Source organism: Rhodococcus sp. Z13 (genome assembly GCF_025837095.1).
In the GTDB taxonomy this organism is placed as follows: domain Bacteria; phylum Actinomycetota; class Actinomycetes; order Mycobacteriales; family Mycobacteriaceae; genus Rhodococcus; species Rhodococcus sacchari.
Genome location: NZ_CP107551.1, coordinates 288,358 through 344,701 on the forward strand (window position 1 = coordinate 288,358; position 56,344 = coordinate 344,701).

At 69.8% G+C, this 56,344-nt stretch carries 53 protein-coding genes, 1 tRNA gene and 1 other RNA gene (2 of these 55 running past the window's edge); 28 read left to right on the plus strand and 27 right to left on the minus strand.

The genetic code is table 11. The features are described 5' to 3' along the window. Window positions 1–31: the 5' end (the start) of a LysR family transcriptional regulator gene (locus OED52_RS01300; RefSeq protein WP_264152917.1), read on the minus strand. It extends 896 nt beyond the left edge of the window; only the first 31 of its 927 coding nucleotides appear in the window; the start codon lies at window positions 29–31; its stop codon lies beyond the left edge, outside the window. A 123-nt stretch (window positions 32–154) separates the two neighbouring features. On the opposite strand from OED52_RS01300, the gene OED52_RS01305 reads away from it, so the two are divergent. Further along, window positions 155–1,540 carry an MFS transporter gene (locus OED52_RS01305; protein WP_264152918.1) on the plus strand — a complete coding sequence of 462 codons (1,386 nt, stop codon included), beginning with the start codon at window positions 155–157 and terminating at the stop codon, window positions 1,538–1,540. Next, the gene (locus OED52_RS01310) at window positions 1,537–2,274 is read left to right on the plus strand and encodes a 3-hydroxybutyrate dehydrogenase (protein WP_264152919.1); all 738 of its coding nucleotides are present in this window, start codon (window positions 1,537–1,539) and stop codon (window positions 2,272–2,274) included. Before OED52_RS01305 ends, OED52_RS01310 begins: the two co-directional genes overlap by 4 nt. 13 nt (window positions 2,275–2,287) lie before the next feature. Here the strand turns inward: OED52_RS01310 and OED52_RS01315 are convergent, their stop codons facing one another. Then, entirely contained in the window at window positions 2,288–2,872 is a 585-nt protein-coding gene (locus OED52_RS01315; protein ID WP_264152920.1) for a TetR/AcrR family transcriptional regulator, read from the minus strand. A gap of 78 nt (window positions 2,873–2,950) precedes the next feature. Beyond that, window positions 2,951–3,616, minus strand: coding sequence for a YoaK family protein (locus OED52_RS01320; RefSeq protein ID WP_264152921.1), 666 nt, complete (start codon window positions 3,614–3,616; stop codon window positions 2,951–2,953). 155 nt (window positions 3,617–3,771) lie between these two features. Here OED52_RS01320 and OED52_RS01325 point away from each other — a divergent pair, with 155 nt between their 5' ends. After that, window positions 3,772–4,845: a GmrSD restriction endonuclease domain-containing protein gene (locus tag OED52_RS01325; RefSeq protein WP_264152922.1), complete on the plus strand. Its 1,074-nt coding sequence runs from the start codon at window positions 3,772–3,774 to the stop codon at window positions 4,843–4,845. Between the two features lie 71 nt (window positions 4,846–4,916). Here OED52_RS01325 and OED52_RS01330 read toward each other — a convergent pair. Further along, window positions 4,917–5,004, minus strand: a tRNA-Ser gene (locus OED52_RS01330). A gap of 151 nt (window positions 5,005–5,155) precedes the next feature. On the opposite strand from OED52_RS01330, the gene ffs reads away from it, so the two are divergent. The 5 genes from ffs to OED52_RS01355 all read left to right on the plus strand — a co-directional run bounded on the left by ffs (window position 5,156) and on the right by OED52_RS01355 (window position 9,648). Next, window positions 5,156–5,250, plus strand: an RNA gene (ffs, locus tag OED52_RS01335) — signal recognition particle sRNA small type. Window positions 5,251–5,297: 47 nt separating this feature from the next. Next, window positions 5,298–6,590, plus strand: coding sequence for an aminotransferase class I/II-fold pyridoxal phosphate-dependent enzyme (locus OED52_RS01340; protein ID WP_318841899.1), 1,293 nt, complete (start codon window positions 5,298–5,300; stop codon window positions 6,588–6,590). A 217-nt stretch (window positions 6,591–6,807) separates the two neighbouring features. Further along, window positions 6,808–8,238, plus strand: a complete 1,431-nt coding sequence (locus tag OED52_RS01345) for a hypothetical protein (protein ID WP_264152923.1) — start codon at window positions 6,808–6,810, stop codon at window positions 8,236–8,238. A 52-nt stretch (window positions 8,239–8,290) separates the two neighbouring features. Next, the gene (locus OED52_RS01350) at window positions 8,291–8,872 is read left to right on the plus strand and encodes an HhH-GPD-type base excision DNA repair protein (protein WP_264152924.1); all 582 of its coding nucleotides are present in this window, start codon (window positions 8,291–8,293) and stop codon (window positions 8,870–8,872) included. Window positions 8,873–8,916: 44 nt separating this feature from the next. Further along, the gene (locus OED52_RS01355; protein WP_264152925.1) at window positions 8,917–9,648 is read left to right on the plus strand and encodes a S1 family peptidase; all 732 of its coding nucleotides are present in this window, start codon (window positions 8,917–8,919) and stop codon (window positions 9,646–9,648) included. 24 nt (window positions 9,649–9,672) lie between these two features. Here the strand turns inward: OED52_RS01355 and OED52_RS01360 are convergent, their stop codons facing one another. Genes OED52_RS01360 through OED52_RS01370 form a run of 3 tightly spaced genes read right to left on the minus strand, consistent with a single transcriptional unit; the run spans window position 9,673 to window position 12,581 of the window. Continuing rightward, on the minus strand, window positions 9,673–10,779 hold the full coding sequence (locus tag OED52_RS01360; RefSeq protein WP_264152926.1) for an LLM class flavin-dependent oxidoreductase: 1,107 nt from the start codon (window positions 10,777–10,779) through the stop codon (window positions 9,673–9,675). Next, complete coding sequence (gene thiM / locus OED52_RS01365; RefSeq protein ID WP_264152927.1) at window positions 10,779–11,624, minus strand: hydroxyethylthiazole kinase; 846 nt, start codon at window positions 11,622–11,624, stop codon at window positions 10,779–10,781. The genes OED52_RS01360 and thiM overlap by 1 nt, the downstream gene beginning before the upstream one ends. Before the next feature lie 60 nt (window positions 11,625–11,684). Beyond that, window positions 11,685–12,581, minus strand: coding sequence for a sulfurtransferase (locus OED52_RS01370; RefSeq protein ID WP_264152928.1), 897 nt, complete (start codon window positions 12,579–12,581; stop codon window positions 11,685–11,687). A 123-nt stretch (window positions 12,582–12,704) separates the two neighbouring features. On the opposite strand from OED52_RS01370, the gene OED52_RS01375 reads away from it, so the two are divergent. Beyond that, window positions 12,705–13,394, plus strand: a complete 690-nt coding sequence (locus OED52_RS01375; protein WP_264152929.1) for a GntR family transcriptional regulator — start codon at window positions 12,705–12,707, stop codon at window positions 13,392–13,394. 18 nt (window positions 13,395–13,412) lie between these two features. Here the strand turns inward: OED52_RS01375 and OED52_RS01380 are convergent, their stop codons facing one another. Then, window positions 13,413–14,081 carry a PadR family transcriptional regulator gene (locus tag OED52_RS01380; RefSeq protein WP_264152930.1) on the minus strand — a complete coding sequence of 223 codons (669 nt, stop codon included), beginning with the start codon at window positions 14,079–14,081 and terminating at the stop codon, window positions 13,413–13,415. 154 nt (window positions 14,082–14,235) lie between these two features. On the opposite strand from OED52_RS01380, the gene OED52_RS01385 reads away from it, so the two are divergent. Together OED52_RS01385 and OED52_RS01390 are read left to right on the plus strand one after the other, a co-directional pair. Then, window positions 14,236–16,470, plus strand: coding sequence for a DNA polymerase III subunit gamma and tau (locus tag OED52_RS01385; protein ID WP_264152931.1), 2,235 nt, complete (start codon window positions 14,236–14,238; stop codon window positions 16,468–16,470). Window positions 16,471–16,601: 131 nt separating this feature from the next. Next, window positions 16,602–17,009, plus strand: coding sequence for a hypothetical protein (locus OED52_RS01390; protein ID WP_264152932.1), 408 nt, complete (start codon window positions 16,602–16,604; stop codon window positions 17,007–17,009). Here the strand turns inward: OED52_RS01390 and OED52_RS01395 are convergent. From OED52_RS01395 to OED52_RS01440, 10 genes are all read right to left on the minus strand, one after another. After that, the gene (locus OED52_RS01395) at window positions 16,992–17,252 is read right to left on the minus strand and encodes a DUF2254 domain-containing protein (RefSeq protein ID WP_264152933.1); all 261 of its coding nucleotides are present in this window, start codon (window positions 17,250–17,252) and stop codon (window positions 16,992–16,994) included. The genes OED52_RS01390 and OED52_RS01395 overlap by 18 nt on opposite strands. 174 nt (window positions 17,253–17,426) lie before the next feature. After that, window positions 17,427–17,987 carry a DUF2231 domain-containing protein gene (locus tag OED52_RS01400; protein ID WP_264152934.1) on the minus strand — a complete coding sequence of 187 codons (561 nt, stop codon included), beginning with the start codon at window positions 17,985–17,987 and terminating at the stop codon, window positions 17,427–17,429. A 41-nt stretch (window positions 17,988–18,028) separates the two neighbouring features. Next, window positions 18,029–18,469: a RidA family protein gene (locus OED52_RS01405; RefSeq protein ID WP_264152935.1), complete on the minus strand. Its 441-nt coding sequence runs from the start codon at window positions 18,467–18,469 to the stop codon at window positions 18,029–18,031. A 22-nt stretch (window positions 18,470–18,491) separates the two neighbouring features. Further along, on the minus strand, window positions 18,492–20,093 hold the full coding sequence (locus OED52_RS01410; RefSeq protein ID WP_264152936.1) for a gamma-glutamyltransferase family protein: 1,602 nt from the start codon (window positions 20,091–20,093) through the stop codon (window positions 18,492–18,494). After that, window positions 20,090–20,446: a Rieske (2Fe-2S) protein gene (locus tag OED52_RS01415; RefSeq protein ID WP_264152937.1), complete on the minus strand. Its 357-nt coding sequence runs from the start codon at window positions 20,444–20,446 to the stop codon at window positions 20,090–20,092. Before OED52_RS01415 ends, OED52_RS01410 begins: the two co-directional genes overlap by 4 nt. A gap of 41 nt (window positions 20,447–20,487) precedes the next feature. Beyond that, window positions 20,488–21,936 (minus strand): aldehyde dehydrogenase family protein, encoded by a 1,449-nt coding sequence (locus tag OED52_RS01420; RefSeq protein ID WP_264152938.1) that lies wholly within the window; start codon window positions 21,934–21,936, stop codon window positions 20,488–20,490. Continuing rightward, window positions 21,933–23,159 carry an NAD(P)/FAD-dependent oxidoreductase gene (locus OED52_RS01425; protein WP_264152939.1) on the minus strand — a complete coding sequence of 409 codons (1,227 nt, stop codon included), beginning with the start codon at window positions 23,157–23,159 and terminating at the stop codon, window positions 21,933–21,935. Before OED52_RS01425 ends, OED52_RS01420 begins: the two co-directional genes overlap by 4 nt. Beyond that, complete coding sequence (locus OED52_RS01430; protein ID WP_264152940.1) at window positions 23,156–23,533, minus strand: Rieske (2Fe-2S) protein; 378 nt, start codon at window positions 23,531–23,533, stop codon at window positions 23,156–23,158. The genes OED52_RS01425 and OED52_RS01430 overlap by 4 nt, the downstream gene beginning before the upstream one ends. A gap of 70 nt (window positions 23,534–23,603) precedes the next feature. Then, window positions 23,604–24,323, minus strand: coding sequence for a TenA family transcriptional regulator (locus OED52_RS01435; protein ID WP_264152941.1), 720 nt, complete (start codon window positions 24,321–24,323; stop codon window positions 23,604–23,606). A 62-nt stretch (window positions 24,324–24,385) separates the two neighbouring features. Then, complete coding sequence (locus OED52_RS01440; protein WP_264152942.1) at window positions 24,386–24,835, minus strand: GlcG/HbpS family heme-binding protein; 450 nt, start codon at window positions 24,833–24,835, stop codon at window positions 24,386–24,388. A 320-nt stretch (window positions 24,836–25,155) separates the two neighbouring features. On the opposite strand from OED52_RS01440, the gene OED52_RS01445 reads away from it, so the two are divergent. Next, window positions 25,156–26,811, plus strand: coding sequence for a helix-turn-helix domain-containing protein (locus OED52_RS01445; RefSeq protein WP_264152943.1), 1,656 nt, complete (start codon window positions 25,156–25,158; stop codon window positions 26,809–26,811). A 21-nt stretch (window positions 26,812–26,832) separates the two neighbouring features. Here OED52_RS01445 and OED52_RS01450 read toward each other — a convergent pair whose 3' ends face one another. Further along, window positions 26,833–28,203, minus strand: coding sequence for an MFS transporter (locus OED52_RS01450; RefSeq protein WP_264152944.1), 1,371 nt, complete (start codon window positions 28,201–28,203; stop codon window positions 26,833–26,835). Window positions 28,204–28,577: 374 nt separating this feature from the next. Between OED52_RS01450 and OED52_RS01455 the strand changes: the two genes are divergently transcribed. Beyond that, complete coding sequence (locus OED52_RS01455) at window positions 28,578–30,164, plus strand: TRAP transporter large permease (protein ID WP_264152945.1); 1,587 nt, start codon at window positions 28,578–28,580, stop codon at window positions 30,162–30,164. A 47-nt stretch (window positions 30,165–30,211) separates the two neighbouring features. Here the strand turns inward: OED52_RS01455 and OED52_RS01460 are convergent, their stop codons facing one another. Then, window positions 30,212–31,816, minus strand: coding sequence for an FUSC family protein (locus OED52_RS01460; protein ID WP_264152946.1), 1,605 nt, complete (start codon window positions 31,814–31,816; stop codon window positions 30,212–30,214). Window positions 31,817–32,015: 199 nt separating this feature from the next. Between OED52_RS01460 and OED52_RS01465 the strand changes: the two genes are divergently transcribed. From OED52_RS01465 to OED52_RS01485, 5 genes are all read left to right on the plus strand, one after another. Then, entirely contained in the window at window positions 32,016–32,711 is a 696-nt protein-coding gene (locus tag OED52_RS01465; RefSeq protein ID WP_264152947.1) for a hypothetical protein, read from the plus strand. A 40-nt stretch (window positions 32,712–32,751) separates the two neighbouring features. Then, a complete protein-coding gene (locus OED52_RS01470) occupies window positions 32,752–34,683 on the plus strand; it encodes a sensor histidine kinase (RefSeq protein WP_264152948.1) in 1,932 nt (643 codons plus the stop codon). Further along, entirely contained in the window at window positions 34,680–35,333 is a 654-nt protein-coding gene (locus OED52_RS01475) for a response regulator transcription factor (RefSeq protein ID WP_264152949.1), read from the plus strand. Before OED52_RS01470 ends, OED52_RS01475 begins: the two co-directional genes overlap by 4 nt. A gap of 172 nt (window positions 35,334–35,505) precedes the next feature. Then, complete coding sequence (locus OED52_RS01480; protein WP_264152950.1) at window positions 35,506–36,720, plus strand: acetyl-CoA C-acetyltransferase; 1,215 nt, start codon at window positions 35,506–35,508, stop codon at window positions 36,718–36,720. 23 nt (window positions 36,721–36,743) lie between these two features. Then, window positions 36,744–38,891 (plus strand): 3-hydroxyacyl-CoA dehydrogenase NAD-binding domain-containing protein, encoded by a 2,148-nt coding sequence (locus tag OED52_RS01485; protein ID WP_264152951.1) that lies wholly within the window; start codon window positions 36,744–36,746, stop codon window positions 38,889–38,891. Window positions 38,892–39,021: 130 nt separating this feature from the next. Here OED52_RS01485 and OED52_RS01490 read toward each other — a convergent pair whose 3' ends face one another. Then, complete coding sequence (locus OED52_RS01490) at window positions 39,022–40,329, minus strand: class I SAM-dependent methyltransferase (RefSeq protein WP_264152952.1); 1,308 nt, start codon at window positions 40,327–40,329, stop codon at window positions 39,022–39,024. Then, the gene (locus OED52_RS01495; protein WP_264152953.1) at window positions 40,326–41,768 is read right to left on the minus strand and encodes an FAD-binding oxidoreductase; all 1,443 of its coding nucleotides are present in this window, start codon (window positions 41,766–41,768) and stop codon (window positions 40,326–40,328) included. The genes OED52_RS01490 and OED52_RS01495 overlap by 4 nt, the downstream gene beginning before the upstream one ends. Window positions 41,769–41,906: 138 nt before the next feature. Between OED52_RS01495 and OED52_RS01500 the strand changes: the two genes are divergently transcribed. The 5 genes from OED52_RS01500 (at window position 41,907) to OED52_RS01520 (ending at window position 45,544) form a co-directional block, all read left to right on the plus strand. Then, window positions 41,907–42,341, plus strand: coding sequence for an SRPBCC family protein (locus OED52_RS01500; protein ID WP_264152954.1), 435 nt, complete (start codon window positions 41,907–41,909; stop codon window positions 42,339–42,341). Window positions 42,342–42,417: 76 nt separating this feature from the next. Beyond that, window positions 42,418–42,756, plus strand: a complete 339-nt coding sequence (locus OED52_RS01505) for a YbaB/EbfC family nucleoid-associated protein (protein WP_413247698.1) — start codon at window positions 42,418–42,420, stop codon at window positions 42,754–42,756. A gap of 9 nt (window positions 42,757–42,765) precedes the next feature. After that, window positions 42,766–43,374, plus strand: coding sequence for a recombination mediator RecR (gene recR / locus OED52_RS01510; RefSeq protein WP_264152955.1), 609 nt, complete (start codon window positions 42,766–42,768; stop codon window positions 43,372–43,374). Further along, window positions 43,371–43,973: a TetR/AcrR family transcriptional regulator gene (locus tag OED52_RS01515; protein ID WP_264152956.1), complete on the plus strand. Its 603-nt coding sequence runs from the start codon at window positions 43,371–43,373 to the stop codon at window positions 43,971–43,973. Before recR ends, OED52_RS01515 begins: the two co-directional genes overlap by 4 nt. Before the next feature lie 203 nt (window positions 43,974–44,176). After that, a complete protein-coding gene (locus tag OED52_RS01520) occupies window positions 44,177–45,544 on the plus strand; it encodes an MFS transporter (RefSeq protein WP_264154546.1) in 1,368 nt (455 codons plus the stop codon). Window positions 45,545–45,628: 84 nt separating this feature from the next. Here OED52_RS01520 and OED52_RS01525 read toward each other — a convergent pair whose 3' ends face one another. Both OED52_RS01525 and OED52_RS01530 read right to left on the minus strand, forming a co-directional pair. Further along, a complete protein-coding gene (locus OED52_RS01525; RefSeq protein ID WP_264152957.1) occupies window positions 45,629–46,594 on the minus strand; it encodes an oxygenase MpaB family protein in 966 nt (321 codons plus the stop codon). 4 nt (window positions 46,595–46,598) lie between these two features. Then, complete coding sequence (locus tag OED52_RS01530) at window positions 46,599–48,137, minus strand: aldehyde dehydrogenase family protein (RefSeq protein WP_264152958.1); 1,539 nt, start codon at window positions 48,135–48,137, stop codon at window positions 46,599–46,601. Between the two features lie 130 nt (window positions 48,138–48,267). On the opposite strand from OED52_RS01530, the gene OED52_RS01535 reads away from it, so the two are divergent. Further along, window positions 48,268–49,002, plus strand: a complete 735-nt coding sequence (locus OED52_RS01535; RefSeq protein WP_264152959.1) for a GntR family transcriptional regulator — start codon at window positions 48,268–48,270, stop codon at window positions 49,000–49,002. Window positions 49,003–49,081: 79 nt separating this feature from the next. Continuing rightward, the gene (locus OED52_RS01540; RefSeq protein ID WP_264152960.1) at window positions 49,082–49,966 is read left to right on the plus strand and encodes an oxygenase MpaB family protein; all 885 of its coding nucleotides are present in this window, start codon (window positions 49,082–49,084) and stop codon (window positions 49,964–49,966) included. A gap of 36 nt (window positions 49,967–50,002) precedes the next feature. On the opposite strand, the gene OED52_RS01545 is transcribed toward OED52_RS01540, so the two are convergent. From OED52_RS01545 to OED52_RS01555, 3 genes are read right to left on the minus strand one after another with little or no spacing between them, the layout of a single operon-like run. Continuing rightward, entirely contained in the window at window positions 50,003–50,515 is a 513-nt protein-coding gene (locus tag OED52_RS01545; protein WP_264152961.1) for a DUF4334 domain-containing protein, read from the minus strand. 21 nt (window positions 50,516–50,536) lie between these two features. Beyond that, window positions 50,537–51,655, minus strand: a complete 1,119-nt coding sequence (locus tag OED52_RS01550) for an NAD(P)-dependent alcohol dehydrogenase (RefSeq protein ID WP_264152962.1) — start codon at window positions 51,653–51,655, stop codon at window positions 50,537–50,539. Next, the gene (locus OED52_RS01555) at window positions 51,652–52,923 is read right to left on the minus strand and encodes a TetR/AcrR family transcriptional regulator (protein ID WP_264152963.1); all 1,272 of its coding nucleotides are present in this window, start codon (window positions 52,921–52,923) and stop codon (window positions 51,652–51,654) included. Before OED52_RS01555 ends, OED52_RS01550 begins: the two co-directional genes overlap by 4 nt. 254 nt (window positions 52,924–53,177) lie before the next feature. On the opposite strand from OED52_RS01555, the gene OED52_RS01560 reads away from it, so the two are divergent. From OED52_RS01560 to fadD5, 3 genes are all read left to right on the plus strand, one after another. Then, window positions 53,178–54,161 (plus strand): NAD(P)H-dependent flavin oxidoreductase, encoded by a 984-nt coding sequence (locus OED52_RS01560; protein WP_264152964.1) that lies wholly within the window; start codon window positions 53,178–53,180, stop codon window positions 54,159–54,161. Next, a complete protein-coding gene (locus OED52_RS01565; protein WP_264152965.1) occupies window positions 54,158–54,937 on the plus strand; it encodes an enoyl-CoA hydratase in 780 nt (259 codons plus the stop codon). The genes OED52_RS01560 and OED52_RS01565 overlap by 4 nt, the downstream gene beginning before the upstream one ends. Window positions 54,938–55,232: 295 nt before the next feature. Continuing rightward, window positions 55,233–56,344, plus strand: partial view of a fatty-acid--CoA ligase FadD5 gene (gene fadD5, locus OED52_RS01570; RefSeq protein ID WP_264152966.1) — the 5' portion only. The gene runs 487 nt beyond the window's last position; the window shows 1,112 of its 1,599 coding nt (coding positions 1–1,112); it begins with the start codon at window positions 55,233–55,235; its stop codon lies beyond the right edge, outside the window.

The following is a 56,344-nucleotide window of genomic DNA, read 5'->3' on the forward strand; positions in this document are numbered from 1 at the left end:
CGAGGAGGTCGTCGGCCGACGGAACGTTCATGTGTGCAGTTTTGCAGATCTGCTCTGCGAATCGCGTCATTGTTTACGCAGATGTGCGCACGGATACTCGGCGTATGCGATTGCGAGTGGTCCCCATCACAGACGAGGTCGGGAGGGTGCAGGGATGAGCGTCGATCAGGCACGAACGGACGGGCCGGAGAGTTCGTCCTCCGCCCTGCGGAGGGTCGTCGGTGCGTCCATGGCGGGCACCGTCGTCGAGTGGTACGAGTTCTTCCTCTACGGCACCGCCGCCACCCTCGTCTTCTCGAAGATCTTCTTCCCCGAGGGCGGCAACGAGCTCGACGCGATCATCGCGGCCTTCGTCACCTACGCGGTCGGCTTCGTCGCCCGGCCCCTCGGCGGCATCGTCTTCGGGCACTTCGGAGACCGCTTCGGCCGCAAGCAACTGCTGCAGACCAGCATCATCATGGTCGGCGTCGCGACCTTCCTCATGGGCTGCCTGCCGACCTTCGGTGCCATCGGATACTGGGCCCCGGCGCTGCTCGTGACGCTCCGGTTCGTCCAGGGCTTCGCGGTCGGCGGCGAATGGGGTGGCGCGGTGCTGCTGGTCGCCGAGCACAGTCCCGACCGGTCGCGCGGATTCTGGGCCTCGTGGCCGCAGGCCGGTGTGCCGATGGGCAACCTCATCGCCACGGTCGTCCTGCTCGTGCTCACCACGACGCTGCCCGAATCGGCCTTCCTGTCGTGGGGCTGGCGCGTCGCGTTCTGGTTCTCGGCCGTCATCGTGCTGATCGGCTACTACATCCGCACCAAGGTCACCGACGCCCCGATCTTCCTCGAGGCGCAGCAGGAGGCCGAGAAACTGAAGGAGACCTCCTTCAACGTCTTCGAGGTGCTCAAGCGTTACCCGCGCGGCGTCTTCACCGCGATGGGCCTTCGGTTCGCCGAGAACGTCATGTACTACCTCGTCGTCACCTTCTCCATCACCTACCTGAAGGTCGTCGTCCACGCCGACACCAGCCACATCCTGTGGTGGATGCTCGCCGCGCACGCGGTGCACTTCCTGGTGATCCCGGTGGTCGGGCGGCTCTCGGACCGCCTGGGACGCAGGCCCGTCTACATGATCGGCGCCGTCACCGCGGGGGCGTGGGGTTTCCTCGCCTTCCCGATGATGGACACCGCCAACAGCGCGCTGATCGTCGCGGCCATCGTCATCGGCCTGGTCTTCCACTCCTTCATGTACGCCGGGCAGCCCGCGATCATGGCGGAGATGTTCCCGACCCGCATGCGGTACTCGGGTGTCTCCCTGGGCTACCAGGTCACCTCGATCGTCGCCGGGTCGCTCGCGCCGATCATCGCGACCGCGCTGCTCAGCCGCTACGCGTCGTCGGTGCCGATCTCCTTCTACCTGCTCGCGTCGTCGCTCGTGACGATCGTCGCGGTGGTCGTCGCCCGCGAGACCAAGGGTGTCTCGCTGCGCGACATCGACGCCGCCGACGCCGAGGCCGTCGCCCGGGAGAAGACCGTCACCGATCGGGTGTCGGCATGAGAGCCCGCCGCGCACTCGTGACCGGCGGCGCCGGCGGGATCGGCGCGGCCTGCGCCCGGACCCTCGCCGACGCCGGGATGCACGTCACCGTCGCCGACGTCGACGAGGTCGCCGCCAAGGCCGTCGCCCACGAGATCGGCGGGGAGGCCTGGGGCGTGGACCTGCTCGACACCGACGGGCTCGACGGGCTCCGTCTCGACGTCGACGTCCTCGTCAACAACGCCGGCATCCAGGTGGTCCGGCCCGTGGAGGACTTCGCGCTCGCGGACTTCCGCCGCATCCAGACCCTCATGGTGGAGGCGCCCTTCCTGCTCGTGAAGGCGGCGCTGCCCGGGATGTACGAGCGGGGATTCGGCCGCATCGTCAACGTCTCGTCGGTGCACGGCCTGCGCGCCTCGGCGTTCAAGGCCGGCTACGTCACCGCCAAGCACGGTCTCGAAGGGCTGTCCAAGGTGGTCGCGCTCGAGGGCGGGCCGAAGGGCGTGACGAGCAACTGCGTCAACCCCGGCTACGTGCGCACCCCGCTGGTCGAGCGGCAGATCGCCGAACAGTCCCGTGTGCACGGTATCCCGGAGGACCGGGTGCTGTCCGAGGTGCTGCTCACCGGCCAGGCCGTGCCGCGGATGGTCGAACCGGAGGAGGTTGCCTCGCTCGTCGCCTGGCTGGCCTCCGACGAGGCGGGCATGGTGACCGGCGCGTCGTACACGATGGACGGCGGCTGGTCGGCCCGGTAGTCCCGGGGGCGGGTCAGTGCACGTCGGCGCCGGCGAGCGCGAGCTGGACCTGCGTGTGCAGGGCGTGGGTGAGGTACTCGCGCGGATACAGCTCGGGGCTCGCCGCAGCGTCGAGCGCGAGTCCGTTGACCGCGGCGAGCAGCAACGCCGCGCGGGTCTCCGCGTCGGGTGTGCCGGCCTCGAGCAGCAGGCGGGAGATGCCGGTGCGGATCGTGAACAGGGTGGCGCTGCGGACGGCGCTCAGCGACGGGGAGGTCACCGCCCGCACGGTGAACGCCGACATCACGTGGACCTCGTTGCCGCGCGTCTCGTCGAGCGGCAGCAGCTGGCTGAGTGCCGCGAACAGGGTGCGTCCCGGATCGATGTCCGGGTCGACGTTGCTCAGCCGGTTCAGGACCCGGTCCGCGAGGGTGCGGAACGAGAACGCGAGCATCTCGTCCTTGGTGGGGAAGTGGTGCTGTACCGCACCGATCGACACTCCCGCCTCGTTCGCGACCTCGCGCACGCTGGCCGCGTCGAGACCGCTGCGTGCGGCCACCTCGAGGAGTGCCGCAGCGAGCCTCGTGGGGCTGGTGGTGGCGTAGGGACGCGTCCGCATGTGATGCACCGTAGCCGAGCTACCCAGCGTACGAGCGTACGGGGATGGTCGTTTTGTCCCCTTCCGGGCAGTGGGCCGTCAGGCGTCGGTGGCGAGGGCATCGGAGGGGAGCAGTCTGACCGCGACCGTCAGCGCCGCCGCGAAGGCCGCCGCGATCCACAGGGCGTGCAGCCCGATGGCCTGATGGGCGAACGCGCCGATCACGGCGCCGGTCATCAGCCCGCCCCACAGGCCCAGATAGGGCAGCCAGCTCCAGCGCGGCCCGCCGAAGAAGGCCGCGGCGACACGCTGCCCGATCTTCACCAGCGCACCGGTCATGTAGGTCAGGGCCACGGTCGTCTCACCCCCGCGGCGGAACACCGAGTTCTCGGTGCCCATCGCGAGGGTCATAGCGATCACCGCCACCGCGGTCCAGCCCAGGAATTCGCTCACCGCGCCCACTGTGAGCAGGGCTGTCACGGTCACGAGCACCGCGGTCTTGCGCGTGCGCCGGTCGTGGTCGGTGAGCTCGGCGACGACACTGCCGAGGATCACACCGAGCACGAACACGGCGATGATCCCGCCGATCAGACCGACCGTGCCCCACGCGCTCTGCGACGCGCCGACGGCAAGGCGGGTGGAGTTGCCGCTCATGAACGACACGAACACTCCGCCGAGTGTGATGAAACCCAAAGCGTCGACGAAACCGGCCAGTGACGAGAGCGCGATCGCGACACCCTGGAGTTGCTTCCCGTATCCGACCACGCGATCGATCCTAGGAACCGCACGTCACGGTGTCGGGTGCCGGGCGGCGTGGACTTCGACACACTCGGGGTTGCGGATTGTGGTCTGTAACAGGGCCGAGTCTCGGGGGCGATGACCAGGGAGCACCGACCCCCGTTCTCAGGAGTTCTTCGTCGATGTCGTTCTCCCCTTTCCCGTCCCGGTTGCGCACGCTCGCCGTGGCGACGGTCGCAGGTCTCGCCCTCGTGGGGTGCGACGCCCCGGAGGAGGAGGCGGCACCCTCGCCACCTTCGCCGGTCGTGACGTCCGCCCCTACCGCGACCACCACGTCGACGACCGCCCCCACGACCACCACCGCCGATCCGACGACGGACGGTGGGGCCGCTCCCGCGGACCCGTCGGCGATGTCGGCGGCCCTCGCGCAGCTGGAGACCCTGCCGGTCAAGGGACGCGCTCCCAGGACCGGGTACAGCCGTGACCAGTTCGGGCCGGCCTGGACCGACGACGTGCGGGTGGAGTTCGGCGGCAACGGCTGCGACACCCGCAACGACATCCTGCGTCGCGACCTCGTCGACATCGTCTTCCGGCCCGGCACCCGCGACTGCACCGTCGAGTCCGGGATCCTGCACGACGCCTACACCGGCAAGACCATCGAGTTCACCCGCGGACCGGACACCTCGTCGGCGGTCCAGATCGACCACATCGTCGCGCTCTCGGACGCCTGGCAGAAGGGTGCCCAGCAGCTCGACGCCGGCACCCGCATCGACCTCGCGAACGACCCGCGCAACCTGCAGGCGGTCGACGGGCCCACCAACCAGCAGAAGAGCGACGGCGACGCCGCCACCTGGCTGCCCCCGAACCGGGCCTACCGCTGCACCTACGTCGCGCGGCAGATCGAGGTCAAGGCGATCTACGGGCTGTGGGTGACGCAGGCCGAGCACGATGCGATGGTGCGGGTCCTCACCGACTGCGGCGCCGCCACTCCCGCCGTGGCCGTCCCGACGACGACCGTGCGCTCCACCACCCTCACGGCCCCGTCCCCGGTGCCCGTGCCGCCAGCACCCGCCCCGGTACCCGCCGCGACGACGCAGCCGCCCGCGCCGGCTCCGGCTCCGGCTCCGGCTCCGGAAGGGGAGTACTACCCGAACTGCAAGGCCGCGAGGGCGGCGGGCGCCGCCCCGCTGTACGCCGGGCAACCGGGCTACCGCGCGAAGCTGGACGGGGACGGCGACGGCATCGCCTGCGAATAGTCCGGCACCCGCAGAAGGGGCCCGGAAATGCGGAAAGCCCCGTGGGACTGTGCGTCCCACGGGGCTTTCCGTGGCGGAGGATAGGGGATTTGAACCCCTGAGGGCGTTAACCCAACCCGCGTTCCAGGCGAGCGCCATAGGCCACTAGGCGAATCCTCCGTGGGGAAGCATACCGAATGATCGGGCGAAGTTGCCAAACGGTGAGGTCATGTCGCAAATCCGGGGCTGTTGTGAGGGGTGTCGCAGGGGTGTCGGTGGGCTGCCGGAGGGGTGGGTTCGCCGCGGGGACCCGCCTTCCTCTACACTTGCCGATGGATCCCGCGCGGCGTGCATCCTGTGAACTCCCCCAGGGCCGGAAGGCAGCAAGGGTCAACGGGCTCTGCCGGGTGCGCGGGGTCCTCTTAAATTCCGCCGATGCCCGTGTCGCCGTGCACGGTGAAAGGTCCCTCCGCATGCCTACGCAGACCCAGTTCGGGTTGATGAGCCATGAGGAACTCGTTGCAGAGCACGAGCGCCAGTCCGCCAACTACGAACGGTTGAAGTCGGAGAAGCTGACGCTGGACCTGACCCGCGGCAAGCCCTCGCCCGAGCAGCTCGACCTCTCCGCGGAGCTGCTGTCGCTGCCGGGTGAAGGCGACTACCGCGACGGCAACGGCACCGACACCCGCAACTACGGCGGCCTCACCGGCTTGCCCGAGCTGCGCGCCATCTTCGCCGAGCTGCTCAACATCCCGGTCGACAACCTGATCGCCGGCAACAACGCGAGCCTCGAGATCATGCACGACCTCGTCGTGTGGTCGCTGCTCCACGGCACCGTCGACTCGTCGCGTCCGTGGTCGCAGGAACCGGTCGTCAAGTTCCTGTGCCCCGCCCCCGGCTACGACCGGCACTTCGCGATCACCGAGCATCTCGGCATCGAGATGATCCCCGTGCCGCTGCGTGAGGACGGCCCCGACGTGCGGCTGATCGCCGATCTCGTCGCGAACGACCCGCAGATCAAGGGCATGTGGGCCGTGCCGACCTACTCGAACCCGACCGGCTCGGTCTACTCCGAGGAGGTCGCCCGCGCGCTGGTGTCGATGCCGACGGCCGCCCCCGACTTCCGCATCTTCTGGGACAACGCCTACGCGGTGCACCCGCTCACCGAGCACCTCGCGCCCGCGATCGACATCCTCGGTCTGGCCGCGCAGGCCGGTCACCCGAACCGCGTGTTCACGCTCGCGTCCACCTCGAAGATCACCTTCGCCGGTGCGGGTGTGAGCTTCTTCGGCAGCTCCACCGAGAACCTCGCCTGGTACCAGAAGCATCTCGGCATCAAGACCATCGGCCCGGACAAGGTCAACCAGCTGCGTCACCTGCGCTTCTTCCGCGACGCCGACGGGGTGCGGGCCCACATGGCCAAGCACCGCGAGATCCTCGCACCGAAGTTCGCGCTGGTCCGCCGCATCCTCGAGGAGCGCCTCGGCGCGTCGAAGATCGCCTCGTGGACCGAGCCCGAGGGCGGTTACTTCATCAGCCTCGACGTCGTCGAGGGCACCGCCGCCCGGGTCATCGCGCTGGCGAAGGAGGCGGGCATCGCCCTCACCGCCGCCGGCTCGGCCTTCCCCTACAAGAAGGACCCCGAGGACAAGAACATCCGTCTCGCGCCGAGCTTCCCTTCGCTCGGGGAGCTCGAGAAGGCGATGGACGGCGTGGCGACCTGCGTGCTGCTCGCCGCCGCGGAGAAGCTGCTCGCCGACAAGTAGCGCACCCGCCCCGCAGGGCCGGGATGTGAGTTTGTTCCCAGCCTGTGGACAAAGCTGTGCACAACACGTGGACGGACGGTGGACAACTTCCGTCATCCCTGGTCACGTCTCTCCACCTGCGCCGTACCGCACCGGATTGCTTTCCCCTGCAGAACTGACATACTGCCGGTTCAGGGTCGCCGCAGCCGGTGCGGCGGGTTCGGAAGTGGTGAGTGTGATGGCAGACCGCGCTCTCGCGAAGTCCGGAGTCGGCGTCTCGACCGTCGGTTTCGTCACGGGGTGTGTCGGTGTTCTGAAGGTGTTCCTCCTGGCGCTCGACGTCGACGCCGCGCCCGAACCCCCGCCGCGGGAGCCGGCCGTCGGGGGGACCGAGCCGTTCCTGCCCGCCCGCATCCGTGAGCACTCCGACTCGGGGCACGGTGTCCGTCCACCGAGCATGCTCGCGTTCCGGCACGTCGTCGACCGCACACGGCCGGAGCTCACCTTCGGGGTCCCCACCGGTGTGCTGCGCACGGACCCGTACTCCGCGCGGCCGTTCGTCGGACGTCCCGCCGCGTGCGTGTCGCTGTGGGACGTGCCCGGCCACGGTCTCGTGCTGGCACTCGAGGCACTCACGGACGACAGCGCACCGATGATCGACTGGCGCAGCGACCCGCTGCAGAACCGTGACGGCGCCGGCTTCGAGGCGGTGCTCGACGAGTTCCTCGCCCCCTTCGACCTGGCCGGACGGGCGAGCCTCGACGATCTCTTCCCCGGGCTCGGCCGGCAGCTGTACGTGCAGGCGACCTGGAAGCCCGTGCGCGAACTCGTCGTCCACCGGCACCGCGGGGTCGGTGATCGGGAGATCGTCGAGGGCCTGCTCGTGGAGGTGGTCTCGAACGGCGGGGAGCGGGTCCACTCGCTGGTGGACGGTCCCCGCACCGGCTCCGACGCCCGTGCCGCGGCCCGGTCCTGGGGTGTGCTGTGGGGCTGGGACCGGGTCCCGCTGGTGGACCGGCCCGTGCAACCCGGCGCGGCCATCGCGGTGCGCGAGGATTCGAGCGCGGTGCTGTTCGACCTCGAGGCGACTGCCCCGGGCACCGACGACGCCGGGCACGGCACCGGCGAGATGATCTACGGGCTCGTGCCGTGGGTGGCCGTGCGGGCACGCGCCTCCGCCGACTACTGGAAGACCCTCGAACATCTGCGCAGCCCCGAAGGTCTCACCGGTGACCGGCTCGCCGACGCACTCGAAGACATCGCCGCGATGCAGGCCCGCCGGATGGAACGGACGCTGCTGCGCAAGGAATCGATCCATGACGACCGGCTCCACTCGTGGACCCGGCCCACGCAGCTGCGGGCGCTCCTGGCGCGGCGCGTCGCCGACGAGATCGACACGCTCGACGCCGAACTCGCCACCGCCGTCGACGTCATCGAACACGCGATGCTGCGCAGTGCCGAACTGCGTGGGGCCCGCCACACCCGGCTGGCGCAGGGCTGGTCGGCGGCCGGTGCGGTCATCGCGGTGGTGGCGCTGTTCGCCGCGCTGGCAGCCGTGCCCGACACCTCCGAGCCCACCCTGTTCGAACACTGGGCGCACGCCCTCGCGCTGGCGGTGGCCCTCACCCTCGGCGTCGTCCTGGCGGTGGGGGTGTGGCGCAGGCCCTGACCCCGGGTCCACGCGTGGCGACCGACGCGGCACACAGGGCATGATCGTCCCCATGGCATCGACGTTGCACCTGGTCGGAGATCCGGACGCCGACGCACTGCTCGCGGGGAATCCGCTGGCGCTGCTCATCGGCATGCTGCTCGACCAGCAGGTTCCGATGGAGACCGCGTTCGCGGGGCCCAAGAAGCTCGCCGACCGGCTCGGCGGTCTCGACGTGCACCGCATCGCCGAGGCCGATCCCGACGAGTTCGTCGCGGTGTGCGCGCAGCAGCCGGCCGTCCACCGGTTCCCCAAGTCGATGGGGCAGCGCATCCAGGCGTTGTGCGCCGCGATCGTCGACGAGTACGACGGCGACACCGCCGCGTTGTGGACCTCCGGCGACCCCGACGGCAAGGAAGTGCTGCGGCGGCTGAGGAAGCTCCCCGGCTTCGGCGACCAGAAGGCGCGGATCTTCCTGGCGCTGCTCGGGAAACAGATCGGGGTACGGCCCGCAGGGTGGCGCGAGGCCGCCGGGGACTACGGCGTGGAGGGTTCGCGCCGTTCCGTCGCCGACGTCGTCGACGAGCAGACCCTGCGCGAGGTGCGCGAGTTCAAGAAGTCCGTGAAGGCGGCCGCCAAGACTGCGAAGAAGTGATGCGTCGCGCGTTCGTGATCGGTTGTGCGAGCACACTTCTCGGGATGTTTGCGGCGGGCACGGCGTCGGCCGGGGGAGGGGACGACCGGATCGTCCTGCGTCCCGGCGACGGCATCACCTTCTCGGCCGAGCCCGCCCCGGGTTGGTGCTCGGTCGCGGCCATCGGGCACGACGCCGGCGGGCGGCTCGTCGCCGTCACCGCCGGGCACTGTCGCCAGACGGGCTCGTCGCCGATCTGGAAGGTCGACGAACAGCATCGCGGACCGATCGGAACCGAATCCGAGGTCGCCGGCACCGGATCGATCGACCTGCTGGGGATGCCCACCGACGAGATCGCCGACTACGCGGTGCTCGTGCTCGACGAGACCCGGGTACGCGGCTCCAACACGTCGGCCCCCAACGACCGGAACGAGCGCGTCGTCCTCACCTCGATCGGCGGTCTCGACGGCGGCGCAGCGATCGTCGGGAGACAATGCGCCGCGGGCCGCAGCACGTCGGTGGCGTGCACGATCGCGGACGAGGTGCTCGTCGGCGAGGACCTGCTGGCGTCGTCGTTGCTCATGCGGCCCGGCGATTCGGGCGGCCCGCTGGTGCGCACCGACACCGGGGAGTGGATCGGCCTGTCGGTGGGGTACCGCTTCGACGACACGACCCTGCCGGACATCCCGCTGGAGGCTCCGCGGTGGGGCATCTACCAGCGCGCCGACCGGATCGTCGCCGAACTCGACGAACGCGGAGGGGTCGGCGCGGGCTTCCGTCTCGTGGTCGAACCCTGACCGACCCCTGCTTCGACCCGCTCGTCAGAGTTCGCGGAAACGCGGAATCAGGTGCTCCGCAACGTTCTTCGCCTCATCGATCAGCGGCCACCCGGCCAGGATGAGAGTGGTCAGGCCCGTCGCGTCACGCAGGGCGCTCACGTGCCCGGTGATCTCGTCGGGGGTGCCGACGTAGTAGACGGCCGACGAACCCGTCGCGAAGATGTCCAGCGGCGACCAGGCGGTGATACCCGCGTAGAGACCGTCGCCGAGATACAGGTCCTCCGGTTCCGGCAGCCTGCCGGCGTTGATCGTGTCGACCCAGCCCTGCCGCTGCGCGTCGCGGGCGGTGAAGGTCTTCAGGTCCTGCTTGCCGTGCGTGCGGCGGCGGACCGCCTTGTCGAGCACGTCCTGGATCTGCTCGATCCCGGCCTTCTCGAACAGGGCGCGGAAGCGGTCCATCGCCTCGCCCCGGGTCGGGCGGACGATCACACCGGAGAGAGCACCGAAGTCGGTGAACTCGCGTCCCTCGGCGGCTGCGGCGTCGCGGGCCACGGTGAACTTGTCCTTCACGAAGGAGGTCTCGCGCAGCATCACCAGATAGGCGTCGAGAACCTTGCCGGCGTTCTGCAGGCCGGCGGGGGAGTCGCCGGTGCCCCACAGCGGCACCGAGTGGTTCGCCGGGGCATCGATGCGCAGCGGGGTGTTCGGGAAGTTCGACTCGGTGCCCTCGGCGTAGATGCGACGGAAGTCCGCCCAGTACTGCTCACCGAGCTCGTAGCGCCGGTCGTGCTCGACGTTCATGTCGTACTTGGTGAGGATGTTCTCGCGGCCGTTGACCGAGTTGATCATCAGCCGGCCGCCGCTGAACGCGTCGAAGGTCAGGGCCTTCTCGGCGAGCAGCCGCGCCGGGGTCATGTTGGCGTAGATCGCGACGAGGAACTTCATCCGGGTGGTGTGCGCCGCCGCCCAGGTCGCCGAGACGAACGGGTCGTTCGGCCAGGTGGCGACGAGCGCGCCGTCGAAACCGCCCTCGTCGATGGCCTTCGCCAGCGCGATCTGACGCTGCCCGTCCACGGGGTAGAGCCCGCCGGGGCTCCAGGGGAAGTCACCGTCGGCCTGGGTGAGGTACCAGAAGGTCTTGATCGCCATTACTTCGTGTCCTTCGTGGGGAGTGCGAACGGCTCGACGCGGGCGCGCTCACGCAGCGTGTCCGCGTCCACCGTGTAGAGCGCGTCGAGATAGGCCACCGCGAACGAGCCCGGTCCCGAGGAGTTCGCCTCGGCGATCTCGGCGGCGACCGCGACGTGGGTGTGGGCTGCGGCGAGACCGATCAGCGGGGTGGAGGCGACGGCGAGATAGGCCGCGACCAGGCCGCCGAGCGAGCAGCCGGTGGAGGTCACGCGGGGCAGCATCGCGCTGCCGCCGGCGATGCGCAGACCGACGAGGACGCCCTCACGGTCGCGGCCGACGAGATGGTCGACGGGACCGGAGGCGGAGACCGCCTCGGCGCGGTCGAGCAGGGCGAGCGCGGCGGGAACGGCGGCGGCCGACTCGTCGGCGCTGTCCACGCCGCGGGTGTCACCGCCGAGTCCGGCGAGCGCGATGATCTCCGAGGCGTTGCCGCGGATCGCGGTGGGCCGGTACTGCAGCAGGTCGGCGGCGAGCGAGGTGCGCCAGGCGAGGCCACCGACGCCGACGGGGTCGAGCACCCAGGGGGTGCCGGCCTCGTGTGCTGCCTCGGCGGCGCGGGTGAAGGCGACGGCCGTCTCGTCGGAGGGGGTGCCGAGGTTGACGAGGACACCGCCCGCGATGCGCGCGAAATCGCCTGCCTCGTGGGGGTTGTCGATGTGGGCGTTGCTGGCGCCGGCGGCGAGCAGCACGTTGGTGAGGAAGTTCGCCGAGACGATGTTGGTCAGCGAGTGCACCAGGGGTGTCTTCGCGCGGAGCGCGTCGAGGGTGGTGGCGATCTCGTCGACGATGGGGGTGGTGGTCACGGAAGTTCCTGTCTGGAGAAGGGAATCGGGCCTGGTCGGGTCAGGAACGCGGACATCGCATCATGAGCCGCCCTCCCCTTCCGTGAGCGTGGTCATCGGCAGGGCGGGATCGGCCGTCCACTCCTCGAGGGAACCGTCGTAGACGGTGATCTCCTCGTGTCCTGCCCGCACCAGGGCGAGGGCGAGCAGACAGGCGGAGACCCCGCCGCCGCAGTACAGGATCAGGGGCTTCGACGCGCCGGCGAGGACCGCGTCGGCGCGCCCGGCGACCTGTTCGACCGGGCGCAGCAGTCCCTCGTCGAGAAGGCTCTTGGCCGGCAGGTTGCGGCTGCCGGTGATGTGGCCGCGGCGGGCGTAGCGGGTGGTCGCGGTGCCGGCGAACTGCTCGGCGTCGAGGGCGCAGACCAGGCTGCCGGGGGCGTCCCCGGTGACCACGGCGAGCACGTCCTCGCGGTCGCGCCACAGGCCGCGGTCGGTCGGTCCGGTGCGGACCGGGGCGGCCGGACGCGCGGGCGTGTCGCCGGTCTCGACGGGCAGACCCAGGGCGGTCCAGCGGGCGAAGCCACCGTCGAGCACGCGGGCCCGGACACCGATGTTGCGCAGCATCCACCACAGACGCGACGCCCAGGTGGTGCCGCCCTCGTCGTAGACGACGATCTCGGCGTCGGGGGTCACGCCGAGCTCGGCGAGGGCCGCGGCGAGGGCGTCGGGGGTGGGGCGGGTGAAGTGCAGGCGGGCGTTCGGTGCGCTGAAACCACCGAGCAGATCGGCGTGGAGGGAGCCGGGGATGTGGGCCTCGCGCCAGATGCCGTGACCGGATTCGGGCCGGTAGTCGCCGTCGAAGCGCGGCTTCGGGAAGGCCACGGTGGCATGCAGGACGGTGAAGGCGTCGAGATCGCGGGCCAGTTCCTCGGCGCCGATCAGTACCTGTTCGTCTGCGGCTGCCGGCTGGTGCACTTCCTCGTCCTCTCGTCGTTTCCGACAAGCGACGCTAAACGACGAAAAACGTATACGCAAGTATCCGAATGTGAACGATGGCATAATCGGCGCACGTATCCGCACACGCATCGGAGGATGTACATGACCGAGCAGGACGCTGCGGCGGACCTGGAGAGCTCGCTTCTCGTCGAGTCGCCGACCGGCCGCGACGACCAGACCTCCAAGCAGTATCTGCGGCTGCGCTCGGACATCCTGGCGGGCAAGTTCCCGCAGGGTACGGCCCTGCACGAGACCCAGCTCAGCGAGACCTACGGGGCGTCGCGCACCCCCATCCGCGAGGCCCTCAACTGGCTCGCGCACGACGGGCTGCTCGAGCGCGCGACGCGCGGCTTCCGGGTGCGGTCGGGAACCCCCGAGGACGTGATCGAGATCTACGCCGCACGCATCGCGCTCGAATCCGAGGCCGCCGGCGCCGCCGCGATCCGGCACACCGATCTGGACATGGCCCGCCTCGAGCGGCTGCACGACTCGTGTTGTTCCGCGGCCGACGACGAGTCCGTCCGGGTGGGGAACTTCCGGTTCCACGAGGCCCTGTGGCAGGCAGCCCACAACGCCACCATCACGGCGCTGCTGGTCCGCCTCACTACTCAGTTGCGTATCTACGACTCCGGGCCGCCGTCCAACTACGGTGAGCCGGACCTCCTCAACGAGGAGCACGCGCAGATCCTCGAGGCGCTCCGCGCGCGGGACGAGGCCGCGGCCCGCGAGCACATGCGGGCGCACCTCGAACGCAGCCGCGAGCAGCGCATCCATCTCTTCGCCCGCGGCTGAGCGGGATCGGCCGCGGGGTCAGTCCTCCGGGGTGGTGGGGGTCCCGTCGCCGGGAGTGACGGCGTCGCCCGCCAGGATCCGGTAGACGGACCGCCGGGCCTCGACCAGTACCGCGTGGGCCGCGGCCGCGTCGGCGTCGGTGCCGTTCACCGCCACCGCGCGCACCGCGTCCTGCAGTTCCCGCAGCGCTCCGCGCAGGTCGGGTCCCGCCGCGTCGCGGGTGTGGCCGGCGAAGGGATCGCCCACGCCGTTCTCCGGGTCGTCGAGGTAGGCGCGTCCGGCCTCGGTCAGCGACGCGAGCTTGCGGCCGCCCTCCTTCTCGACCGTGACGAGTCCCTCGTCCTCGAGCTGGGAGAGGGTGGGGTAGATCGCGCCCGGGCTCGGGCGCCAGGCGCCGCCGGTGCGTTCGGCGACGGCCTCCATCAGCTGGTAGCCGTGCATGGGTTCGGTGGCCAGCAGCCGCAGGACCGCGGCCCGGACGTCGCCGCGCTGGGCACGTCCGCGCCGGCCGCCCCGATGACCGGGTCCGCCGTGGCGGGGATGGGGGAAGGGGCCGTCGCCGTGGGGGTGCGGCCCGCGTCGGCGCGGGCCGTCCGGCCGGAAGGGGCCGCCGGGAAGAGTCCGTTCGATCCTGTCGCGGCGGGTGCTGTGGGGACGGGGGCCGTGGGGATGTCCGTGGTTTCGCATCTGTCGTTCTCCTCTGTTGTCGATATGTTGAAGATAGATCTCGATATATCGTTTAGTCAACGGTACGGTGACGCTCATCCCGTGAAGGCGTGGTTCGGGGAAACTCCGTGGACCGAGCGTCCTGCCTGTCGGTCGCCGCCGGTAGGCTCGGCGCGTGGCTCTGTACCGGAAGTATCGACCCGCGACCTTCGCGGAAGTGGTGGGGCAGGAACACGTCACCGTGCCCCTCAGCACGGCACTCGACACGGGCCGCATCAACCACGCCTACCTCTTCTCGGGTCCGCGCGGCTGCGGCAAGACGTCCTCCGCCCGCATCCTGGCGCGCTCGCTCAACTGCGAGCAGGGCCCCACCTCGACGCCCTGCGGCACCTGCCGTTCGTGCGTGTCGCTCGGGCCGGGCGGCGCCGGCAACCTCGACGTCACCGAACTCGACGCCGCGAGTCACGGCGGTGTCGACGACACCCGCGAACTGCGCGACCGCGCCTTCTACGCGCCCGCCGAGTCGCGGTACCGCATCTTCATCATCGACGAGGCCCACATGGTCACGACGCAGGGTTTCAACGCCCTGCTCAAGATCGTCGAGGAACCGCCGGAACACCTCATCTTCGTGTTCGCGACCACCGAGCCCGAGAAGGTGCTGCCCACCATCCGGTCGCGCACGCACCACTATCCCTTCCGTCTGCTCGCCCCCACGGCGATGCGCGGCCTGCTCGAGAAGATCTGCACGCAGGAGAGCGTCCCGGTCGAGGATGCCGTCTATCCGCTGGTCATCCGCGCGGGCGGGGGCTCGCCCCGCGACTCGCTGTCGGTGATGGATCAGCTCCTCGCGGGCGCCGGACCGGAGGGCGTCACCTACGAGCGGGCGCTGTCCCTGCTCGGCGTCACCGACGTCGCCCTCATCGACGAAGCCGTCGACTCCCTCGCCGCCGGCGACGGAGCGGGCCTGTTCGGCACCGTCGAGAAGGTCATGGACGCCGGGCACGACCCGCGCCGCTTCGCCGTCGACCTGCTCGAGCGGTTCCGTGACCTCATCCTCATGAAGTCCGTGCCCGACGCCGCCGAACGCGGCCTCGTGGACGCTCCCGGCGACGTCCTCGAGCGGATGCGCGACGAGGCGACCCGGCTCGGTCCCGCGGCGCTGACCCGCTACGCCGAGATCGTGCACGCCGGACTCGGCGAGATGCGTGGCGCGACCTCCCCGCGCCTGCTGCTGGAAGTGATGTGCGCGCGCATGCTGCTCCCCGCCGCGTCCGAGGCGGAAAGCGCTGTGCTGCAACGCATCGAGCGACTCGAACAGGGCATCACTGTGGCTCCCGCCGCGGGAGCGCGCCCGGCGGCGGATCCCGCGGCGGCGCCGATCTCTCCGGACGAGCCGGCTGCGCGTTTCCAGCGCCCCTCGCAGCGGCGCGCCGCGGAAGCGCAGCCCGCCCAGGCGCAGTCGGCACCCACTCAACCGGCACCCACGCAACCGGCACCCACGCAACCGGTTCCGAGCGAAACCCCCGCGCCGCGTGAGGAAGTCGCGCCCGCTCCGCCTGCCGAGACCGTCGCCCCCACGCCGCCGGCTCCCGCTCCGGAGCCGGAGAGCGCTCCCGTCGCCGAACAGGCTGCACCGCAGGAGGTGCCGCCGCCCGCCGTGGAGAAGGCTCCGCAGCGCCCCGCGTCCCCGCCGCCCGCCGAGGAACCCGTCCCGGCACCTGCTGCGGCCGGACCCGACGCCGCGGCGATGCGCGGTGTGTGGTCGGAGGTGCGCGCCAAGGTGCGTGAACGCAGCCGCACCGTCGAGGTGATGCTCTCGGGCGCCACCGTCCGCACGATCGAAGGCAACCGGGTGGTGCTGGTACACGATTCGGCTCCCCTGGTGAAGCGGCTCGCAGACCCGCGCAACGCGACGGTCATCGCCGACGCCCTGCGCGACGTGTTCGGGATCGAATTCGAGGTCACCTGCGTCCACGGCCCCGCCGCGCCCGCCGCGCAACCGCGCACCCAGCAGGCGCAGCGCAGCGACCGGCCGTCCGGCCAGCCGCGGTTCTCCCGGCCGAGCCGCGCGAAGAAGGCGGAGCCGAGTGCGCCCGCCGAAGCGCCCGCCGGCCCGCCCCGGCAGCAACCGGAACCCTCGCCTGCACCGACCTTCACGCGCCCGTCGGCGAGCGCCCCGGACGACATCCCGCCGCCCGACGGCCCCGATCTGCCCGACGATCCCGGCCCCGAACCGGATCCGTACTACGACGTGCCACCCGATCCGTCGCAGATGACGGAGGAGGAAGTCGAGGAGATGTTCGCGGAGGCCGCGACGCCGGGCGATCCGTCGACGCGGCGCGATCCCGAGGAGGTCGCGCTCGAACTGCTCCGCGACGTGCTCGGCGCGAAACCGCTCGACGAGAAGTAGGGCGGTGCTGCCGGCTGCAGTTCTGAACCGGCAGCACCTGACCGGGCGCGGCTACCGGCCGACCGGGCCCGGCTTGCAAGGGGCCATACCCGTTTGCACGGCGAGGTATTCGGGTTCCGTCGGTCCGGGCGGTGTTCGGCCGGGTCCACGGACGACCGCGCGACCTCCTGCAGGCGGGCGAGATCGTCGGGATGCAGATCGGTGCGGGCGGTCACCGCGTCGAGAACCATGCGGATCTGGCGTTCGAGAACGGGGACGTGTTCGGGTCGTCCCGCGTCGCGGACGTGTTCGGTGAGCATCCGCAGGACCCGGACCAGCGCGATCGCCACGTGCACCTGATCGGCGCAGACACGGCGGATCTCGTCGAGGGCGTGCTCGATGTACTCCTCGGCGGAGAGCAACCAGGGACGTACCGGTACCCGGCCCTCGTCGCCGCGCACGGCCACCTCCGGCACCGGAGCGACGAGCCACGCCGCATCGGACTCCCCAGGCGCAGGACGACCTCCACGGCGGTCGTGGGGTCATTGACCGCGGACTGAGGCACGCAGGGCGATGTCGAGCAGCCGGCGCAACCCGAAGTCGAAGTCCTGCTGCATGGTGCGGCCGTCGGTGATGTCCACCGTGGCCGGCAGCCGGGCGCGGACCCGGTCGGCGTCGGGCGGCGCCGGACGGACGCAACCGGGGGCAACGGCGCGGGACGCCGGGTCACGGTCCGCGGCCTGTTTCCGTGAACCGCCGAGTCCACCCCGGCAACGGAAGGGGGAGCGTACGGTCGAGGACATGGTCGTCCTCCTGTACGAGATCGCGCTCGTCGCGGTGTCCGTGCTGATCGCCTGGTTCTCGATCTACGTGATCTACCGGCTGGTCAGCGACGACGCCACGACCCGCCACTGACCCGAGCCCACCCGCTCCGCCGTCCCGAGGGACGGCGGAGGGATACCGGCGACGTCCTGGGGTCACGCCCCGGCCTGCACCGCGGCGTCCGCCTCGGGACCGGCCTGCCAGCGGAACACCCCGCCGCCCTGGGCGTAGGACAGGTGACCGCCGAGCGCCCCACCCGCACCGACCGCTCCCATATCGAGCAGACCCCACAGCGTGGCGGCCCGATCGGATCCGCGGGTGCGGAGCACATAGGACGTCAGGAAGCAGTCGATCGCCACCGCGTTCGAGACGGCGTGCACCGCCCCGACCCGCCGTTGGCGGACGTCCTGCAGGGCGGAGAAGTCGGCGTAGCCGGTCACCACCGTCGGGAGGGCGGCGAGCAGACCGATGCCCACGAGACGCCGCGAGGCGTCCCGCTGCCCGCGCATCAGGTCGAGCAGCAGCGCCCCGCTCCACATCCCGATGGGCACCGTGACCAGCACGGGATGGACCGGGTGACCCAGCCAGGACCCGCGCAGCAGCCCGTCCACCTTCCGTCCCTCGAGCAGCCCCCGGACGGTGCGGGCGACGGCCGCGGCGGGGCCGTCCACCCGGTCGAGGGATTCGACGGCGCGCAGAATTCGATGCACGTTCATGACGGGGGCATACCCCACGGCGGCGATCAGGAATCCGCAGCTCAGGAGACCGCGGCGGTGAGAGCGATCTCGACCGGCGCATCTCCCGGCAGGGTGTGGACGCCGATCGCGCTGCGCGCGGGCAGGTTCTCGGGGCCGAGCTCACGTTCGATCACCTCGGACGCTCCGTCCGCAACCGTGGACAGGGCTGTGAACCCGGGCGCCGTGGCAACGTAGACCACCATCTCGACGGGCCGGAACCCACGGCCGGCGGGGAGCGCCGAACGCACCGCGGCGAGCGCGTTCCCCACGGCGAGGGCGGCCGCGGACCGGGCGTCCTCGACGGACACCTCCGCCCCCACTCGGCCGGTGAGGACCAGGACCCCGTCCCGCCGCGGTGTCATCCCGGCGGTGCGCACCGTGCCGTTCGCATACACGGCGGGCACGTACCGGCCCTGGGGAACGGGGGCGGAAACATCCTGGACGGCTTCAGAGTTCGACACGACACCAGAATTCGACACGACATCAGAATTCGACACCGAGCGCCACTCCTTCCTGTCTGGGATCGCTGCCGCCGAGCAGCACCCCGCGCTCGTCGAGCGAGACGACCTGGGCGCTGCCGTCGGCGCCGAACGCGTCGAGCGTGGTCACCCGGTGGCCGCGTTCTGCGAGGGAGGACCGGATCTCCTCGGGGACACGCTCCTCGATGCGCAGTTCCGTCGGTTGTCCCAGGACGTCGGCGTCGGAACCGGGGAAGACCGTGAACCGGGGCGCCGAGACCGCCTGCTGGGGATCGAGTCCGTGATCGAGCAGGTGCGACAGCAGCTGGAAGTTCCACTGCACCTGACCGTCTCCACCCGGGGTGTTGCCGACGTGCTTCAGTTCCCCGGCGCTGTCGGTGACGATCCATGCGTTGAGGGTGTGCAGGGGCTTGCGTCGTGGCGCCACCTCGTTGGGATGCCCGTCCATCAGATAGGCGCCCCGGCCGAGCCGGTTGTTGAGCACGATGCCCGTGCCCGGCACCGTGAACTTGGCGCCGAAGGTGAAGGCGAGGGAGTGGATGAACGAGACCGCGCGGCCCTCGGCGTCCACGGCGACCAGTGAGGTCGTGTCCCCACCCGACACCGTGAACGCCCCGACAGGACTTCGGTTCTCGAGCCGGGCACGGCCCGCCGCGATGTTCGCCGGGGTCAGTGCACGGTCGGCCCCGTCGTTGTCGGAACCGCACCAGCGCAACCGGTCCTCGAACGCGATCGTCGCGGCCCGGGCCATCCGGTCGACGGCGGTCGCGCCGAGCCACTGTTCGGAGGCCAGTACGCCGTCGGACAGGGCGGCCTGCTGCAGCACCATCCACCCGGGGGTCGGCAGTGGGGTCTGATGGACGGTCGCGCCCGCATAACTGCCGGTCAGGGCGGCTTCGACGGCGACCTCCGCGCCGGCCTGCCATTCGTCGCCCGTGAACGGGGCGCCCCCGGCCTGCAGCGCGGCCACACACCGCTCGGCGAGGGAGCCCGCGTAGAAGGACTTCGGGTCCCGGGCGAGGACGCGGATCGTGTCGGCGAGATCGCGCTGGGGGAGTCGTTCACCCACGTGCGGCACCGTCCCGCCGGGGGTGTACACGCTCGCCAGCCCGGCGTCCCCGTGGATCGCGGTGAGGGCCGTCCGCACGTCGGTGCGGGTCTTCGCCGAGCAGGGCAGACCCCTCTCGGCGAGCCGGGCGGCGGCCTCCCACAGCTCCGGCAACGGCCGGCTCGCCCCGCGGGCGTGCAGGGCGGACAGCGCGGCGGGGGCACCCGGAACGGCGACGGCCAGCGCCCCGTCGAGCGGGATGGCGTCGAATCCGCGTTCGCGGTAGAACGCGGAGGTGCCACCGTCGGGGCCGTAGCCGCTGCCGTTGACCGTCCAGACCGTACCGTCGGGATCGCGGACCACCGCGAAGGCGTCACCGCCGATACCGCACTGGCCGGGCAGCGTCAGCCAGGTCACCGCGGCCATCGCCAGCGCGGCGTCGACGGCGTTGCCCCCGTCGGCCAGGACCCGCGCTCCCGCCTGGCTCGCGAGCGGATGACTCGAGGCGACCATGCCTCCCGTCGCGAGGGCGGGGGGTCGCAGCGCCTGCGCGCTCATGCCGAGCGCATCCGGCGACGGCGGGGACCTTCCGGGGGTTCGCTCGGATCGATGCCGACGAAGATCTCGCCGTCTCGTTCCTCGCACGGATAGGTCTTGATCGGCTCGGTGGCCGGCGGGCAGATCGGCTCACCCGTCTCGAGATCGAAAGCGCTTCCGTGGCAGGAGCATCCGATTCCGTCCTGCACGAGCTTGCCGGACGACAGCAGGCAGTCGAGGTGGGAGCAGTAGTTCGACGTCGCGTACGCCTTGCCGTCCAGGCGGGAGATCGCGAACTCGTAGTCGTCGGCGTAGAACCGGCGGACGATGCCTTCGGGCACCTGCCCGGATCGGGCCACTCGCTTGAACTCCATGGTCTTTCCTCCAGGCATGTGTGGTGGGTGTCGGGTCGTGGTCAGGCGTCGGGGGAGAGGTAGACGGTCTTCTCGGACTGGTAGAACTGCATGAGCGTCGGCCCCGCCTGTTCCTTGAACGTCTGGGTGCTCGACTGCTTGTAACCGCCGAAGGGGGCGTTCATGGCCATCCCGGTCGTGGGCTGGTTGACCTTGACCAGGCCGGTCCGCGAGCCGGCGACGAATCGCTGTGCGTCCGCAAGGTTCTTCGTGACGATCGCGGCACTCAGCCCGAAGGCGGTGTCGTTCGCCAGGCGCAGCGCCTCGTCGAAGGAACCGGCGCGCTGGAAGGCCAGTAGCGGGCCGAAGATCTCGTCGGTCAGCAGCCGCATCCCGGGGGTGGTGTCGGCGAAGATCGTGGGCCGCACGAAGAACCCCTTCGTCGACGCCTCGCTCCGGGTGCCGCCGCACACGAGCCGGGCACCCTCGTCGACACCGATCGCGACGTAGGCGAGGAACTTGTCGAGCTGGCCACGGCTGGCGAGGGGGCCCATCGAGATCCCTGCCTCCGCGCCGTTGCCGACGGTCAGCTGCTCGGCCCGGGCGACGACCTTCTCGAGCAGCGCGTCGTGGATCTCGTCCACCGCGACGACACGGCTGGTTCCGGTGCAGGCCTGACCCGACAATCCGAAGGCGCCCTTGATGATCAGGGCCGCTGCGGCGTCGAGATCGGCATCGGCGAGCACGACGACGGGGTTCTTGCCGCCCATCTCGAGCTGGACCCGCCGGTCGGGACCGACGGCCGCATGGATCCGCCTGCCCACCTCCGTGGACCCGGTGAACGTCACCGCCGCGACCCGCTCGTCACCGGCCACCGCGGCACCGGCCTTGCCGTCGCCCTGGACGAGGGCGATCGCCCCGGCGGGCAGACCGCCGGCGAGCAGGGCCTCGACGAGACGCTGTCCCATGAGCGGGGTGATCTCGGACGGCTTGAACAACACGGTGTTCCCGGCTGCGAGCGCGGGACCGAGCTTGCGGGAGGGGATGTTGAGCGGGAAGTTCCAAGGGGTGACGGCACCGACGATCCCGATCGGCTCGCGCACCGTGTACACCAGGGTGGAGCCGGGCGCCGGATAGGTCGCGCCCGTCGACCGGAGGGCCTCACCGGCGTAGAAGCGCAGGTTGAGCGGGGTCCGGCTCACCTCCATGGTGGCCTCGGCGCGGGTCTTGCCCTCCTCGCGGATCAGCTCCTCGACGAGGTCTGCGGCCCGGGCCTCCAGATGGTCGGCGGCGGCCTCGAGAATCGCGGCGCGACGCTCGGGCGGGGTGGCGGCCCACTCCGGGGCGGCCTTGTCCAGGGCGTCGACGGCGTTGCGCACGTCGATGGCATCGGAGTCGGGGAAGGTGCCGACGAGATCGGAATCGTCGGCGGGATTGCGCCTTTCGAAGACGGCTCCCGAAGCCGCCGGCACCCAGGCGCCGTCGACGAAGTTCAGTCCGGTGACGCTCATGCGGGCTCGACCTCCTCGTACATCTCCCACAGATCGGTGTCCTCGTCGGCGAGGAGGTTCGCGTCGACCCGGCGGCCGACGAGTTCGCGGGCGGCCATGATGTCCTCGCCGCGGTCCATCGCGAAGGCCGCGGTGAGCACGTCCCCGGCGAGATAGAAGATCGAGAACTCGCCCGAATCGGTGTCGCCGCGCACGACGAGCTCGGTGGTGCCGACGGTGGTGCCGGTGAACTGGATGTTGCTGTCGTACTGGTCCGACCAGAACCAGTGCGGGTCGTCGGAGAGGGAGGTGCGGCCGACGATGGTGTCGGCGACGACCGCGGCCTGCCGGTTCGCGTTGTCGGAGTGCTCGACGCGGATGTGCCGGCCCTCGCGGGGAGAGAAGCGGTTCGCGACGTCCCCGGCGGCGTAGACGTATCCGGTCGAGGCGCGACCGCCGGCGTCGACCACGACGCCGTTGTCGACGGCGAGTCCACTGGCGGCCGCCACCTCGGTGTTGGGCACGATGCCGATCCCGACCACCACGGCGTCTGCCTCGATCACGTCGCCGGTGGTGGTGATGATCCGGACCCCGGCGTCCGAGGTCGTCACCGAGGCGACCCCGGTGCCGGTGCGCAGGTCGACGCCGTTGCGGCGGTGCAGATCCGCGCAGAGGGTCCCGGCCCGTGCGCCGAGGACGTTGCCGAGCAGATTCGGGGCCTGCTCGAGCACGGTCACGGTCACCCCCAGTGCCCGTGCGGTCGCAGCGATCTCGAGCCCGATGAAGCCGCCGCCGACGACGGCGAGGGACGAACCTGGAGTGAGCCGCGCGGCGAGCGCGGTCGCATCGTCGAGGGTGCGGAGGTAGTGGACCAGATCGGGACGCGTGCCGGTGGTGGCGAGGGTGCGCGGCCGGCCGCCGGTGGCGAGGACGACCGCGTCGGCGGCGATGCTGCCGCCGTCGAACTCGACGATGCGCGCCGTGGTGTCCACGCGCCGCACCGTGATCCCGGTGCGGATGTCGATGTCGTTGGCCTCGAGCCATTTCGGGGTCAGCAGCGCGAGCGACCCGGCCGGCTCCCGGCCGGCGAGGAACGCCTTCGACAGGGGAGGCCGCTGGTAGGGAGCGTGGGGTTCGTCGCCGAGCAGGACGATGCGTCCGTCGAATCCGCGGCGGCGCAGGGTGCGGGCGGCGACGGCGGCGACCTGGCCGGCGCCGACGGTGACTACGGTGCGAACGGTCATGCCGTGCACTCCTTTCCGGAGTTCTGCGCGTCGCGTCGTGGGGTGGGGTCAATGTGGACGGTGTCGTCGCGCACGAGGACGGGATAGGTCGGCTGGCAGAGGTCCTGGTCCTCCTCGTAGCCGGTCTCGAGGTCGAACTGCCACTGGTGGCCGGGGCAGATGACACGGCCGTGGAGGAGCGTGCCCTTCGTCAGGGAACGATCCTGATGGACGCACAGGTCGGCGAAGGCGTAGATGCGGTCGTTCGCGTGGAACAGGGCGATCGCGACACCATCGACCTCCACGCGCACCTTGCGGCGCCGGGTCACCTCCTTCACGGTCGCGACGGCGACCCAGGTCTGCGGGGCGGCGGTATCCGTGGTCTCGGTGGACATGTTTCTCCTTCGCTCGTGTGCGGCGGGGAGCGGAAGACGTTGCGCGGCTTCCGCTCCCCACACATCGGGATCAGGCGGACGCCAACTCCAGGTCGGGTGCGACGTAGGTGTCGTACAGACCCTTGGTGTACGAGTAGCGCATCTCGGCCCCCCAGCGGACGAGTTGCAGGCACCGCTGCTGCAGCTGCGGCGTGTCGGCGCAGTCCAGCACGATCTGATAGCCGCGCTCCCCGTGCACGACATCCGATGTGATGTGCAGATCGAAGAACTCGATCTCGTCCTCGGTGAAGCCGTAGACCTCACGCAGCGGGACGATCTGCTTCTTGTAGATGCTCGGTACCTGCGATTCGAGGCCCACCACCAGCGCGGCGGTGGCGACCACGAAGTGCTCCCGCTGGGACACGGCGTAGCACCAGGCCTGCAGGCCGCGGGTCACGGCGTTCATGTTGTTCGGATCCTCGACCCGTTCCTTGGTGGTGCCGCACGCCTCGGCGAACTTGATGAGGAGATCGGTGTGCCGGATGTCGGCCAGCTCCTCCTCGTACATGTTCTGGAGCGTGAAGTCCTTGGCATCGGTGTAGTGGTCGGGGGTGTTGGAGTAGATGTTCGCGAGGTAGTCGGCGAACGGGCCCACGTAGTGGTAGTGGTTCTCGGCCCAGCGGGCGAAATGGTGCTTCTCGAGCTTGCCCTCGGCCCAGGCCTTGCTGAACGAGGCGTTCTTGGCCTCGCGTCCCTTGATGGCGTCCTCCAGTGCGGCGCGGAATTCGTCGCGTCCGAGCAGTTCGGTCATGAGATGTGCCTTTCCCTTCGGATTCGGGCTGTTTCGGTGGTGCTGGATCGGTGCGGAACGGGTCAGTGGGTGGTGGCCGAGACGAGGGCCTCGAATTCGGCCAGCATCGCGGCGCCGACGGCCTTGTCCTGTTCGCCGTTGCCGCCGCTGATGCCGACGGCGCCGACGATCTGCCCGTCGTAGACGAGTGGGAAGCCGCCGACGAAGATGGCGAACTTGCCGGGGAGCATGTGGCTGATGCCGAAGGCCTCGTTGCCGGGCAGCGCCGGCCCGTTGGGACCCTCGTTGAACAGGTGCGTCGCCCGCTCGTGGCCCGCAGCGGTGAAGGCCTTCGCGATGGCGATGTCGACGCCGGTCAGGCGGGCTCCGGGAAGTCGGTGCAGGGCAATGACGTTGCCGCTCTCGTCGCAGACGCACAGGGTCTGCTTGACGCCGATCTCCTCGGCCTTGGCGCGGCCGGCGGCGAGCAGGGGGAGTGCGTCGTCGAGGGTGATTCGGTGGATTCGGTGCATCGGTCTCCGCTTTCTCCGTCGGGTGGTCTGGGTGGGCTGTGCAGCCGTGTGGAGGTGTTCTCGAGGAGGGAGGGAATCGCCCGTTCCGAACTGCTGTGGTCGGTGGGCTTGCCGTTCGGCGTGGCTCATTTCTAACAGCCCGGCACGGCGAGGGGGATGGTCACAACAACTCGGATTCACCGCACTTCTATGGACAACGTGCACATGTTCGGAGACGATGTGACTCTGGTAGCTGATGTAGGGAGTGCACGACGACGAGGAATCCGGTCGTATCCGGAGACCGGTCGCCGTCCCGCCCTACTCGATGGAAGCAGGTCCGCATGGAACCCAGTCCGCGTCTGACCGTCCGTGGTCTACTCGACGAGCCGCTCATGGCCGGCGCCCGCGTCGTCGCGGGCGAATCCGACCTCGATCGCGCGCTGACCTGGGTGTTGCCGCTCGGCGAGGTCGTCGGCCGATACGACGACCTGGCGGCCGTCGCGGTGTACGTGCGCCCCGACACCCTCGCCGCCAACATGCAAGCGGTATCCGCGATCTCGGCGCGCGGCGCGGCTGCACTCGTCGTCGACGGCGCCCTGCCCGCCGCGCTCGGCGCCCTGCCTCCGGGCCTGCCCGTCGTCGAACTCGACCTACCCGTCGGTTTCGCGGCCCTCAACAGGCTGCTGGCCGAACGGTCGCTGTCGCAGGAAGTGCACGTCATGCGCTATTCCGTGCACGTGCACTCCACTCTCGCCGGGCTGCTCCACCGCGGCGCCGGACTCGACCTGCTGATCAAGGAGGTCTCCTCGCTCGCACAGCATCCCGCGGTCGCCCTCGACACCCGCGGCCAGCCGGTGGCGCACCACGGCATGGATCCCGCCGGCATCATCGAGTTCACGGCCCGGCTGTACGAGGCGCTGGCCGGTGCGCCCGCGTCGATCGCCCGGTCGCACCACGACACCCGCGTGGTCGAGGTGACCGACGGCGGCGCGACGTGGACGTGCACGGCGAGCACCATCCGCCTCGGCAAACGCTTCGAGGGCTGGGTGGTGGTACTGGCTCCGGAACCGGTGCCCGGCCCCCACGACCTCGCGCAGCACGCCGTGGTCACGGAACAGGCCACGGCGATCATCGGTTCCGAGATGCTGCGCCAGCGCAGTGTGGACGAGGCGGAGGAACGTGCCCGCGGCGACTTCGTCCAGGCCCTGGTCCACGGCCGGTTCTCCAGTCGGCACGACATGCAGACCCGCGCCGAGTACCACGACATCGACCTCACCTCCACCTTCGCGGTGTTCGTCGCACCCGGCTACGGCGAGAACCCCGCCGGGGGAGTCGGCGAACCCGGCGGCGGGTTGCTGCGTCTCGCCCGCTACGCGGCGAGCGTGCTGCCGCACCCGGCCGTCCGCTCGTACGTCACGGTGATCGACGACGTGCTCGTGGTGGTCCGGTCACTGCGCTACCGCGAGCCCCGCGACGTCGAGGCCGAGATCGACGAGTACGCCGAGGCCGTCGCGGAGGACCTGTCGCGGCGCCGGGGCAGGCCCGTGCCGGTCGCGCACGGTGCTCCCGCCGGCGGCGCCGACCAGGTGCGGGAGAGCTACCGTCAGGCGCGGGTCGCGCTGGGGATCGCGCAACGCATGGACATGTCGGGTTCGGTCGCCTACCACGACCTGCGCGGCTACGGGGTGCTCGAGCTGGTCGCCGAAACCGACCGCAGCAGAAGGTTCGTCGGCGACGTCCTCGGTCCCTTGCGGCCGGGCAGCGATCTCTACGACACGCTCGTGGCCTATCTGGAGGCCGGTGGCAATGTCAACGCCGCCGCCCGCGAACTCAACGTGCACCGCAACACGATGCTGTCCAAGCTGGACCGGATCTCGCGGTCCATGGGGATCGACGTGCGCACCCCGGAGAACCAGTTCACGGCCTGGCTCGCCGTCCGCCTCGACCTGCTCGACCGGTTGCACGCGTCCGTCGAACACGAGATCAACTACCGCTGAACGGATCCGGAGTCCGGTCGGTCAGTCGTTCTCCGGGTCCGGGCCGAGGAAGGTCGCGGCGAACGCCAGGCAGGCGACCGCGGCGCACACCGCGAAGACGATGCCCGCCGTCCAGGTCGCCAGCGCGACGGTCACCCACGCGGCACCGACGGCGGAACCGCCGAACCGGATGAGGTTGAAGACCCCGAGCCCGGTGCCCTGGGCACCCACGGGCGAGCGCGTCGACCCGGCCGCGGCCGGGGTCTGCACGGCGGCGATCCCCAGCCCGGACACCGCCAGTGTGACGGTCACCCACATCGGATCTGGTTGTGGTGCAGCCAGACCCACCGCGAGTGCGATCTGGGAGGCGGCCAGGACCACCAGCCCGAATCGCAGGACGCGGCGGGCGCCGATGCGGTCCGTGGTACGACCGGCGACGGGCGCGAGAAGGGCCATCACCGCCGGTAGCGCGAACAGGATCATCCCGGCCGTGGCGGTGGAGGTGCCGGTCGCGGTCAACCTCAGGGGTACGGCCAGCAATGCCGTTCCGAGACAGAACATCTGCGCGAACGCCGCCACCGCGCTGCGGGCGAACCGGCTCTCCACCAGCAGGCGGACGTCGACGAACGGCTCGCGGGCGCGCAGGCAGTGGACGACGAACCACACCAGGACGAGCACCGAGACGGCGAGAATCGCCGGCGGGACGGAGAGGGCGGTGCCCGACTTCCCGAACATGCTCAGCCCCAGCACGATTCCGGCGGAACCCAGGGTGAGCGTCGTCGCCCCGACGGCGTCGAGGCCGAGGAGCCGCCCGGGGAAGGCCGGAATCCAGCGCAGCGTCCCGGCCAGGCCGATCAACGCGATCGGCACGAGAGGGACGAACACCCAGCGCCATCCCCAGGTGCCCGCGACGAATCCGCCCAGGGACGGGCCGACGGCCTGCCCGATCCCGTTGACCGTCGCCCATGCACCCACCGCGCGGGCACGGCGATTCGCGTCGAAGAGCCAGGTGATGAGGCCCATGACGGCCGGAGCGAACGCTGCGGCCGCGAATCCGCCCAGGGCGCGCCAGGCCACGAGGATCTCGAGTGTCGGGGCGGTCGCCGCTCCCGCCGCGCACACCGCCGTTCCCAGCAGGGCGAGGCAGTAGACGCGTCGGCGGCCGAAGCGGTCGCCCACCCAGCCGGCGAGGGGCATGGAGGCCGCGAACGTCAGGAGGAATCCGACGGCGAGCAGGGCGCCGTCCTCCAGGGAGGCATCGAAGTGCGAAAGGATCTGCGGCAGAGGGACATTGATGATGTTGTTCGTGAGGGTGCCGACGAGGGTGCCGGCGAGGAGTGCGGACAGTGCAAGCGGGGTTCCGGCGCCGGAGGTGTCCGGAGGAGCGGCGGGCGCCTGCGTGCGTGTGGTCATCGAACTCCCTGGAACGGTCGTGCGGTGGACCTCGGTCCGGTCCGTCGACCCACTGTCGCATCACCGGCCGGATCGGTGCATCGCCTCACCGGGGACGAGGTGCACACGGTGGCGGGACGAAAAAGGGCACTGTGCACAGGAAGTGACCGAATTGCCGTGTTCGTCACGTCCGGACACACGATCGTCGCAATTGTTCACACCGGGGCACCCGGATGTCACGAAATCGAAAAAATGGAACACAGTGCACAGGTAGTGTCCCGGGCCATGTGCAGGGTTCTCGTTGACCCTGACGGACGGAACGCGGAAAGTTCCACGAATACAGCAGCCCGAACACACAGCCCGACCCGTTCCGCTCTCCTGCCGAAGGACACGCCTTGGACGTACAACTCACGGCCTCCCACTGGGTCTACCTGGGCGGCATACTCGTCATCCTGGCCACCATGGCCCTGCGGAAGAACATCGTCGTTCCCGCAGTCATCGCCACCTTCCTGACCGCACTGACCTTCTCCGGCAGCATCGTCACGGGGCTCTCCTCGATCTTCAACGCCAGCCTGGTCGCCGCGAAGGAACTGTTCAACATCTTCCTGATCATCGCGATGGTCACCGCGATGCTCGGCGCGCTACGTCAGATCGGCGCCGACCGGATGATGGTCGCGCCCTTCCGCCGCGTCATGCGCGCCGGCACCAGCAGCTTCCTCGTCCTCGCCGCGGTCACCTACGTCATCTCCCTGTTCTTCTGGCCCACCCCGGCCGTTCCGCTCGTCGGTGCCGTGCTCATCCCCGTCGCGATCCGCGCGGGCCTGTCCCCGCTGTCCGCGGGCATGGTCATCGCCATCTGCGGCCAGGGCATGGCACTGTCCTCGGACTACATCATCAAGGTCGCCCCCGGTATCTCGGCGGCTGCGGCCGGCGTCGACCCCGACGCGGTGGCCGACAAGGCCATGGTGCTGTCGCTGATCGTCGGTGGCACCGCCCTGGTGATCACCTATCTGATGCAGAAGCGGACGTGGCGCATTCCCTCCCCGGACCTGCTCGTCGAATGGGAATCGACCGCTCGCAGGGGAGGCGACACCGACGGGGACGAACCGTCCGGGGGCGCCGGGGGCGGCGGACGCCACGCGGCCGCGCCGAGCCCCGAACCCGCGGGTGGTCCCACCGGTGGCGGCACGAGCGCGGCCGCTGCCACCGCGGTCCTCACCCGCACCACCGATCCGATCGTCGACTCGTCCGAGGACGAGAAGGAGAAGGAACGCCGCGGCACCGCCAAGGCCTTCGCGATGCTGGTCCCGCTCGCCTACCTCGCCTTCATCGTCTACCTGATGCTGGGCAAGTTCACCGAGGTCGTGCCGCCGCTGCAGGGCGGTGACGCCGCGGCGATCGTCGGCGGTATCGCGGCGCTGATCCTGTTCGCGGCCGCGGCGTCGACAGACCGGGGAAGCTTCCTCGAGACCACCTCGGACCATCTCGTCGACGGCCTGGTCTTCGCGTTCAAGGCCATGGGGTGCGTGCTGCCGATCGCCGGCTTCTTCTTCATCGGCAACCCGGAGTTCGCCACGACCATCCTCGGCATGCCCGTCGAGGCCCCCGGCCCGGCGATCCTGTTCGACCTGGTCACCGCCGTGCAGGCGCACCTGCCGCAGAACGCGTTCGTCACCTCGTTCGCCATCCTGCTCATCGGTGTCGTCGCCGGCCTGGACGGCTCCGGCTTCAGCGGCCTGCCCCTCACCGGAGCCCTGTCCGGCGCCCTCGGCCCCGCTGTGGACGTCGACCCCGCGACCCTCGCGGCGATCGGGCAGATGGGCAACATCTGGGCGGGCGGCGGCGTGATCATCGCCTGGTCCTCGCTCGTCGCGGTGGCCGGTTTCGCCCGCGTTCCCGTCCTGGACCTCGCCCGGAAGTGCTTCCTGCCGGTCATGGCGGGACTCGTGCTCTCCACCGTCTTCGCCGTGCTCGTCTTCTGACGAACCCCGCTCCCGTCGCCCCGGGTGCCCGTCGGTCCGAACCGGACCTACGCGCCCGGGGCGACGCGCTGCGGCGAGGTGAGGATCAGGTGGCCGAGGTGGTGGAGCTCGTGGTGCCCGGCCCAGCGCTGCCGGGTCCACTCCGGTTCGGTGTGCGCGGCGATCACGGCCGCCGTCGTCGAGGCCTGCAGGTCGAACTCCAGGTCCCGGCGCAGTTCGGGCAGGTCGTGCGGGTCGGTCGCCGCGGTGATCCGCGCGATCGTGTCGCGGACGCGGCCGTCGGCGTAGACCAGGATCCGGCGGTGGGCGCGCGGCCACAGACCCCACAGCACGAACAGCGCGACGCACACCCCGATCACCGTTTCGAGGAACCGGTCGCGGGCGGTGGTCTCCGGGTCGGCCGGGGCGCCGAGCCCACCCAGGACGATCACGAGCGGGGTTATGAAGGTCATCGCCAGGCCGTAGTGACGCACCAGGAACATCTCGATGCCGGCGAACACCGCGGCGAGCACCACGACGAGCGCGGCACCGCTCGGATGGAACGGCGTCAGACAGGCGAGCACGACGAGACCGAGCACGGTACCGACGAACCGGTGCAGGGCCCGGTAGGAGCCGAGGATCCGGTCCGGTCCCTGGTGCAGGATCATCGCGGCGGTGATGACCGCCCAGTCCGGTCGCCCGACGCCCAGCACGATCGCGATCGTGCCCGCCGCCGGCCCGGCGACGAGCAACCGCAGCGCGATGGTCGCCGAGCGTCCTCGCAGACCGGCGGCGCGCCGCAGGCGGTAGCCCACCGACGGCCGCGGCAGGGGGATCTGCGGACGCAGGTCGTCCTCGGGAACCGGTTCACCGTCGCCGGGGGAGTGCAGCAGCGCCGCGCACCGCGCGTGGGCCGCGGACAGCGTCCGCTCGAGCGGATGCCCCGAGCCGACGAGCCCCGCGTCGTGCAGGCACTGCCAGGCCGCGTGCAGGTCGTGGACGGCGGACCGGCGATGGGCCGCCGTGTTCTCCGCGGTCACTCTGTCCACGGCCGCGACCGCGGCGGCGACGGCGGTGCGCTCCGGGGTGTGCGGCCGCACGCAGGCGCCCGACACGGAGATCACAAGTGCGGTGCCCGCCCCGATCGCCGTCCACGCTGTGACCGTCGGGACGGAGACCCCCGCGGCGGGCAGGGCGGACGCGATCTCCAGGGACAACAGCATCAGGAACGCCCCGGGCGACCCCAGCCGCAACGCGTCGACGACGAAGGCGCAGGTCGCGACGGTGACGGTCATCGCGGCGATCACCAGCAGGTACCACCACGCCGACCCGCCCGATCCGAGGGCGTCGTGCACCACCGACCCGGCGGCGGCACCGAGCGTCGCGAGCACCACGAGCACCGCACCGACGACGGCGACCACCCGCCAGCGCACCCGATAGGCACGCTGCTCGCCGTAGACCACGGCGAACGCGCCGAGGGTGGCGACGGCCGGGACCGCGCCGAAGCCCAGCGCGACACCGAGGAGACCGGGAAGAGCGACGGTCAGGGCGGCGCGCACCGCACCGGGCCACTTGCGTCCCTGCCGGGGCACGGTGAGCATCGCGCTCCGCAACGGCACCGGGGTGGGCAGCGAAAGATCGATCACCTGCTGTTCCCCGCTCCGCTCCGACACGAGAGTCCAGCCTAGGAACCCCGAGGTACGGGCGACCAGACGGGAAGCCGAGCCGAGACACAACTCACGCCCCTCCCGGAACTCGACGGGTGAAGTTCCCGGCAGGTCGGGACGGTCGTCCCTTCAGTCCGGGACGCCGGGCACCGGATCGTCGTTCTCAACGGCGCACAGGGCGCCACCCCGATCCGAAGGAACGACGATGAACACTCTGGGCGCAGAGACCTCGCCATCGACGACGATCACCCCCGAGCGCACCACCCCGGGCCCGATCTGGGCGTGGACGGGAGCCGTCGCCGGCCTGGCCGGGGTGGTCGGCATCCAGGCCAGCATGGCCATGAGCGCGGCCTACAACGAGGACACCGCCGGCAACGCGGTGGCGATCATGCAGGCCTTCGCCGACGAGCGCACACCGATGCTGGTGATGCACCTGACGCTGATGGTCTCCACCGTCCTGCTGCTCGTGTTCGCCGCGGGACTGCAACGCCGGCTCCGCAGGGGGACGCCGGAGTTCAGCCTCGTGCCGACCGTTGCAGCATTCGGACTCGTGCTCACCTCCGTCGCGACCCTGATGGGGACGGGTCTCGACACCGAACTGCTCTTCGGTCTCGGCAACACCGACCAGATGGTTCCCGAGGTCGCGGTGTTCGCGTCGCACTGGATGGGCACGATCCCGTGGCTGTGGGTCGGTGCCGGGGTGAGCGGGGTGGCCGTCGCCGTCGCGTCGCTGCGGCACGGTGCCACGCCACGGTGGATCGGATGGGTGAGCGTGGTGCTCGGAGGACTGACCCTGCTCCTGGGGATCTCTCCGCTGCAGTACATGGCAGGCTTCGTCGGCCCGGTATGGGTGCTGGTGGCAGGGGTGGGATTCGCCCTCGCGGATCGGCAGTCGCGTTGATTCCGCCGCGGGCGGTCCAGGGGTGCATACTCACCGCACCATGAAGGACACCGAGCCGACGAACAGAGCGGCGGGTACCGGAGCTCCGGTACCCGCCGCGGTCGTCGCCGTACTCTCCTGGCTCCTCGCCGTCGCCGCCGTCGTGGTGTTCGTCGCCGCGCGCCCGGCCGTCGACGCCGACCAGCTGTTCTTCCTCGTCGACGTGGTCGGTGCCGCCGTCTACGGCACGGTCGCCGGGGTGATCCTGGCGCGACGGGTGCACGCGGTGCCGATCCTGCTCGCCGTCGCCTCGATCGGGGTGGGTGTCGCCGCGCTGTCCTACGGCTGGACCGAGCTCGCCCTCGTGCGACCCGAACTGCCCGTCGGCTTCGTCGCGCCCCTGCAGAACACCACCTGGATCCCCGGCTCCCTCGCGCTGTTCCTCGTGATCCCGTGGCTGGTGCGCGACCGGCCCGCCGGTCCCGCCGTGCGCCTCGGCGTCCTCGCCGGTGCCGTCACGACCGCGTGGTTCTACTGGGCCCGCACGTTCACCGACATCCCCGACGTGTGGTTCGTCGGACCGGTGGTGGTCGTGGGTTTCGTGACGTCCGCCCACGTCCTGTGGCGCCGCCGCCAAGGGCCGGTCGACGAACGCGCCGGCACCGGCTGGCTCGCGCTGGGCAGCGCGATGATGACGGCGTCGTACATCCCCCTCGCCGTGCCCGGCGTGCCGTGGATGCTCACGCCGCTGCTGCACCTGGGGACGCAGGCCTTCTATCCGGTCGCGATCCTCGCCGTCGTCCTGCGCCAGCGGCTGTGGGGTATCGACCTCGCGGTGGGGCGCGCGGCGCTCGCCGGCAGCCTCGTCGCGGTGCTCGTCGCCTGCTATCTCGCGGTGACGGTCGCGGTGTCGCTGCTGCTGCCGGGCCGGTCCGTCTTCGCGCAGGCCGTCGCCGCCACCGCGGTCGCGCTGGCGGTGCAGCCGGCGCGCACCTGGCTGAGCCGCCGGGTGCACCGCCTCGTCTACGGCGACGGTGTCGACCCGGCCCGCGCCGTGCGGATCCTCGGCCGCCACTTCGCCGGGGCGGATTCCCCCGAGCGGCTGCTGAACGAACTCGCCGGGGGTATCGGCACCGCGTTGCGCCTCGAATCCGTCGAGGTCCGTCGCGGCGATGAGGTGCTGGCACGGTGGGGGACACCGACCGGACCGGCCGAGGAGGTGCCGCTCGGTTCCGGCGCCGCGGTCCTGGCCGTCACCGCACCGCCCGGGGAGTCGCTCGGCGCGCGCACCCGCCGTGCCCTGGGTGAGCTCGCCGCGGTCGTCGAGGCCGGTCTGGTGGTGCTGCGGTCCGCCGAGGACCTCGAGGCGGCACGCCGTCGCCTCACGGAGGTCCGGCTCGAGGAGCGCCGCACGATCCGCCGCGAACTGCACGACGGACTCGGCCCGTCGCTCGCTGGGGTGCGGCTCGGACTGCAGGGTGCCCGGAATCTCGTCACCGTCGATCCCGCGACCGCCACCGAACTCGTCGACGAACTGCTCCGCGAACTCGACCGCCAGGTCGACGGCGTGCGGGAGCTCTCGCGCAGCCTGCTGCCGCCCGTCCTCGACGAGCTCGGCCTCGCCGCGGCGCTCGACGAACTCGTCCGCACCCACCGTCGCGCCGGATTCCGCGTCGACCTGCGGGCGGACGTCCCCGCCGGGATCTCCGGGCCCGTCGCGTGGGCGGCCTACGGGATCGCCTCCGAGGCGATCATCAACGCCCGCCGCCACTCCGGCACCGACGGATGTGTCCTGCGGGTCGGGACCGAGGGGGAGGTACTCGTCCTCGACGTCGTCGACGAGGGTACGGGCCTGGCGCCCGACGTGCGGGCCGGGGTGGGCACCCAGAGCATGCGCGAACGCGCCCGGGAGGTGGGGGGCACCGTCCGCATCGAATCCGGGTCCTCGCGCGGCGTCGTCGTGCGAGCCCGGTTACCCTGGTGCGAATCATGAGTGCCGGCAGGGTGATACGAGTCGCGGTGGTCGACGACCATCCGGTCTTCCGGCTGGGCATGACCGCGCTGCTGTCCACCCTCGACGGCATCGAGGTGGTGTGTCAGGCCAGTTCGGCGCGTGAGGCGCTCGAGGTCGTCACCGGTGAGTTCGACGTCGTGCTCATGGACATCGAACTCGGCGACGGCTCCGGCATCGACGTGACCCGCAGCCTGGTCCGGCAGTGGCCGCATGTCCGGGTCCTGATGGTGACGATGCACGAGGACGAGGACGTCCTGGTCGCCTCCATCCGGGCCGGCGCGTCCGGATATCTCGTCAAGGGTGCCGATCCGTCCGGGGTCGAACGGGCGGTGCGGGCGGTGGCCGACGGGGAGATGATCGTCGGTGCCTCGGTCGCCGCCAAGGCGCTCGCCGCCCTCGCGACCTCCCGCAGCCTCGCTCCGGCGGCCTTCCCGGAACTGACCGAGCGGGAACGCGAGATCCTCGATCTCGTGGCCCGCGGACTCGACAACGCGACGATTTCCCGGCGGCTCGTGCTCAGCCAGAAGACGGTCCGCAACCACGTGTCGAACGTCCTCGGCAAGATCGGTGCACCCGACCGCGCGACCGCCATCGTGCGGGCCCGCGACGCCGGTCTCGGGGTCGGCTGAGGCTCCGCGCGCGCACCGTGCGTCCGCTCGGTTCGGTCACGGACGTCGATCGGTTCGGTCCTTACCGCCGGTGCTCGTGCGCTCCTACCGTGGGGGAGGTTGGGCACGGCGGCCCTTTCACCGGGGCCGTGGGTGCCGTCGCTCCGCAAGCACGGGAAGGAACCTGCGCACTGTGACCACCGAGGCATTCATCTATGAAGCCATCCGAACACCACGCGGCCGAGGCAAGAAGACGGGCTCGCTGCACTCCGTCAAGCCGATCTCCCTGGTTACTGGCCTGATCGACGAGCTGCGTGTTCGCTTCCCCGACCTCGACGAGAACCGCATCTCCGACCTGATCCTCGGTGTCGTCGGCCCCGTCGGCGACCAGGGCGCCGACATCGCCCGGACCGCCGTCACCGTCTCCGGTCTGCCGGTCACCACGGGTGGCGTCCAGATCAACCGTTTCTGCGCGTCGGGCCTCGAGGCCGTCAACATGGCCGCGCAGAAGGTCCGCTCCGGCTGGGACGAGCTGGTCCTCGCCGGTGGCGTCGAGTCGATGTCCCGCGTGCCCATGGGCTCCGACGGTGGTGCGTGGATGCTCGATCCCGCCACCAACTACGACAGCTACCTGGTTCCGCAGGGCATCTCCGCCGACCTCATCGCCACCATCGAGGGCTTCACCCGCGAGGACGTCGACGCCTATGCCCTGCGTTCGCAGCAGCTCGCCGCGGCAGCCTGGTCCGGCGGCTACTTCTCCAAGTCGGTCGTCCCGGTCAAGGACCAGAACGGCCTGACCATCCTCGACCACGACGAGCACATGCGCCCCGACACCACCCTCGAGGGCCTCGCCAAGCTGCAGCCGTCGTTCGCCGGCATCGGTGAGATGGGTGGTTTCGATGCCGTGGCGCTGCAGAAGTACCACTTCGTCGAGAAGATCAACCACGTCCACCACGGTGGCAACAGCTCCGGCATCGTCGACGGCGCGGCCCTCGTGCTCGTCGGTTCCGAGCAGGCCGGCAAGGATCTCGGTCTGACCCCGCGTGCCCGCATCGTCGCGACCGCCACCTCCGGTGCCGACTCGACGATCATGCTCACCGGCCCCACCCCGGCTGCGCACAAGGTTCTCGCCGCCGCAGGGCTGACGGTCGACGACATCGACCTGTTCGAGATCAACGAGGCGTTCGCCTCCGTCGTTCTGAAGTTCCAGAAGGATCTGAAGATCCCGGACGAGAAGCTCAACGTCAACGGCGGCGCCATCGCGATGGGGCACCCGCTCGGCGCCACCGGCGCCATGATCACCGGCACGATGGTCGACGAGCTCGAGCGCCGCGGAGCCAAGCGCGCCCTCGTCACCCTGTGCATCGGTGGCGGCATGGGTGTGGCCACCATCATCGAGCGCGTCTGACACCGGAAGGAATCCGAACAACAGTGAGCGACAACATGATTTCTTGGGAGAAGGACGCCGACGGTATCGTCGTGCTCACCCTCGACGACCCCAACCAGAGCGCGAACACGATGAACGAGCTCTACAAGGCGTCGATGAAGGCCACCGTCGACCGCCTGTACGAGGAGCAGGACTCGATCACCGGTGTGGTGATCACCTCCGCGAAGAAGACCTTCTTCGCCGGCGGCGACCTGCGCAACCTCATCGCCATCGGCCCGGATGATGCACAGGCCGCGTTCGACGAGGTCGAGGGCATCAAGGCCGACCTGCGTCGTCTCGAGACCCTGGGCAAGCCCGTCGTGGCCGCCATCAACGGTGCCGCGCTCGGTGGTGGTCTCGAGATCGCCCTCGCGACGCACCACCGCATCGCCGCGGACGTCAAGGGCGTCCAGATCGGCCTCCCCGAGGTCAGCCTCGGCCTGCTGCCCGGTGGCGGTGGTGTCACCCGCACCGTGCGCCTGCTCGGTATCCAGAACGCCCTGATGCAGGTCCTGCTGCAAGGCAACAAGTACAACGCCGTCAAGGCCAAGGAAGTCGGCCTGGTCCACGAGGTCGTCGGCAGCGTCGAGGAGCTCGTTCCGGCCGCCAAGGCGTGGATCAAGGCCAACCCCGAGGGCGGCGTCCAGCCGTGGGACGTCAAGGGCTACAAGATCCCCGGCGGCACCCCGTCCACCCCGTCCTTGGCCGCGAACCTCCCGGCCTTCCCCGCGAACCTGCGCAAGCAGATCAAGGGCGCCCCGATGCCGGCCCCGCGCGCCATCATGGCCGCTGCCGTCGAGGGCTCGCAGGTCGACTTCGACAACGCCTCGACCATCGAGTCGCGGTACTTCGTCGAGCTGGCCACCGGCCAGGTCGCGAAGAACATGATCCAGGCGTTCTTCTTCGACATGCAGTCCATCAACTCGGGCGCCTCGCGTCCGAAGGACGTGCCGAAGCGCGAGATCAAGAAGGTCGGTGTTCTCGGCGCGGGCATGATGGGCGCCGGTATCGCCTACGTCTCCGCCAAGGCCGGGTTCGAGGTCGTCCTCAAGGACGTCACCCTCGAGGCCGCCGAGCGTGGCAAGGGCTACTCGGAGAAGATCGAGGCCAAGGCCCTCCAGCGTGGCAAGACCACCGAGGAGAAGTCGAAGGCGCTGCTCGACCGCATCAAGCCGACGGCCGACGCCGCCGACTTCGCCGGTGTCGACTTCGTCATCGAGGCCGTCTTCGAGAACACCGAGCTCAAGCACAAGGTCTTCCAGGAGATCGAAGACATCGTCGATCCCGACGCGCTGCTCGGCTCGAACACCTCGACGCTGCCCATCACCCTCCTCGCAACCGGTGTGAAGCGGCCCGAGGACTTCATCGGCATCCACTTCTTCTCGCCGGTCGACAAGATGCCGCTGGTCGAGATCATCAAGGGTGAGAAGACCTCCGACGAGGCCCTGGCCCGCGTGTTCGACTACACGCTCGCGATCCGCAAGACCCCGATCGTCGTCAACGACAGCCGCGGCTTCTTCACCTCGCGCGTGATCGGCACCTTCGTCAACGAGGCCATCGCCATGCTCGGTGAGGGCATCGAGCCCGCGACCATCGAGCAGGCCGGATCGCAGGCGGGCTACCCGGCTCCGCCGCTGCAGCTGACCGACGAGCTGAACATGAAGCTCATGCAGAAGATCGCGAAGGAGACCGAGGAGGCCGCCAAGCAGGGCGACACCACCCTCGGCGCCGAGCGTCATCCCGCACAGGACGTCATCGACTGGATGGTCGAGCAGGGTCGTCCGGGCCGCCTCGAGAAGGCCGGCTTCTACGAGTACGACGAGAACGGCAAGCGTCTCGGCATCTGGCAGGGCGTGCGCGACCACTTCCAGACCAAGGCGACGCTCGACGTGCCGCTGCAGGACCTGATCGACCGCATGCTCTTCGCAGAGGCGATCGAGACCCAGAAGTGCTTCGACGAGGGTGTTCTGAAGACCACCGCCGACGCCAACATCGGCTCGATCCTCGGCATCGGCTTCCCGGCCTGGACGGGCGGTGTCGCCCAGTTCGTCGTCGGTTACCCCGGTGGCAAGGAAGGCTTCGTCAAGCGCGCCGAGGAGCTCGCCGCCAAGTACGGCGACCGCTTCACCCCGCCGGCGTCGCTGCGCAGCTGACGCGCGAGTCGCAGACGGGGAAGGCCCCCGACCGGATCCGGTCGGGGGCCTTCCCCGTTCGCGGAAACTTCCGGGAGGTTGTGGCCGGTCTCCGTGGGGATTTCCGGCAACAACCTCCCGCGACTTCTCCCTACGGCTGCCACCAGGGACGCAGCGGTACCTGGGGCCGCTGGGTGTCGTCGAGCTTGACGGCGAGCACCTGGTGCAGCTGGACGACGTTGCGTTCGAAGCCGAGTCGCGAACCGGCCATGTACAGGCCCCACAGGCGGGCCGTGCCCTCACCGACCTCCTCGACGCAGGCCTCCCAGTGCTTCTCGAGGTATTCGCACCAGCCCTTGAGCGTCAGGGCGTAGTGCTCGCGCAGGTTCTCCTCGTGCAGCACCTCGAAGCCGACGTTCTGCGCCTCGGAGATGATCCGGCCCGAACCGGTCAGCTCCCCGTCGGGGAAGACGTAGCGGTCGATGAACCCGCCCGCCTTGACGCGACCCCGGTTGGTCGGGCGCGTGATGCAGTGGTTGAGCAGCAGGCCGCCCGCCCGCAGCTTGTCGAGCAGGAACCGGAAGTAGGCCGGGTAGTTCGCGACACCGATGTGCTCGGTCAGGCCGATCGACGAGATCGCATCGAAGCCGCCCTCGGGCACGTCGCGGTAGTCGGAGTGACGAACCTCGGCGAGATCGCTCAGACCCTCCTCGGCGATGGCCTTCTGGGCCCACTCGGCCTGCTCCTTGGAGAGCGTCACGCCGAGGGCCTTCACGCCGCGACGGGCGGCGTAGCGCACCATTCCGCCCCAGCCGCAGCCGATGTCGAGCAACCGGTCGCCGGGCTCGAGGCCCAGTTTCTCGAAGACGAGACGATACTTGTTCTCCTGGGCGTCCTCGAGGCTCTGGCCCTCCGACTCGAAGACCGCGCAGGTGTAGGTCATCGACGGTCCGAGCACGTACTCGTAGAACTCGTTGGAGACGTCGTAGTGGTGGTGGATGACCTCGGCGTCACGGGACTTCGAGTGCCGCAGACCCTCGGCGATGCGCCGCCAGCGCGGCAGGTGCTCCTGCGGCGGCGGGGAGACCGGCTTGAGCAGTTCGGTGCCGAGCGACTTCACGATCTGGGCGAGGACCCGGGCCGGCGGACGCTCGAAGTGGAGGTCGCCGAGCGCCGCGAGCAGCGGATAGGGGTTACCGGGGTGGACGCCCTTCGCCTGCAGGTCGCCGGCGATGTACGCGCGCGCCATGCCGAGATCGCCGGGGGCCGTTGCGATGTACGACGCCCCCCGCGGGGTGGCGAGATGCAGCCCGAACCGGGAGTCCTCGGGGCCGACGGCGGATCCGTCGTACGCCGTGAACCGCATCGGCATGTCGCCGCCGGTGACGATCTCGACGATATCCGCGAGAGCGAGCTTGTCCTCGGTGGATCTCGTGCTCTCCGCCTTGAATGTGGTCACTTGCGTTGCACCGCCTTCGAAAAGAGGTCCAGTAGACGGGACCGAGGGTCGTACTGCTTCTTGAGGGCGGGGTATTCACCACCGCCGTAATACAATTTCTCGAACTCGTCCTCGCTGTAGTACGAGTCGGAGTAGAGCGACTTGTGTCCGTCGAGCTCGGCGACCTTCTTCTCGATCAGCCTGTTGGCGGCTCCTTTGATCTCGCCCGGCACCTTGGGAACGGAGGACCAGAACCCGACGTTGACGTACGCGCGGCCCGGCTCGAGCGGGTACAGCGGCCATGGGCGCTGCGGATCCGTCGCGCCCTCCGAGCTGCCGTCGCGTAGACGCAAGGGGCACAGCCAGATCGGTTCGATCGGGATCTCTTCGAGGAACCATTCGACGAACTCCCGCGTCCGTTCGATGGGCACCTCGATGTCCTGCACGACCCGTTCGCGCGGCGGGTTGCCCTTGCGTGCCTCGATGCGATCCGCGACCGAGTACTTGTGGTCGATCGCGATGAGCTTCCAGTAGAAGCTGCTGCGCAACAGCTGCTTCGGCCAGAACCGGCGGATCTTCGGGTTCTGGGCGCCGAAGGCCCGTGAGCACCAGAACCAGTCGGTGTCCCACCGCCACAGGTAGTCGTGGATCGTCAGGCGGTCCTGCTTGGGATGGTTTACCGAGATGTGCTGGATCGACCGGTAGTAGATGTCGTCCTTCGTGTAGTCGCTGACGGGGCCGGGTTCGTCGGTCTGCGTGCCGAGGGTCAGATAGCTCTCGTCCGCGGAGAAGACGACGCCGTCGACGTAGTCGACCGGCACGTCGTCCCAGACGCGTTCGTCGACGACCTTCGTGAGCGCGTCCTGCAGATCGGAGATCGTGTCGAATCGCAGGTGACGCAGCGCGACGAACGGCTTCACCGGCTCGAGTTCGATGCGCAGGCGTGTCGCGTAGCCCAGGCTGCCGTAGGAATTGGGGAAGCCGCGGAACAGGTCGGCGTGCTCGCCCTCCGGACGTGCGGTGACGATCTCCCCGGCGCCGGTGAGGATGTCCATCTCCAGCACCGACTCGTGGGGCAGGCCGTTGCGGAAGGAGGTCGACTCGATCCCGAGGCCGGTGACGGCGCCGCCCAGGGTGATGGTCTTGAGCTGGGGCACCACGAACGGGGCCAGGCCGTACTGCAGGGTGACGTCCACGAGGTCCTCGTAGGTGCACATCCCGGCGACGTCGGCGGTGCGGGCCTCGGGGTCGACGGAGATGACGCCGGCGAGGCCGGAGACGTCGAGACCGGGAGCGTTCACGGCGGCGCGGGCGCGGAAGAGATTCGAGGTCTTCTTCGCCAGCCGCACGGGCGCGTCTGCGGGGATGGCGTGATAGGAGCGCAGCAGCCGTTCGACACCTTCGCGGTGGACGGCCTCTCCGTAGGGGCCCTTGGTGCGTGACGATCTCGGCATCGGCATTCGACTCCCTGGAACGGCGCATCGTTGTGGCACATCCACAATAGACCCGGCGGTCGCATCCGTCCGTGTAGCGACAGGGCAGGATAGGGGTGAGTCGCACGAGGTAATTCCGGTCCGAACACGCAGAAGGAGCCGTCGATGGCACAGGTCAGCGCAAGCAGCTCGATCCAGTTGGCAGCAGCCCCGGAGGCGGTGCTCACCGCCCTGGCCGACTACGAGACGGTGCGTCCGCGCATCCTGACCGAGCACTACCGCGACTACCGGGTGATCGCCGGTGGGCGGGGCGACGGCACCGTCGTGCACTGGATCCTCCAGGCCACCGAGAGCCGTCAGCGCGACGTGCAGGCGACCGCGTCGGTGAAGGGCAGTACGGTCACCGAGACCGACGCGAACTCCACCCTCGTGACCACCTACAGCGTGGTCCCGAACGGCACGGGTTCGACCGTGGTCGTCCTCACGCAGTGGAAGGGTGCGGGCGGCATCAAGGGCTTCTTCGAGAAGACCTTCGCTCCGCTGGGTCTGCGCAAGATCCAGCAGCAGCTGCTCGAGAACCTGAAGAAGGAACTCGACTAGAGCCCGTTCGCCGGTCCGTACCGACCGCCCTGCCGGGCGACTAGGCTGGCAGACAACTTGCAGAAAGGACGTGTCCGTGCAACCCGGTGGAATGCCCGACATGCAGCAACTCCTCGCCCAGGCCCAGCAGATGCAGCAGCAGCTGGTCGCCGCGCAGAACGAGATGGCCCAGGCGGAGGTCACCGGTTCGGCCGGCGGTGGTCTCGTCACGGCGACGGTGAAGGGCACGGGTGAGGTCGTGTCCGTGAAGATCGACCCGAAGGTCGTCGATCCCGAGGACGTCGAGACCCTCCAGGATCTCGTGGTCGGCGCGATCGCCGATGCCTCGGCGAAGGCGCAGGAGATCGCGGCCGAGAAGCTCGGTCCGCTCGCCGGTGGTCTCGGGGGCGGTATCCCGGGTCTTCCGGGTTTCTAGAGGTCGGCGTTGTACGAAGGACCGGTCCAGGACCTCATCGACGAACTGGGCAAACTGCCCGGTGTCGGGCCCAAGAGCGCGCAGCGGATCGCCTTCCACCTGTTGTCGGTGGAGCCGTCGGAGATCGACCGGCTCCAGGCGACGCTGCAGCGCATCCGCGACGGCGTGCAGTTCTGTGAGGTGTGCGGAACCGTCTCGGACCAGCAGCGGTGCCGGATCTGCGCCGATCCTCGGCGCGACCGCACGGTGATCTGTGTGGTCGAGGAACCCAAGGACGTGCAGGCGATCGAGCGCACCCGCGAGTTCCGCGGGCGCTACCACGTGCTCGGCGGGGCACTCGATCCGCTCAACGGCATCGGTCCCGAGCAGTTGCACATCCGCGAGCTGCTCACGCGCATCGGCAACCAGGAGGACGGGGTCGACGTCACCGAGGTGATCATCGCGACCGACCCGAACACCGAGGGGGAGGCCACGGCCACCTATCTGGTGCGGATGCTCCGCGACTTCCCGGGGTTGAGCGTCACCCGCCTCGCGTCGGGTCTGCCGATGGGTGGCGATCTCGAGTTCGCCGACGAGCTGACCCTGGGACGAGCCCTGTCGGGGAGGCGGGCGATGTGACCGTGCGCAGCACGGAGACCTCGCATCGTGGCGAACCCGAGAGGCAGCGCCGACGCACGTCCGACGAGACGCGGGCGCTGATCCTCGACGCGGCGGGCAAGGCCTTCGCGACGCGTCCCTACCGGGAGATCACCCTCAAGGACATCGCGGAGGACGCCGGGGTCAGCGCACCGCTGATCATCAAGTACTTCGGTTCCAAGGAACAGCTGTACGACGAGCTCGTCGACTTCCACCATGCCGCGGAGCTGCTGTTCGACGGGCCGCTCGAGAACCTGGGGGAGCGGATGGTGGCGCTGCTGGCGCGGCCACTCGAACCCCACAAGCCGCTCTCGATGAACATCCTGTTCATGAGCGGTGGCAGCGAGGAGAGCAACCGCAAGCTGCGCGAGAACTTCTCGACGCAGATGATCGACACCCTCGCCGCACGGTTACCGGGGCCGGACGCCCGTCTGCGCGCGGAGCTGGCCATGTCGGCGGTGATGGGGCTGGCGATCATGCGGCGGCGGATGATGCGCGACCGCGCGACCGGCACGATCGACGAGGTGGTCGCCGTGTACGCCCCTCTGGTCCAGCGACTGATCGACGGAGGCGGTTCTTAGCGTCACGAATGACTTGGGTCACTTCCCTTGAGGGTAAATAGCCGTTCACCTTAGAGTGGTGAACGACTATTTACCTATGGCGAGGGGAGGGCGTCGTGTCGGTGTCGTTCCCCCTCCGCCTGCACGTTCCCGGACGCACCGGTGCGCTCGCGACGCGCTCCGGCGCGGATTCCACCGTCAGGCGCCGGGATCTGCGGCATCTGGTGTTCCCCGTTCTCGCCGTCGGCGCGGTCTTCCAGGCGATCATGCAGACCGTCATGGTCCCGCTGCTGCCGAGCATGCCCGGCTTCACCGGGGCCGGACCTACGGCCGTGTCGTGGCTGGTGACGAGCACTCTGCTGGTCGGCGCGGTGATGACCCCCATCTTCGGGCGGCTCGCCGACATGGTCGGCAAGCGGCGGATGCTGCTCATCGCGTTCACGCTCATGACCGCCGGATCGTTGATCTGCGCGCTGACCTCCAACATCGCGCTGCTCATCTTCGCGCGCGGCCTGCAGGGCGCCGGTGCGGCCGTCCTGCCCATCGGCATGGCGATCCTGCGGGAGGTCCTGCCGCGCGAGAAGGTCGACCGGTCGATCGCGATGCTCAGTTCGACCCTCGGCATCGGCACCGCCGTGGGCATCCCCTTCGCGGCCGCCATCGTCCAGTTCGCCGACTGGCACCTGCTGTTCTGGGTGACCACGGCGATCGGTGCCGGAGTGGCGACCGCTGCGTGGATCGTCATCCCCGAATCGCGCACCCGCACCGGCGGCCGGTTCGACGGGGTCGGTGCCGTGGGGCTCTCGGCCGCGCTGATCTGCCTGCTCGTGCCCATCACGCAGGGCAGTACGTGGGGGTGGACGAGCCCCGCCGTGCTCACCACCTTCGCCGCCGCCGTGGTGCTGTTCCTGCTGTGGGGTGTGCAGCAGCTGCGCAACCGCAACCCGCTGGTCGACCTGCGGGTCTCCTCGCGGCCGTCTGTCCTCGCCCCGCACCTGTGCGCGCTGCTCGTCGGGTTCGCCTTCTACGGCAACACCCTCATCACCACCCAGCTGCTGCAGGCCTCGGCGGAACACGGCGCCGGCTACGGCCTGACCATCCTGCAGGCGGCGCTGTGCCAGCTCGCCGCGAGCTTCGCGATGATGATCTTCGCGATCGTCGCCTCGCGCATCACCGAACGTTTCGGCGCCAAGATCACGATCATGGCCGGTGCGCTCTTCCTGCTCGGCGGCTACTGCATCCATGCCGTGCCCGGCAAGCCGCTGTGGCTCGTGGTGGCCGCGGTCTTCGTCGCCGCGGTCGGGACGTCGCTCGTGTACTGCACGCTGCCGGTGCTGCTGCTCGGCGCGGTCCCGCTGTCGCAGAACGCCGCCGCCAACGGCGTCAACGTCCTGCTCCGCACCGTGGGCAGCACGGTGTGCAGCGCGGTGGTCGCTTCGGTGCTCGCCGCCCACACCGTCGCCGGCGGTCTCGGGTTCGACACCTCGGCCTTCGTCATCGCTTATCTCGTGTGCGCGGGCTGCGCGGTCGTCGTGTTCGCCTCGGCGTTCTTCCTGCCGTCGCGCCGCGCCCTCGCGCTCGTCGCGGACTGACTTCCGGAACGGGTTCGGCCCCGCATCCCGGCGACGTGACCGGAATGCGGGGCCGAATCCCCTGTCCCCCAGGTAGGAGTGGCGTCAGTGCTCGACGCCGAGATCGCTCGGACGGTATCCGAGGGGGTAGCCCGGATACGTCCTGTTGGTCGCGTTGCCCGCCGACAACGACACCCGTCGTTTCGGCAGCCGCCGCACGAACGCCGAGCGCGCCCGCAGGGCTCCCTCGACGACCTCCGTGAGCTGCGGGGAGCTCTTGGGGAAGCCGAAGGCCGACGCCATCCGGTCGTCGATCAGCGCGAACACGACCTTTTCGATGCCCTTGTTCAGGAACTTCGGGTACCACGACTGGAACAGCCGCAGCGTGTACGTGCCGATCGCGTGGTTGTCGTCGCTGTAGACGAACTTCTCGCGTTCGTACTCGAGCTTGAAGCGGTGGAACTCCTGGAACGACTCCGGGATGTCCTTGATGCCCATCCGGATGCCGACCTGCCGGTAGAAGTAGAACGACGCGAGCCGTTCCTTCGGGTGCAGGCGACGCCAGCCGTAGCGGTCGATCCAGTCGAGCGGGTCGTACACGAAGGTCGACAGCACGTACAGCATGTCGTCGTTGTCGATCGAGTATTTGCCGTGCATCCGGTTGATGTTGCGCAGGGATTCACGGCCCCGGTCGGAGTCGTAGCCGTGCTCGACGAGTTCGGCCATGAGCAGGGCGGTGTCGTCGTACCGCTTCTGCGGCTGCTTCTCGAACTCGCCGGTGCGGGCGAGGAGTTCCGAGATGCTGGGCACGCAGTACGTGCGGAAGAGAGCGAACTCGAGCGACCGCTGGTAGTCCCACGGGAACTCGTAGCCGGCGGTGATCCGCACGATGTCCTGGTGATGGGTCACCGGGTCGAGACCCTCGATCACCTCGACCCAGCCCATCCGGCCCCGCTTCGGATGCGGATCCCGGTTCGGCGGCGGGAAACTGCCCGCCTTCTCGATGCGCGCCTCGGGCGTGGCGACGACGGCCGGTTTCCGGCTGCGGGTGCGCGGGGGAGTGGTGGTCATCGGGTCACCTTCCGTGCATGAACTTCAGCATCGCCTGCGAGATCTTCAGGTCGCGCTCCGGACGCTCGAGGCTCATGAGCTTGAGCGGCGAGCTGAACTTCGCCACCGTGACCGACTTCGGGCGGCTGAACTCGCGCAGGCCGTCGGCACCGTGGATGCGGCCGAAGCCCGACTCGCCGATGCCGCCGAAGGGCAGCGCCGCGATGGCGGCGAAACCGAGCACCGAGTTGACCGACACCATGCCGTTGCGCAGACGCTCGGCGAGCTGGCGGCCCTTCTTCTTGTTGCGCGTGAAGATCGACGCGCCCAGACCGTAGTTCGTGCCGTTGGCGCGCTCGACGGCCTCGTCGAGATCGCGGACCTTGTTGACCACGACGGTCGGGCCGAAGGTCTCCTCGCACACCGCGGCCGAGGTCTCCGGCACGTCGGCGAGGATGACCGGCTCGACGACGCGCTCACCGACCGACTCGACACCGCCGAGCACGGCCTTGCCGCCGGACTTCAGGGCGTCCTCGATGTGGCTGCGCACGATGTCGACCTGGCGGGGGAGCGTCATCGGGCCGTAGGTGGAGTTCTCGTCGCCGCCCGGCTTGGCGCGCTTGACGGTGGCGGTGAGCTTGTCGAGGAACTCCTGGTAGACCGGCTCCTCGACGTAGATCCGCTCGACACCCGCGCAGGTCTGGCCGGCGTTGCCGAACGCACCGAAGGCGGCGAACTCGACGGCCTCGTCGATGTTCGCGTCGGCTGCGACGATCATCGCGTCCTTGCCGCCGCACTCGGCGACCAGTGGGGTCAGCGACTCGGCGCACACCGCCATGACCTTGCGGGCGGTGGGGCCGGAGCCGGTGAAGGCGACCTTGTCGACACCGGAACGCACGAGGGCGGAACCGGTCTCGCCGAGGCCGGTGATCACCTGGAAGACCGGCTGGGTCGGGGCGATCGAGTTCCACTTGTCCTCGAGCCACTTCGCGACGCCGGGGGTGAGCTCACTCGGCTTGAACACCACGGCGTTGCCCGCGGCGAGCGAGTAGGCGATCGAACCCATCGGCGTGTAGACGGGGTAGTTCCACGGGCCGATGACGCCGATGACGCCGAGCGGCTTGTACTCGAGGATCGCGGACTGGTTGAAGCTCGCGACCCCCGAGGGCACCTTGCGGGGCTTGAGGACCTTCTTGGCGTTCTTGGCCGCCCAGTCGAGGTGCTCGACGGCGAGCATCACTTCGAGGAAGGCGTCGCCGTAGGGCTTGCCCGTCTCCTTGGAGATCACGGAGGACAGCGAGGCGGCGTCGGAGGCGATGGCCTTCTTGAACTCGAGGAGCCAGTCGCGGCGGCCCCGGAATCCCTGTGCCTCCCACCAGCGGGCGGCGACCCGGGCACGCTCGACAGCTTCGCGGACGGCAGCCTCGTCGGCGATAGGGTATTCGGCGATGACCTCGCCGTTTCGGGGGTCGAGGCTCGCGAAGGTGTCGCTTTTCGCTGCGGCCGCAGAGTTCTTGTCCGAGGCTGCGTTCGCCTTCTTCGGTCGGGTGAGGTTCTGGGTCATGTTCGACACTTCCTGGTGGACCACATCACATATATTTGATGTGATAGCTGTAGTGGACATCACATTAGGCGCTCTCGGGCCAATTGGACAACCCCCGTGTGCAGTTGGCCGGACTACTTCAGGAGAGATGATGGCGGCACCGGCTCAGACCCCCAGGATCCCGGCCTCGCAACGATCGGGGGCGCCGATGCGCCGGCGTCCCCAGTTGTCCGACGAGGTAGCGCGGCACCTGCGGGGATCGATCATGTCCGGTGTGCTGCGCCCGGGGGACTTCATCCGTCTCGACGAGACGGCCGCCGAGCTCGGTGTCAGCGTCACCCCGGTGCGCGAGGCCCTGCTGACCCTACGGGGCGAGGGGATGGTCGAGTCCGCCCCCAACCGCGGTTACCGCGTCGCACCGCTCACCCGGCAGGACATCGACGACATCTTCTGGCTGCAGGGGCAGATCGCCGTCGAACTCGCGCTGCGCGCGGTGGATCGGGTCACGTCCGAGGATCTCGGGCGCCTCACCGAACTCAACGAGCGGTTGCGCATGCTCGTCTCCCTGCCCGAGGGGGTCTCCCCGGACGTCGAGCGGATCGCCGACGCGGAGTTCGACTTCCACCGCGAACTCAACCGCATCGCCGACAGCCCGAAGCTCGCCTGGTTCCTCAACGCCGCCGCCCGCACGATCCCCTATCGCCTCTACGCGCGCGACACCGACTGGGGCACGCTCGCCGTCCGGTCGCACACCGCCCTGATCGACGCGCTCGGCCGGCAGGACCACAACGAGGTGATCACCCAGACCCTCCTGCAGTTCGAGGATGCGGCCGCACGCCTGGCCGCGCACCGTCAGCGGGTGGGGATCGACCCGAAGACGACGTAGGCACTTGCCTATCTGAGTACGGGTGTGCACAATTTGTACGACAGTGCTGCACCCGTACTTTCATTGTCAGGAGATCCCCATGACGACTCACGCCGAACAGAGGGTTCCGGCTCTCGCGGCCGACCCGCAGGTCGTGGACGGCCCGGCCGAGGAGCGGGCGGCGAGCCCCGCGCCGCTGCCGCCGGGATCGGTGGATCTGTCCGGCTTCGTAGGTGAGTCGATGCTGCTGCTCGGCGCCGGCGCCACCGTGCTGCTGCAGCTCGCGCTGCGCGGCGTCGGGCACGGCGTCGCCGACCACAGCACCACCCTCGACCGGCCCCTCGACCGGCTGCGCACGACGATGACCTACGTCTACGCCGTCACCCTCGGTACGCCGGAGGAGAAGAAGCAGATCGTCCGGCTGGTCAACAAGGCGCACGCCCCGGTGCGGTCCGACACCTACAGCGCGTTCGATCCCGAACTCCAATTGTGGGTTGCGGCAACGCTGTACCGCAACGGCGTCAACATGTACGAGCGGATCTTCGGCCCGCTCACCGACGCCGACATCGAGCGCATCTACCGCCAGTCCGCGGTCTACGGCACGGCGCTGCAGGTCAAGGAACACATGTGGCCGAAGACGCGCGAGGAGTTCGACCGCTACTGGGACGAGATGATCGCGACCGTCGAGGTCGACGCCAAGGTGCGCGCCTTCACGCGCAACCTCCTCACCGGCGGCGACGCCCCGCTGCCCGTGCGCACCCTCATGCCGCTGCAGCGGTTCATGACGATCGGCCTTCTGCCGCAACGGATGCGCGAGGAGTTCGCGCTGCCCTGGAGCCCGCGCGACCAGCGTCGGTTCGACCTGTTCTGGAAGGTCTTCCCGCCGGTCTACCGCGCGATCCCGCGGCCGGTGCGTCAGCTGACCGCCACCTACTACCTGCGCGACATGCGTCGTCGCCTGAAGGGCAACGGCCACATCATCTGACCGGGTTCCCTCGACGGAGCGGCCGGGCGATGCGAATCACCCGGCCGTTCCGCGGTTTCCGGAGGTCGCCGCTCGGACGGCCGTGTCGCGCTCGAGGCCGAACCAGTAGTGCTCGCCGTCGTCGAACACCAGCGAACCCTTGCCGTTCATGACGCCGACGAGGGTGTCGTCGTCGACCTTCTTGAAGTGGTCGAACACGGGCATCCCGTCGTAGACCATCGTCGCCGTGACCTCACCGCGGAAGACGACCTCCCACAGGCTCGCCTCGCCGCGACCGGTCTCCTTGTCGGAGAACAACTCCCCGTGGTCGTCGTAACACACCAGGGGCTGCACCTCGGACGCCGAGACGAACGCCTTGCCGTACCACCGCATCCTGTCGAGCAGCCGGCCGGTGCGGTGGCCGGTGTCGAAACCGAAGCCCTTCCACCGGTATCCGACGAGATCGTCGATGCGCGCGGGTGCGAGTTCCCTCCAGAGGGCGTCGAGTTCGCGCGGATCGATCCGGTCGGTGCGTGCCCGCAGTTCCGCGAGTCGCTGGACGACGTCCATGTGTCCCCCTGATCGTCGTGGTCAGTTGTCGTGGTCGAAGGTGAGTACCGCCTTGACGACCTCGCCGGCGGCCACCGCCGCGAACGCGTCGTCGAGTTTCACGAAATCGAAGGTGCGGACCAGTGCGTCGACCGGGAACCGGCCCTCGCGCCACAGGTCCGCGAGGCGCGGGAGGAACTGCTGCGGGTCGACGTCGCCCTCGATGACCCCGGTCAGTGTGCGTCCGGACAGCAGGTGCGTCTGGTCGATCGTCACCGGGTTGCGGCCCGCGCGCAAGCCGAGCGTCGCGCACACGCCGGGGCCGGCGAGCGACGACAGTGCCTGCCGGATGACCGCTTCCGTGCCCACGGACTCGACCGCGTGGTCGGCGCCGCCGCCGGTGAGTCGGCGCAGGTGACGGCCGAGATCGTCGTGGTCGGCGGGGGAGAGCACCTCACCGGCGCCGAGCGTCCGCGCGAGCTCGTGACGACGTGGGTTGGGGTCGACACCGATGATGGTGTCGCAGCCCGCGATCCGTGCAGCCATGATCGCCGCCATGCCCACGGCGCCGAGCCCGAACACGACGATCGACGAACCGGATTCGGGGCGCAGCACCTCGAGCACCGTCCCGGCGCCGGTGGCGAGCCCGCAGCCCAGCGGTCCGGCGAGCGCGACCGGCACGTCGGCGGGCAGACGCACCGCGTTGCGTTCGGTGGCCACCACGAGCGAGGAGAACGACGACTGGCCGAACCAGTTGCCGTGCACCGCGGCACCGGAGGTGTCCTGCAGGACGGTCGAGCCGTCCGCCCGCCTGCCGCCGTAGTTCAGTGCGGCGAAGTGCGTGCAGTAGGCGTAGCGGCCCCGCGCGCAGTTCCGGCACGAGCGGCACGAGTCGAAGCCCAGGACGACGGGATCGCCGACCGCGAGACGGGTGACCGCGCTGCCGGTCTCGACGACGACGCCGGCACCCTCGTGGCCCAGCACGGCCGGGACGGGCAGCGGGACACCGCCGGCGGCGGCCGTGAGATCGGTGTGGCAGATACCCACCCCGTGGATCCGGACGAGCACCTCGTCGTCGCGCAGTTCGGGGATCAGCACCTGCTCGGGTCGCAGCGGGGTGCCGTATTCGCGCAGCACCGCGGCGGTCGCGGTCCGGGTCATGCCGTGCTCTTTCCGTTCGTGTCCCCGAGCAGCACCGCGAGCATCAGCTGCTGCACCCGGCGCTGCCGCGACTCCGTGGGAACGAAGTGCAGCAGGCTGCCGGTGTCGAGGACGAGGTTGAGTGCCCCGTGGACGAGGAAGCGGCAGTCGACCGCAGAGAGCTCGGGACGGAGCTGGCCGACGAGCCGGGCCCATTCCTCGATGTTGAGGCGCTGGATGTTGCGCAGCTCGCTGCGGTGATGGGAGGGCAGGTTGCCGATCTCGGCGAAGTAGACCGACATCAGTTCGCTGTGTTCGAAGGACAACCGGACGTAGACGTCGGTGAGGGTCTCGAGGGCCTGGGCGGGATCGGTGGACTCGGCGAGGGCGGCCCCGACGGCCATCGCGACGCGGTCGCCGGCCCGGCGGAACGCCGCGGCGAGCAGCTCGGCCTTGCTGGGGAAGTGCCGGTAGACCCCGGATGCGTTGATCCCGGCGGCCGCGCCGATCTCCTCGATGCTCACCTCGTGGTAGCCGCGGGCGTCGAAGAGCAGCACCGCCTCGTGGAGGATCACCTCGCGCTTGTTCACCACGGACAGACCCTGCCGTTCGGCCCGCGGCGCCGGTTCGTCGGTGTCGGGGACGAGTTCGGTGCCCGCCACGGCGCGGCAGGCGTCGAGCAGCAGCTGCTGCAGGCGCCGGTTGGACATCGGTGCGCGATGCGTGGTGATCGAGCCGATGACGCTGAGCATCGCGCTGCTGAGCAGCACGTAGTCGTCGGGGCCGAGGTCGGGATGCAGTCGGGCGACGCTGCGCGCAAGGTGCCGGTTGAGCGCCGTCATCTTGTCACGGATCTCGTGCCGGTCCTCGCCGGTGAGATAGCGGCGCTCCCAGCGGTACAGCCCGCCGGTGCGCCGGTTGTCGATCGTGGTGCGGACGAGCGCGAGGAGTTTGCGGTCGAGTTCCTCGGCCGGTTCGAGTGCGTTCTCCCCGGCGGTCTGCTCGTCGAACTCCGCGAGTGCCCCGCCGAGGGCGTCGGCGAGCGTGACCACGGCGTGGCGGAACAAGGCGTACTTGTTGGGGAAGTGCCGGTACAGGGCGGGTCCGGAGATGCCCACGGCGGTGGCGATCTCGTCGATGCTCACCCCGTGGTAGCCGCGTTCGCTGAACGCCTCGGCCGCGACGGAGGCGATCTGCGCCTTGCGGTTCTTCGGGCGGCGTCGCACGGCCGGGGCCGCCGCCTCGGTCTTCGCGCGCGCACGAATCCCGACCTGGGCTTGTTCGGGCACCGTGCCTCCTCGTCGTGGGTCCTGCGGCGGGTCGTGGCGTCGCTCCGCGGTCCGCCGGTCTCAAAGGTAACAGCACCACCCTCCGGGCACGAACTCTACTTCCTGGTAGGAAGCCGCAAATCCGCAGGACAGAACGTATTGACAAACCAGCATGCAGACACCAAAGTTAACACCGATTCTTCAACCGCGTCGGTACGATCGTGGCACGAAACGGTTTCGACGGCGGCACTTTTCGAAGGACCCGAGGAGGACTCGTGAGAACCCGATTCACCGAAACGTTCGGGGTGGAACACCCCATCGTCCAGGGCGGCATGATGTGGGTCGGCCGGGCCGAACTCGTGGCCGCCGTTGCCGAGGCCGGGGCCCTGGGCTTCATCACCGCCCTGACCCAGCCCACCCCCGAGGACCTGGTCCGCGAGATCGAACGGACCCGGCAGCTCACCGACAAGCCCTTCGGTGTGAACCTCACGATCCTCCCGTCGATCAACCCGCCGCCGTACGCCGAGTACCGCCAGGCGATCATCGACTCCGGGGTGAAGATCGTGGAGACGGCCGGCTTCAACCCGGCCGACCACCTGCCGCACTTCAAGGACGCCGGTATCAAGGTGATCCACAAGTGCACCAGCGTCCGGCACGCCGTGAAGGCCGAGCGCATCGGCGTCGACGCCGTGAGCATCGACGGTTTCGAATGCGCCGGTCACCCCGGTGAGGACGACGTCCCCGGCCTGATCCTGATCCCCGCCGCGACGCGCGAACTGTCCATCCCGGTCATCGCCTCCGGTGGCATCGCCGACGCCCGCGGTCTCGTCGCCGCGCTCGCACTCGGCGCCGAGGGCGTGAACATGGGCACCCGCTTCATGTGCACCGTGGAATCCCCTGTGGCCCAGGAGGTCAAGGAACAGATCGTCCGCAACACCGAACTCGACACCAAGCTCATCTTCCGCACGCTGCGCAACACCGCGCGTGTCGCGACCAACGCGGTGAGCCAGGAGGTCGTCGAGATCGAGTCCCGCGGAGCGAAGTTCGAGGACATCGCCCACCTCGTCGCGGGTGCCCGCGGCCGGAAGGTGTTCGAGGACGGCGATCTCGACGCCGGCATCTGGACCGCCGGCCAGAGTCAGGGTCTCATCCACGACATCCCGACCGTCGCCGAACTGGTCGAGCGGATGGTCACCGAGGCCGAGTCCATCATCACCGGCCGGCTCAACGGCATCGTCGGAGAGGCGGTGCGGGCATGACGGCGGCCACCACGGAGAGCCTGCGCTCCGAACTCGCGGACGGCATCCTGCGCCTGACGATCACCCGTCCGCGCCGGATGAACGCGATCGATCTGTCCACGATGCGCGCTCTCGGCGAGGCCGTGTCGGCGGCGGGGGAGGACGACCGGGTCCGCACCATCGTCATCACCGGCGAGGGCAAGGCGTTCTGCACCGGCGCCGATCTCGCTGCGGGAGCGGCCGATCCGCAGGATCCCGGCGTGGTCATGGACACCGCCAACGGGCTGGTCCGCGCGATCGCCTCGGTTCCGGTGCCGGTCGTCGCGGCGGTCAACGGTCCCGCGGCCGGTGTCGGCGTCTCGATCGCGCTCGCCGCGGACCTGACCTACGCCGCCGAGAGCGCCTACTTCCTGCTCGCCTTCGTGAACATCGGGCTCATGCCCGACGGCGGGGCGAGCCTGCTCGTGCCCGCGGCGATCGGACGCGCCCGTGCCGCCGAGATGGCACTGCTCGGGGAACGCGTATCGGCCGCCGACGCCGAGCGTTTCGGCCTGGTGGCGCGCACGCTGCCCGACGCCGAGCTCGCGGCCCACGTCGACGCCGTCGCGGCGCGTACCGCCGCCGGCCCCCGCCGGGCGCTCGCCCTGACGAAGCAGGCGCTCAACGCGTCCACCCTGCCCGAGCTCGACGCCGCTCTCGCCCGCGAGAAGGAGGGGCAGGTGGAACTGCTCGTCTCCCCCGACTTCGCGGAGGGCGCGGCGGCCATGCTCGAGAAACGACCCGCACGTTTCGCCTGACGTAAACGGATCGACCCCGGAATTTCACACACCGGGATTCCGCACACACTTCCCGGGCGGGAGCAGTGCGCGGCGCAGCTCTCGTCGGACACGCTCCCGCCCGGTGAATCCACCGTTGAACACGGTCTTTTCTCTTCTGTGCTCCCCGTTCCACGGATACCCACCCGTATTCGGATCGACGGAATCCGCGTTAACAAATGCTCTGGCGCAAACCGTCTCGTTCATGTAATGTGCCTCACACATCGACGGCTCGGCGTCTGCCGCGCCGGTATTCCCCGTCACGAGAGGATCATCGATGGTTCCACCCACTGTCGTCTCCGAAGCAGTCGGCGCGGACGCGACCCGCTTCCGTTACAACAACTGGAACAATCAGGTGGCTCGCCACGCCCTGATGATTCCCGAGCGCACGGCCTTCCGTTTCCGCGGTGAGACGATCACGTGGTCGCAGCTGCACACGCGCGTCGAGAAGCTCGCCGATGCTCTCTCCCGTCGTGGCGTCGGATTCGGCGATCGTGTGATCATCCTGATGCTCAACCGCCCCGAGTACATCGAGATCGTCCTCGCGGCCAACGCGCTCGGCGCGATCGCCGTGCCGGTCAACTTCCGCCTCACCGCACCCGAGGTGGCCTACCTCGTCGCCGACTCCGGCGCGAAGGCGATCGTGTCCGAGGGCCCGCTCGTGCCGCTCGCCGCTGCCGCGCGCAGCCAGGCCGAGGGGATCGAGCTGTCGATCGTCGTCGGTGCCGAGCCCGAGGGTGATTCGGTCGCCTACGAGGATCTCGTCGCCGAGGAGGGGGAGCCGCACCCGCAGGTCGACATCCCGAACGACACCCCGGCGCTCATCATGTACACCTCGGGCACGACGGGCCGGCCGAAGGGCGCCGTCCTCACCCACTCGAACCTCGAGGCGCAGTCGCTCACCTGCATCCGTGCCTTCCGTCTGTTCGACGAGACGGGCGTCGGATTCTGCGCGTCGCCGATGTTCCACATCGCGGCCCTGGGGTCGATGGCTCCGAGCCTGATGCTCGGTACCCCCACCGTGATCCACCCGGTCGGTGCGTTCGACCCCGACGAGCTGCTCGACGTGCTCGAGGCCGAGCAGGTCACCAGCCTGTTCCTCGTCCCGGTCCAGTGGCAGGCCGTGTGCGCGGCGCAGCAGGCCAAGCCGCGGAACCTGAAGCTGCGCAACATCTCCTGGGGTGCGGCGCCGAGCTCCGACACGATCCTGCGGGCCATGGCAGAGACCTTCCCGGACGCCTTCAACGTGGCGGTCTTCGGGCAGACCGAGATGTCGCCGATCACCTGTGTCCTCGACGGCGACGACGCCATCCGCAAGCTCGGCTCGGTGGGCCGGGTCATCCCGACCATCCAGGCCCGTGTCGTCGACGACGAGATGAACGACGTGGC

What these genes read in the sequence shown, in the direction of transcription:
- OED52_RS01305 (WP_264152918.1), top strand. Translation starts at nt 155, where the DNA reads ATGAGCGTCGATCAGGCACGAACGGACGGGCCGGAGAGTTCGTCCTCC.
- OED52_RS01310 (WP_264152919.1), top strand. Translation starts at nt 1,537, where the DNA reads ATGAGAGCCCGCCGCGCACTCGTGACCGGCGGCGCCGGCGGGATCGGC.
- OED52_RS01315 (WP_264152920.1), bottom strand. Translation starts at nt 2,872, where the DNA reads ATGCGGACGCGTCCCTACGCCACCACCAGCCCCACGAGGCTCGCTGCG.
- OED52_RS01325 (WP_264152922.1), top strand. Translation starts at nt 3,772, where the DNA reads ATGTCGTTCTCCCCTTTCCCGTCCCGGTTGCGCACGCTCGCCGTGGCG.
- OED52_RS01340 (WP_318841899.1), top strand. Translation starts at nt 5,298, where the DNA reads ATGCCTACGCAGACCCAGTTCGGGTTGATGAGCCATGAGGAACTCGTT.
- OED52_RS01345 (WP_264152923.1), top strand. Translation starts at nt 6,808, where the DNA reads ATGGCAGACCGCGCTCTCGCGAAGTCCGGAGTCGGCGTCTCGACCGTC.
- OED52_RS01350 (WP_264152924.1), top strand. Translation starts at nt 8,291, where the DNA reads ATGGCATCGACGTTGCACCTGGTCGGAGATCCGGACGCCGACGCACTG.
- OED52_RS01355 (WP_264152925.1), top strand. Translation starts at nt 8,917, where the DNA reads ATGTTTGCGGCGGGCACGGCGTCGGCCGGGGGAGGGGACGACCGGATC.
- OED52_RS01360 (WP_264152926.1), bottom strand. Translation starts at nt 10,779, where the DNA reads ATGGCGATCAAGACCTTCTGGTACCTCACCCAGGCCGACGGTGACTTC.
- OED52_RS01375 (WP_264152929.1), top strand. Translation starts at nt 12,705, where the DNA reads ATGACCGAGCAGGACGCTGCGGCGGACCTGGAGAGCTCGCTTCTCGTC.
- OED52_RS01380 (WP_264152930.1), bottom strand. Translation starts at nt 14,081, where the DNA reads ATGCGAAACCACGGACATCCCCACGGCCCCCGTCCCCACAGCACCCGC.
- OED52_RS01395 (WP_264152933.1), bottom strand. Translation starts at nt 17,252, where the DNA reads ATGTCCTCGACCGTACGCTCCCCCTTCCGTTGCCGGGGTGGACTCGGC.
- OED52_RS01400 (WP_264152934.1), bottom strand. Translation starts at nt 17,987, where the DNA reads ATGAACGTGCATCGAATTCTGCGCGCCGTCGAATCCCTCGACCGGGTG.
- OED52_RS01410 (WP_264152936.1), bottom strand. Translation starts at nt 20,093, where the DNA reads ATGAGCGCGCAGGCGCTGCGACCCCCCGCCCTCGCGACGGGAGGCATG.
- OED52_RS01415 (WP_264152937.1), bottom strand. Translation starts at nt 20,446, where the DNA reads ATGGAGTTCAAGCGAGTGGCCCGATCCGGGCAGGTGCCCGAAGGCATC.
- OED52_RS01420 (WP_264152938.1), bottom strand. Translation starts at nt 21,936, where the DNA reads ATGAGCGTCACCGGACTGAACTTCGTCGACGGCGCCTGGGTGCCGGCG.
- OED52_RS01425 (WP_264152939.1), bottom strand. Translation starts at nt 23,159, where the DNA reads ATGACCGTTCGCACCGTAGTCACCGTCGGCGCCGGCCAGGTCGCCGCC.
- OED52_RS01430 (WP_264152940.1), bottom strand. Translation starts at nt 23,533, where the DNA reads ATGTCCACCGAGACCACGGATACCGCCGCCCCGCAGACCTGGGTCGCC.
- OED52_RS01435 (WP_264152941.1), bottom strand. Translation starts at nt 24,323, where the DNA reads ATGACCGAACTGCTCGGACGCGACGAATTCCGCGCCGCACTGGAGGAC.
- OED52_RS01440 (WP_264152942.1), bottom strand. Translation starts at nt 24,835, where the DNA reads ATGCACCGAATCCACCGAATCACCCTCGACGACGCACTCCCCCTGCTC.
- OED52_RS01445 (WP_264152943.1), top strand. Translation starts at nt 25,156, where the DNA reads ATGGAACCCAGTCCGCGTCTGACCGTCCGTGGTCTACTCGACGAGCCG.
- OED52_RS01450 (WP_264152944.1), bottom strand. Translation starts at nt 28,203, where the DNA reads ATGACCACACGCACGCAGGCGCCCGCCGCTCCTCCGGACACCTCCGGC.
- OED52_RS01465 (WP_264152947.1), top strand. Translation starts at nt 32,016, where the DNA reads ATGAACACTCTGGGCGCAGAGACCTCGCCATCGACGACGATCACCCCC.
- OED52_RS01470 (WP_264152948.1), top strand. Translation starts at nt 32,752, where the DNA reads ATGAAGGACACCGAGCCGACGAACAGAGCGGCGGGTACCGGAGCTCCG.
- OED52_RS01475 (WP_264152949.1), top strand. Translation starts at nt 34,680, where the DNA reads ATGAGTGCCGGCAGGGTGATACGAGTCGCGGTGGTCGACGACCATCCG.
- OED52_RS01495 (WP_264152953.1), bottom strand. Translation starts at nt 41,768, where the DNA reads ATGCCGATGCCGAGATCGTCACGCACCAAGGGCCCCTACGGAGAGGCC.
- OED52_RS01500 (WP_264152954.1), top strand. Translation starts at nt 41,907, where the DNA reads ATGGCACAGGTCAGCGCAAGCAGCTCGATCCAGTTGGCAGCAGCCCCG.
- OED52_RS01525 (WP_264152957.1), bottom strand. Translation starts at nt 46,594, where the DNA reads ATGACCACCACTCCCCCGCGCACCCGCAGCCGGAAACCGGCCGTCGTC.
- OED52_RS01530 (WP_264152958.1), bottom strand. Translation starts at nt 48,137, where the DNA reads ATGACCCAGAACCTCACCCGACCGAAGAAGGCGAACGCAGCCTCGGAC.
- OED52_RS01535 (WP_264152959.1), top strand. Translation starts at nt 48,268, where the DNA reads ATGGCGGCACCGGCTCAGACCCCCAGGATCCCGGCCTCGCAACGATCG.
- OED52_RS01540 (WP_264152960.1), top strand. Translation starts at nt 49,082, where the DNA reads ATGACGACTCACGCCGAACAGAGGGTTCCGGCTCTCGCGGCCGACCCG.
- OED52_RS01545 (WP_264152961.1), bottom strand. Translation starts at nt 50,515, where the DNA reads ATGGACGTCGTCCAGCGACTCGCGGAACTGCGGGCACGCACCGACCGG.
- OED52_RS01550 (WP_264152962.1), bottom strand. Translation starts at nt 51,655, where the DNA reads ATGACCCGGACCGCGACCGCCGCGGTGCTGCGCGAATACGGCACCCCG.
- OED52_RS01565 (WP_264152965.1), top strand. Translation starts at nt 54,158, where the DNA reads ATGACGGCGGCCACCACGGAGAGCCTGCGCTCCGAACTCGCGGACGGC.